This window comes from Cellulophaga geojensis KL-A, assembly GCF_000568425.1.
In the GTDB taxonomy this organism is placed as follows: Bacteria; Bacteroidota; Bacteroidia; order Flavobacteriales; family Flavobacteriaceae; genus Cellulophaga; species Cellulophaga lytica.
In genome coordinates this window covers 115,344-173,014 of the sequence record NZ_ARZX01000006.1, presented here as the reverse complement: position 1 = coordinate 173,014, position 57,671 = coordinate 115,344, and the positions used below count along the sequence as shown (strand labels likewise).

The 57,671-nt window shown below is 29.9% G+C and carries 46 protein-coding genes (2 of these 46 cut by a window edge); 15 read left to right on the top strand and 31 right to left on the bottom strand.

The window, feature by feature from the left end; genetic code table 11:
* The 4 genes in view from KLA_RS07045 to tsaD are tightly spaced (at most 34 nt apart) and all read right to left on the bottom strand, a layout consistent with a single transcriptional unit that may run on beyond the window.
* On the bottom strand, positions 1-898 hold the 5' portion of the coding sequence (locus KLA_RS07045; protein ID WP_013622152.1) for an AI-2E family transporter. It extends 191 nt beyond the left edge of the window; only the first 898 of its 1,089 coding nucleotides appear in the window; its start codon is at positions 896-898; its stop codon lies beyond the left edge, outside the window.
* 7 nt (positions 899-905) lie between these two features.
* Positions 906-1,556 carry a DUF4159 domain-containing protein gene (locus KLA_RS07040; RefSeq protein ID WP_013622153.1) on the bottom strand — a complete coding sequence of 217 codons (651 nt, stop codon included), beginning with the start codon at positions 1,554-1,556 and terminating at the stop codon, positions 906-908.
* A gap of 34 nt (positions 1,557-1,590) precedes the next feature.
* On the bottom strand, positions 1,591-2,298 hold the full coding sequence (locus KLA_RS07035; protein ID WP_013622154.1) for a 16S rRNA (uracil(1498)-N(3))-methyltransferase: 708 nt from the start codon (positions 2,296-2,298) through the stop codon (positions 1,591-1,593).
* A gap of 27 nt (positions 2,299-2,325) precedes the next feature.
* Positions 2,326-3,354, bottom strand: a complete 1,029-nt coding sequence (tsaD, locus tag KLA_RS07030; protein WP_034644716.1) for a tRNA (adenosine(37)-N6)-threonylcarbamoyltransferase complex transferase subunit TsaD — start codon at positions 3,352-3,354, stop codon at positions 2,326-2,328.
* A gap of 82 nt (positions 3,355-3,436) precedes the next feature.
* Between tsaD and KLA_RS07025 the strand changes: the two genes are divergently transcribed.
* The 4 genes from KLA_RS07025 (at position 3,437) to KLA_RS07010 (ending at position 10,974) form a co-directional block, all read left to right on the top strand.
* Positions 3,437-7,819, top strand: coding sequence for a translocation/assembly module TamB domain-containing protein (locus KLA_RS07025; protein WP_034644698.1), 4,383 nt, complete (start codon positions 3,437-3,439; stop codon positions 7,817-7,819).
* A 206-nt stretch (positions 7,820-8,025) separates the two neighbouring features.
* The gene (pfkA, locus tag KLA_RS07020) at positions 8,026-9,012 is read left to right on the top strand and encodes a 6-phosphofructokinase (RefSeq protein ID WP_013622157.1); all 987 of its coding nucleotides are present in this window, start codon (positions 8,026-8,028) and stop codon (positions 9,010-9,012) included.
* A gap of 21 nt (positions 9,013-9,033) precedes the next feature.
* Positions 9,034-10,035 (top strand): type I glyceraldehyde-3-phosphate dehydrogenase, encoded by a 1,002-nt coding sequence (gene gap / locus KLA_RS07015; RefSeq protein WP_013622158.1) that lies wholly within the window; start codon positions 9,034-9,036, stop codon positions 10,033-10,035.
* Between the two features lie 87 nt (positions 10,036-10,122).
* Positions 10,123-10,974: a hypothetical protein gene (locus KLA_RS07010; RefSeq protein ID WP_013622159.1), complete on the top strand. Its 852-nt coding sequence runs from the start codon at positions 10,123-10,125 to the stop codon at positions 10,972-10,974.
* Positions 10,975-11,055: 81 nt separating this feature from the next.
* Here KLA_RS07010 and KLA_RS07005 read toward each other — a convergent pair whose 3' ends face one another.
* Both KLA_RS07005 and KLA_RS07000 read right to left on the bottom strand, forming a co-directional pair.
* Positions 11,056-11,436, bottom strand: coding sequence for a RidA family protein (locus KLA_RS07005; protein ID WP_013622160.1), 381 nt, complete (start codon positions 11,434-11,436; stop codon positions 11,056-11,058).
* 62 nt (positions 11,437-11,498) lie between these two features.
* Positions 11,499-14,198, bottom strand: coding sequence for a putative LPS assembly protein LptD (locus tag KLA_RS07000; protein ID WP_034644697.1), 2,700 nt, complete (start codon positions 14,196-14,198; stop codon positions 11,499-11,501).
* A gap of 103 nt (positions 14,199-14,301) precedes the next feature.
* On the opposite strand from KLA_RS07000, the gene KLA_RS06995 reads away from it, so the two are divergent.
* The 10 genes from KLA_RS06995 (at position 14,302) to KLA_RS06950 (ending at position 27,187) form a co-directional block, all read left to right on the top strand.
* Positions 14,302-15,570: an N-acetylmuramoyl-L-alanine amidase gene (locus KLA_RS06995; protein WP_013622162.1), complete on the top strand. Its 1,269-nt coding sequence runs from the start codon at positions 14,302-14,304 to the stop codon at positions 15,568-15,570.
* A gap of 33 nt (positions 15,571-15,603) precedes the next feature.
* Positions 15,604-16,569: an MlaD family protein gene (locus tag KLA_RS06990; RefSeq protein WP_034644695.1), complete on the top strand. Its 966-nt coding sequence runs from the start codon at positions 15,604-15,606 to the stop codon at positions 16,567-16,569.
* A gap of 17 nt (positions 16,570-16,586) precedes the next feature.
* Entirely contained in the window at positions 16,587-17,921 is a 1,335-nt protein-coding gene (locus KLA_RS06985; protein WP_034644694.1) for a (Fe-S)-binding protein, read from the top strand.
* 19 nt (positions 17,922-17,940) lie between these two features.
* Complete coding sequence (locus KLA_RS06980; protein ID WP_034644692.1) at positions 17,941-18,732, top strand: (Fe-S)-binding protein; 792 nt, start codon at positions 17,941-17,943, stop codon at positions 18,730-18,732.
* Between the two features lie 68 nt (positions 18,733-18,800).
* Positions 18,801-19,283 (top strand): hypothetical protein, encoded by a 483-nt coding sequence (locus tag KLA_RS06975; RefSeq protein ID WP_013622166.1) that lies wholly within the window; start codon positions 18,801-18,803, stop codon positions 19,281-19,283.
* An 88-nt stretch (positions 19,284-19,371) separates the two neighbouring features.
* Positions 19,372-22,308, top strand: coding sequence for a glycoside hydrolase family 3 N-terminal domain-containing protein (locus KLA_RS06970; RefSeq protein ID WP_034644690.1), 2,937 nt, complete (start codon positions 19,372-19,374; stop codon positions 22,306-22,308).
* Between the two features lie 18 nt (positions 22,309-22,326).
* Complete coding sequence (gene bshA, locus KLA_RS06965; protein ID WP_013622168.1) at positions 22,327-23,472, top strand: N-acetyl-alpha-D-glucosaminyl L-malate synthase BshA; 1,146 nt, start codon at positions 22,327-22,329, stop codon at positions 23,470-23,472.
* Between the two features lie 109 nt (positions 23,473-23,581).
* Entirely contained in the window at positions 23,582-24,763 is a 1,182-nt protein-coding gene (locus KLA_RS06960) for an OmpA family protein (RefSeq protein WP_034644688.1), read from the top strand.
* Positions 24,764-24,783: 20 nt separating this feature from the next.
* Positions 24,784-26,232, top strand: a complete 1,449-nt coding sequence (locus tag KLA_RS06955; protein WP_034644687.1) for an MBOAT family O-acyltransferase — start codon at positions 24,784-24,786, stop codon at positions 26,230-26,232.
* A gap of 4 nt (positions 26,233-26,236) precedes the next feature.
* Entirely contained in the window at positions 26,237-27,187 is a 951-nt protein-coding gene (locus KLA_RS06950; protein ID WP_034644685.1) for a hypothetical protein, read from the top strand.
* A 14-nt stretch (positions 27,188-27,201) separates the two neighbouring features.
* Here KLA_RS06950 and KLA_RS06945 read toward each other — a convergent pair whose 3' ends face one another.
* From KLA_RS06945 to KLA_RS06860, 17 genes are all read right to left on the bottom strand, one after another.
* Positions 27,202-28,365 carry a GNAT family N-acetyltransferase gene (locus KLA_RS06945; RefSeq protein ID WP_034644683.1) on the bottom strand — a complete coding sequence of 388 codons (1,164 nt, stop codon included), beginning with the start codon at positions 28,363-28,365 and terminating at the stop codon, positions 27,202-27,204.
* 20 nt (positions 28,366-28,385) lie between these two features.
* Entirely contained in the window at positions 28,386-29,594 is a 1,209-nt protein-coding gene (locus KLA_RS06940; protein WP_034644681.1) for a GNAT family N-acetyltransferase, read from the bottom strand.
* Positions 29,595-29,674: 80 nt separating this feature from the next.
* Positions 29,675-30,856 carry a GNAT family N-acetyltransferase gene (locus KLA_RS06935; protein WP_034644680.1) on the bottom strand — a complete coding sequence of 394 codons (1,182 nt, stop codon included), beginning with the start codon at positions 30,854-30,856 and terminating at the stop codon, positions 29,675-29,677.
* Between the two features lie 2 nt (positions 30,857-30,858).
* Positions 30,859-32,052: a GNAT family N-acetyltransferase gene (locus tag KLA_RS06930; protein WP_034644679.1), complete on the bottom strand. Its 1,194-nt coding sequence runs from the start codon at positions 32,050-32,052 to the stop codon at positions 30,859-30,861.
* A gap of 25 nt (positions 32,053-32,077) precedes the next feature.
* Complete coding sequence (locus KLA_RS06925; protein WP_034644678.1) at positions 32,078-33,022, bottom strand: GNAT family N-acetyltransferase; 945 nt, start codon at positions 33,020-33,022, stop codon at positions 32,078-32,080.
* 8 nt (positions 33,023-33,030) lie between these two features.
* The gene (locus tag KLA_RS06920) at positions 33,031-34,281 is read right to left on the bottom strand and encodes a GNAT family N-acetyltransferase (RefSeq protein ID WP_083653575.1); all 1,251 of its coding nucleotides are present in this window, start codon (positions 34,279-34,281) and stop codon (positions 33,031-33,033) included.
* A gap of 22 nt (positions 34,282-34,303) precedes the next feature.
* Positions 34,304-35,251 carry a hypothetical protein gene (locus KLA_RS06915; RefSeq protein ID WP_144710606.1) on the bottom strand — a complete coding sequence of 316 codons (948 nt, stop codon included), beginning with the start codon at positions 35,249-35,251 and terminating at the stop codon, positions 34,304-34,306.
* Between the two features lie 4 nt (positions 35,252-35,255).
* The gene (locus KLA_RS06910; RefSeq protein ID WP_232228757.1) at positions 35,256-36,587 is read right to left on the bottom strand and encodes an MBOAT family O-acyltransferase; all 1,332 of its coding nucleotides are present in this window, start codon (positions 36,585-36,587) and stop codon (positions 35,256-35,258) included.
* A gap of 247 nt (positions 36,588-36,834) precedes the next feature.
* A complete protein-coding gene (locus tag KLA_RS06905; RefSeq protein WP_034644674.1) occupies positions 36,835-37,995 on the bottom strand; it encodes a GNAT family N-acetyltransferase in 1,161 nt (386 codons plus the stop codon).
* Positions 37,996-38,052: 57 nt separating this feature from the next.
* Positions 38,053-38,877, bottom strand: coding sequence for a cupin-like domain-containing protein (locus tag KLA_RS17530; protein WP_051456056.1), 825 nt, complete (start codon positions 38,875-38,877; stop codon positions 38,053-38,055).
* Between the two features lie 46 nt (positions 38,878-38,923).
* A complete protein-coding gene (locus KLA_RS06895; protein WP_051456055.1) occupies positions 38,924-39,955 on the bottom strand; it encodes a GNAT family N-acetyltransferase in 1,032 nt (343 codons plus the stop codon).
* A gap of 5 nt (positions 39,956-39,960) precedes the next feature.
* On the bottom strand, positions 39,961-41,655 hold the full coding sequence (locus KLA_RS18325) for a NeuD/PglB/VioB family sugar acetyltransferase (protein ID WP_084470693.1): 1,695 nt from the start codon (positions 41,653-41,655) through the stop codon (positions 39,961-39,963).
* 105 nt (positions 41,656-41,760) lie between these two features.
* Positions 41,761-42,375: a sugar transferase gene (locus KLA_RS06880; RefSeq protein ID WP_034644672.1), complete on the bottom strand. Its 615-nt coding sequence runs from the start codon at positions 42,373-42,375 to the stop codon at positions 41,761-41,763.
* 39 nt (positions 42,376-42,414) lie between these two features.
* Positions 42,415-43,476 (bottom strand): hypothetical protein, encoded by a 1,062-nt coding sequence (locus tag KLA_RS06875; RefSeq protein WP_034644671.1) that lies wholly within the window; start codon positions 43,474-43,476, stop codon positions 42,415-42,417.
* 184 nt (positions 43,477-43,660) lie between these two features.
* Positions 43,661-44,689 carry an ATP-grasp domain-containing protein gene (locus KLA_RS06870; protein WP_034644670.1) on the bottom strand — a complete coding sequence of 343 codons (1,029 nt, stop codon included), beginning with the start codon at positions 44,687-44,689 and terminating at the stop codon, positions 43,661-43,663.
* A gap of 20 nt (positions 44,690-44,709) precedes the next feature.
* Positions 44,710-46,020 carry a phenylacetate--CoA ligase family protein gene (locus KLA_RS06865; protein WP_034644669.1) on the bottom strand — a complete coding sequence of 437 codons (1,311 nt, stop codon included), beginning with the start codon at positions 46,018-46,020 and terminating at the stop codon, positions 44,710-44,712.
* A gap of 105 nt (positions 46,021-46,125) precedes the next feature.
* Positions 46,126-47,280 carry a glycosyltransferase family 4 protein gene (locus KLA_RS06860; protein WP_200868407.1) on the bottom strand — a complete coding sequence of 385 codons (1,155 nt, stop codon included), beginning with the start codon at positions 47,278-47,280 and terminating at the stop codon, positions 46,126-46,128.
* 390 nt (positions 47,281-47,670) lie between these two features.
* Between KLA_RS06860 and KLA_RS06855 the strand changes: the two genes are divergently transcribed.
* Positions 47,671-49,812, top strand: a complete 2,142-nt coding sequence (locus KLA_RS06855) for a right-handed parallel beta-helix repeat-containing protein (protein WP_034644667.1) — start codon at positions 47,671-47,673, stop codon at positions 49,810-49,812.
* Between the two features lie 127 nt (positions 49,813-49,939).
* Here KLA_RS06855 and KLA_RS06850 read toward each other — a convergent pair whose 3' ends face one another.
* The 8 genes in view from KLA_RS06850 to KLA_RS06815 are tightly spaced (at most 10 nt apart) and all read right to left on the bottom strand, a layout consistent with a single transcriptional unit that may run on beyond the window.
* Complete coding sequence (locus KLA_RS06850) at positions 49,940-51,316, bottom strand: phenylacetate--CoA ligase family protein (RefSeq protein ID WP_034644666.1); 1,377 nt, start codon at positions 51,314-51,316, stop codon at positions 49,940-49,942.
* Between the two features lie 2 nt (positions 51,317-51,318).
* On the bottom strand, positions 51,319-52,461 hold the full coding sequence (locus tag KLA_RS06845) for a glycosyltransferase family 1 protein (protein WP_034644665.1): 1,143 nt from the start codon (positions 52,459-52,461) through the stop codon (positions 51,319-51,321).
* A 1-nt stretch (position 52,462) separates the two neighbouring features.
* A complete protein-coding gene (locus KLA_RS06840; RefSeq protein WP_034644664.1) occupies positions 52,463-53,362 on the bottom strand; it encodes a glycosyltransferase family 2 protein in 900 nt (299 codons plus the stop codon).
* Between the two features lie 10 nt (positions 53,363-53,372).
* Positions 53,373-54,461, bottom strand: a complete 1,089-nt coding sequence (locus KLA_RS06835) for an EpsG family protein (protein ID WP_034644663.1) — start codon at positions 54,459-54,461, stop codon at positions 53,373-53,375.
* Between the two features lie 2 nt (positions 54,462-54,463).
* Complete coding sequence (locus KLA_RS06830) at positions 54,464-55,036, bottom strand: serine acetyltransferase (protein ID WP_051456054.1); 573 nt, start codon at positions 55,034-55,036, stop codon at positions 54,464-54,466.
* Between the two features lie 6 nt (positions 55,037-55,042).
* Positions 55,043-56,161 (bottom strand): glycosyltransferase family 4 protein, encoded by a 1,119-nt coding sequence (locus KLA_RS06825; protein WP_034644662.1) that lies wholly within the window; start codon positions 56,159-56,161, stop codon positions 55,043-55,045.
* The gene (locus KLA_RS06820; protein ID WP_034644661.1) at positions 56,158-57,270 is read right to left on the bottom strand and encodes a glycosyltransferase family 4 protein; all 1,113 of its coding nucleotides are present in this window, start codon (positions 57,268-57,270) and stop codon (positions 56,158-56,160) included. The genes KLA_RS06825 and KLA_RS06820 overlap by 4 nt, the downstream gene beginning before the upstream one ends.
* Before the next feature lie 3 nt (positions 57,271-57,273).
* Positions 57,274-57,671, bottom strand: the final stretch of a protein-coding gene (locus KLA_RS06815; protein WP_034644660.1) for a polysaccharide pyruvyl transferase family protein. 712 nt of this gene lie beyond the right edge of the window; the window shows 398 of its 1,110 coding nt (coding positions 713-1,110); its start codon lies beyond the right edge, outside the window; it ends in the stop codon at positions 57,274-57,276.

Below are 57,671 nucleotides of genomic sequence, written 5' to 3'. Positions count from 1 at the left end.
GTGAAAAGAAATTATCTACCAATTGACCAATAATAAAACCAATCATTACATAGCCTGTTTTTGGTAAAATAACCTCACTAAAACTTTCACCTAAATTGCTAGACATTGTTAATGTTACCATTAAAGCACCGCCAATAATAGGTCCAACATATGGTATTAAGTTTAATAAAGCACACAAAAATGCAATTACAATGGCATTTTCTATACCTACAACTAGTAAAACAATGGTGTAAATAACAAATAATATTAGTATCTGAAAAACAAGTCCAACAAAATATCTAGATAGTAGACTGCTAATAGTGTCCATAGATTTTTTAAATCGTCCTTCTTTGTTTTGTGGTGTTAGCATTAAAAGTCCGTCACTAAATAGTTTGCGATCTTTTAAAAAGAAAAAAGTAATAAATAATACAGAAAACAGCCCAATACTTAAACTGCCAAGTACACCTACAAGAGAATTTAAAAAGTTAGGTATAAAGGCAAAATCTACATTAGTTAAAAAGTTTGATGATTTTACATTCTCCTCTAATTCTGTAGTGCTTACGCCAAAGTAATTAATAACTTCTGTGTATAAGTTTTCTATATTACCTTGTAACTGATTAATATCTAACAGAGCTAAATTATGCCCTTGTTGTATAATAAGCGGAATAAAAAGCGCAATTATACCGCCTACAATGCCTATTAAAAAAAACATAGTGATAATAACGGCTAAAGTGTTATTAAATTTTAATTTATCGCGTAGAAATAAAACAATAGGCCTACCAATTAATGAGGCAACAGCTGCAATAGAAATATATACTAAAACAGAACTAATTTTGTATAAAAAAAAGCACAATAGTACAATGCCTACTATAATGCCAAGTGCACGTAAAATGCCATCTGCTATTGTTTTTGCTTTCATTTATTACTTAGTTGTTAAAAACGTATTTTATAATATTTGCGCCCATTTGCAAAGCTTTTAACCTTACGTCTGCATCATCATTATGTACTTCTTGATCTTCCCAGCCATCTCCTAAATCGCTCTCTAAAGTAAATAGCAATATAAGTCTATTATTGTGAGTAATTCCAAAGGCTTGTGGTCTTTTTCCGTTGTGCTCGTGTATTTTAGGTAAACCGTCTTTAAATTTAAACTTCTGATTAAAAATAGGGTGGTTAGCACCTAACTCTTCTAGTTTTTTATTAGGAAATAATTTAGCTATTTCTTTTCTAATATACGGTTCCATACCGTAATTATCATCAATATGTAAAAAACCACCAGATAGTAAGTAGGTTTTTAAGTTTTCTGCTTCTTCATTAGAAAAAACAACGTTTCCGTGTCCTGTCATATGTAAAAAAGGATACTGAAAAATACCTATGTTGCTAACTTCAACAGTTGCTGGTTTTGGTTTTATTTTTGTGTCTATTTCCTTATTGCAAAACTGTATTAAGTTAGGTAACGCAGTTGGGTTTGCATACCAATCTCCGCCACCATTATATTTTAAAATTGCTATTTCTTGAGCTTGTAAATTAGCTGTAATAGTAAATGAAACTAACAAACAAAAAATCGCAATTTTTTTCATACAAGTAAATGGTGATTTAAAAATATTTAAAATACTATCCGTTATTAATCATAGCAACAGTAGCACAGGCTACTATAGCAGCTGTTTCTGTACGTAACCTGTTTTTTCCTAAAGATACAGGAATAAAACCATTTACATAAGCTTGTTTAATTTCTGCGGAAGAAAAATCGCCTTCAGGACCAATTAAAATAGTAACATCTTTGTCTGCAGCAACTCTTCTTTTAAGCTCTACTTTTTCTTCTTCTTCGCAGTGAGCAATAAATAATAAATCTTTATGCTCTTTTTGTACAAACTCAGCGTAAGGTATTGGAGCGTTTAATTTAGGTAAGTATGTTTGTAAAGACTGTTTCATAGCAGATTGCAATACTTTTTCCATACGCTCTAGTTTTAGTACTTTACGTTCAGAGTGGTCGCAAATTATAGGTGTAATTTCGTCTACACCAATTTCTGTAGCTTTTTCTAAAAACCACTCAAACCTATCGTTCATTTTTGTTGGTGCAACAGCTATGTGCAACCAATGCATAGGTCTGTGTTTTTTTTCTTTAGATGTAATTTGAGCTTTACATTTTTTTACATCAGCAACCATAATTTTAGCCGTAAATAAATATCCATTACCATTGGTTATGTATAATTCATCTCCTTCTACCTTACGTAACACCTTTACAATATGCTTGCTTTCTTCTGGAGGAAAAACAAATTGAGAAATACTATTGTCTAAAGTGCTGTTATAAAATAATTGCATAAAATATATTAATTTGGTTACTGTTTGTTATTCGTTAATTACGTAACGTGCTTTTGCTGTAATTTCTTGTGTTGTAAATAATTCTTCTTTGTATTTTAAGTAGCCAACTATACCTATCATAGCAGCATTATCTGTACAAAATTGAAAAGGCGGAATAAATGTTTTCCAACCGTGTTTTTGTTCTGCTTCTTGCAATATTTTTCTAATGCCAGAATTTGCAGATACGCCACCACCTATAGCAATTTGTTTAACACCTGTTTGTGCAACCGCTTTTTTAAGCTTGCTTAGCAGTACATTTATTATGGTGTATTGTATAGATGCACAAATATCATTTAAATTTTCTGCAATAAAATTGGGGTTTTTTTGTGTTTCTCTTTGTATAAAATAAAGTACACTTGTTTTAAAGCCACTAAAACTAAAGTCTAAACCACCAACTTTAGACTTAGGAAACGGAAATGCTTTTGGGTTACCCAATTGTGCATACTTATCTATTAAAGGTCCGCCGGGGTATGGTAAACCTAAAATTTTTGCACTTTTATCAAAGGCTTCACCAACAGCATCATCTAAGGTTTGACCCAAGATTTCCATATCAAAATAGCTTTTAACCAGTACAATTTGCGTGTGTCCGCCACTAATTGTCATTCCAATAAAAGGGAACTCTGGTTTTTTACCTGTTTCATTATCAATAAAATGCGCCAAAATATGAGCTTGCATGTGGTTAACCTCTATTAAGGGTATATTTAGACCCAAAGCTAAAGATTTTGCAAAGGAGGTACCTACAAGTAAAGATCCCATTAATCCAGGACCTCTTGTAAAAGCTATTGCAGATAAGTCTTTTTTGTTGATATTTGCCTTAGCTAGCGCTTGGTGCACCACAGGTACAATGTTTTGTTGGTGTGCTCTAGAGGCTAGCTCAGGAACAACACCACCGTATTCTTCATGAATCTTTTGTGTAGCAACAACATTACTAAGCATTTTACTATTGTGTAAAACTGCCGCAGATGTGTCGTCACATGAAGATTCTATTGCAAGTATATAGATATTGTTTTTTTCCACGTATTTTTGGAATAAATATTGAAGTAACAAAGGTAAAACATAAAGAGCTATCAAAAAACTATTTAAAATATTACTAAGAATATTGCTGGTTTTATTACTGCTTTGTCTGTTAGCGACTTTTATTTTCTCATTATCATCTGTACAAACACGCCTGGCTAATTACGCTACAAATACTATAAATAAAGATTTTGGGACAAATTTACAGATAGATAAGCTAAAAGTTAATTTTATTACATGGAATACATCTGCAAAGGGTATTTATGCAGAAGATGAGCAAAAAGATACTCTTTTTTATATAGGAGACCTTACTACATCAATATTAGATATTAAAAATTTAGTAAAAGGACAGTTAGAGTTTGGAGATATAAATGTAGACAACCTTCATTTAAAATTAAAAACATACAAAGGAGAAAGCAGTTCTAATTTAGAGGTGTTTATAGATAAGTTAGATGATAAAAAACCTAGAGCAGAAGGAGCAAAGCCTTTTAAAATGGTTTCTGGTAATGTAAATATTGGTAATAGTAGGTTTCAGTTAATTGATGAAAACTTAGAAAAACCACAACAATTAGATTTTAAAAATTTAAATATTGGCGCAACAGATTTTTTAATTTTAGGGCCAGACGTATCTACGCAAATAAACACATTAACTTTTACCAGCAGAAGAGGGCCAAAGGTAGAAAACTTAACCACAGCATTTAAATACTCTAGAACTCAAATGAGGTTTGATGCGTTGCAGATAAAAACAAAAGAGTCTGACTTAAAAGGAAACTTGGTTTTTAATTATGACCGTAAAGACTTTAAAGATTTTATTAATAAAGTGCAAATAGATGCCAATTTTGCAGATTCTGAAATTGCCTTGGATGATATTAATATGCTATACAACCAGTTTGGTAGTGGTAAAAAAATAAGCTTATCTACAAATGTTACTGGTGTTTTAAATGATTTAAGCACAAAAAGATTAATGCTGTTTTCTGATAATACAGGTGTTAGAGGAGATTTTAATTTTAAAAATTTATTTACATTAAGTAAACCCTATGTTATAGATGCAGATATGAAAAGTGTAACCACAAGTTATTATGAGTTACGCTCTTTATTACCAAACATATTGGGTAAAGTGTTGCCATCATCTTTTTCTAAATTTGGACAATTTACTGTTAGAGGAACAACATCTATTACACAGACATTAGTAAGTGCTAAAGTTAATATTAATACAGCTATAGGTAGTAGTTATTCTGATGTAGAACTTACCAATATAAACAATATAGATAATGCAAATTACCACGGGTTTATATCTCTTATAGATTTTGATTTGGGTAAGTTTTTAGACAATAAAACTTTGGGTAAAGCTACTGTAGACATTAATGTAGACGGTAATGGGTTTGTAGCAGAAACTATGAATACAGAAATAACAGGTGAAGTTTATAGCATTAAATTTAATAACTACGTCTACAAAAATATTAAAGTGGTATCTGGTACTTTAAAAGAACAGTTTTTTGATGGTGCTTTGCTAAGTAATGATCCTAATTTAAAACTTAATTTTAAAGGACTTGCAGATTTTTCATCAGATAACAACACGTTTGATTTTATAGCGTCTGTAGACTATGCTAATTTTAAAGCTTTAAATTTTATTAATGATAGCGTATCTGTTTTTAAGGGTAATATTAATATGGATATTACAGGTAATACGTTAGATAACATTGTTGGAGCTATAAAGTTTAGAGAAACTAGTTATCAAAATAAAAACGACACCTATTACTTTGAAGATTTTGAGGTAACTTCTAATTTTGAAACAGACTCTCTACGTAAAATAACCATTAATTCACCAGATATTATAACGGGTTATTTAGAAGGTAATTTTAAAGTAAATGAGTTAGATAAGTTAATACAAAACTCTATTGGTAGTATATATACCAACTATAGGCCATTTAAAATATCTGAAGGTCAAAAAGTAAATTTTAAGTTTAATATTTATAATAAAATTGTAGATGTATTTTTCCCAAAAGTAAAATTTGGATCAAATACATTTATTAGAGGTAAAGTTGTTGCAGATAAAGGAGATTTTAAACTCACCTTTAAGTCGCCACAAATAGAGGCTTATGGCAATAAGCTTGATAGTATTAACGTAAAAATAGATAATAAAAATCCGCTTTTTAATACGTTTATTTCTGTAAATGATGCTACCACTAATTTTTATGATGTAAAAGATTTTAAACTAATTAATACCAAGCTAAAAGATACATTGTTTTTTAGAACGGAATTTGCAGGTGGCCGTGGTTATGATGATACTTATTATTTAAACTTTTACCACACATTTAATAAAAATAACAGATCAGTTATAGGACTTAAGCGTTCTTCTATATTACTAAAGGGTAATGAGTGGGTGGTTAATAAAAACAGAGACAAAAAAAATAAAGTTATAGTTAACAGAACACTAGATAGTATAGATATTAAAGAAATTGTTTTTAATAATAATGCTAATGAACAAATACGCCTAAGTGGTAAGGTAATAGACTCTACTTATAAAGATTTGTTATTGGAGTTTAGTGATGTGTCATTGCATAAAATAACACCAGCGCTAAAAAATTTAGAGCTTAAAGGAGAAGTTAATGGCTCTTTAAATATTTACCAAGAAGAAGGTAAATATTTACCTTCTAGTAGTTTAACAATGACAGATTTTACAGTTAATGATATTAGATTAGGTAATTTAGGGGTAGAAATTGTTGGTAATGATAATTTAACTTCATTTGATGTAGAAACACACTTACGTAACAAAGGACAAGATAGGTTAGTTGTTGCAGGTGAAATAATAAATAAAAATAGTAGCCCTACTGCAGATTTAGATGTAGAGTTTAGTGATTTTTTAATGGAGCCTTTTTCTAATTTAGGAGAAGGTATACTGTCTAATATTAGGGGCTCTATAAGCGGAAAAGCTAAAATAACAGAGAGTTTAAGTAATCCAGATATTTCTGGTAAATTATTATTAGATAAAGCAGGTTTAGCAATAGATTATTTAAATGTAGATTATAGTTTTGCAAATAACTCTGTTGTTAATTTGTACAAGCAAACTTTTGATTTTGAAGACATTCAACTTACAGATGTAACTAAAAATACCACTGCAACATTAGATGGTACTATTAGTCATAAAGAATTTGCTGCTTGGGATTTAGATTTAAATGTAAACACAAATAATAACCGTTTTTTAATTTTAAATACAGATTTTTCAGAAGAGAGTTTGTATTATGGTACAGGTTATTTAAATGGTACGGGTAAAATTTACGGTTCTACTAAAGCACTTAATATTGATGTTATTGGAGCAACAGCAAAAGGAACATCTCTTAAAATACCATTAAGTGATGTTGCTACGGTTGGCGATTATAGTTTTATAAATTTTGTAACCAAGCAAACCGAAGAGGATAAAAGAAGAGAGTTGCAAAATTATGAAGGCTTAGAGTTAATGTTTGATTTGGATGTTACGCCAGAAGCAGAAGTAGAAATAGTAATAGACCCTAATACAAAAAGCTCATTAAAAGGTACTGGTGGTGGCACTATATTAATGGAAATTAATACCAATGATAAGTTTAATATGTATGGCGAATTTGCAGTTGCTACAGGTGAATACAACTATAAGTACGGAGGTATTATAAACAGAAAGTTTACTGTAGAGCCAGGAGGAACAATTATTTGGGACGGTTCTCCTTTAAACGCAGAGGTTAATATGCGTGCTATTTACTCTTTAGATGCAAACCCAGCTCCTTTATTAGATAATTCTGACTACACAAACCGTATACCTGTAGATGTTGTGGTAAGTTTACAAGGAGAGTTAGAAAAACCAGAAGTAGATTTTAATATAGAGTTTCCAAGTACCAGTTCTATTGTAAAATCTGAATTAGAATATAGATTGTTAGATCATAATTTTGAACAAAACAATGCATTTTACTTATTAATGCAAGGTACGTTTGTAAATGAAGAAAGTGGTTTAAATGCTACGGCATTAAGCGGTAACTTAACACAAACAGCATCTGGACTACTAAACTCGGTTTTTAAAAGTAACGGAGAAAATTTAGATTTAGGTATTGTTTATGAGCAAGGAAACCTAAATCCAAACGCTATACAAACAGAAAATAGAGTAGGTGTAACGGTATCTACAAAACTTGGAGAAAAAATATTATTTAACGGTAAATTTGGTGTTCCTGTAGGTGGTGTAGGAGAATCTGTAGTTGCTGGTGATATGGAAGTGCAAATTATTTTAAATGATAAAGGTACCCTTAGTGCTAAAGTATTTAACAGAGAAAACGAAATTCAACAATTTTTAGCAGAACGTCAAGGGTATACTCAAGGTGTAGGTTTAAGTTATCAGGTAGATTTTGATACGTTTAAGGAATTAATGACTAAAATTTTTCCTAATAAAGCACGTAAAGAAGAGGAGCCAAAAGTAGAAGAAAACTCAAAAAAACCTCAAAACTAAAATTACAGATACTTAAATTCTACCTAGGTAAATATTTTTTTTCTTCATTTTTATCCTTTTTTTCGGTTTAAAATCACACATTTTTAAGAGCTTTTGGTAAAACTTATTAACGAAAACGTTTGAAGTTTTAGCTGTGTCAAAATTTAGGGTTATTAGCACTAATTTATTAAAATAAGTTTCCTAGCTTTACTACAATAAATTAATAAATGGCATCAAAAATTAAAAAAATAGCAGTATTTACTTCTGGAGGAGATTCTCCAGGAATGAACGCAGCAATTAGATCTGTAGTACGTACTTGTGCTTATTTAAAAGTTGAGTGTGTAGGTATTTATAGAGGGTATGAAGGTATGGTTGAAGGAGACTTTAAACCAATGGATGCCCGTAGTGTAAATAACATTATTAATAAAGGTGGTACTATATTAAAGTCTGCACGTTCAGATTCTTTTAGAACACCAGAAGGTCGTAAGCAAGCTTATGATAATCTTGTAGCTAACAATATAGATGCTTTTGTTGTAATTGGTGGTGATGGTAGCTTTACCGGAGCAATGATATTTAATAAGGAATATGATTTTCCTGTAATAGGCATACCTGGTACTATAGATAACGATATTTTTGGCACAACCTATACTTTAGGTTTTGATACAGCTTTAAACACAGTTGTAGACGCTATAGATAAAATTAGAGATACAGCTAGTTCTCATAACAGACTTTTCTTTGTAGAAGTTATGGGTAGAGATGTTGGGCATATTGCACTTAATGCAGGTGTTGGAGCAGGAGCAGAAGAAATATTAATACCAGAAGAAAACCTTGGTTTAGAGCGTTTGTTAGAGTCTTTAAAACGAAGCAAAAAATCTGGTAAATCTTCTAGTATTGTAATTGTTGCAGAAGGAGATAAAACGGGTAAAAATGTTTTTGAACTTAAAGAATATGTAGAAGAAAATTTACCAATATATGATGTGCGTGTATCTGTACTAGGTCATATGCAACGTGGAGGAACACCTTCTTGTTTTGATCGTGTATTGGCAAGTAGAATGGGGGTAAGGGCTGTAGAAGCTTTGTTAGAAGGTAAAAGCAACTTAATGGTTGGTATACAAGACAACAAATTAATACTTACACCAATAGAACAAGCTATAAAGGGACACACAAAAATAGATAAAGAACTCATTAGAGTTTCAGACATAATGTCAACATAATTAATAACAAAAAGTAAGAAAATGTCAAATTTAAAAATAGGAATCAACGGATTTGGAAGAATAGGTAGGTTGGTTTTCAGAACAACAATAAAAAGAGGTGACGTAGATGTTGTTGCAATTAATGATTTATTAGATGTAGAACATTTAGCATACCTTTTAAAGTATGATTCTGTTCACGGAAAGTTTGATGGTACTGTTGAAGTAAATGATGGTAATTTAGTAGTAAACGGAAAAGTTGTTCGTATTACTGCAGAACGCGATCCTAAAGATATTAAATGGGATGCAGCTGGAGCAGAAGTTGTAGCTGAGTGTACTGGTATTTTTACAACTTTAGAAAAAGCACAATTGCATATTGATGGTGGTGCTAAAAAAGTGGTTATTTCTGCACCTTCTGCAGACGCGCCAATGTTTGTAATGGGTGTAAACCATACAGAAGCAAAAGCATCAGACTTAATTGTATCTAATGCATCTTGTACTACAAACTGTTTAGCTCCTGTAGCCAAAGTTTTAAATGATAATTTTGGTATAGAAGAAGCTTTAATGACTACTATCCACGCAAGTACTTCTACTCAGTTTGTTGTAGATTCTCCATCTAGAAAAAATTATAGATTAGGTAGATCTGCAATGGCAAATATTATTCCTTCTTCAACAGGTGCAGCAAAAGCGGTAGGTAAGGTTATTCCTGAATTAAATGGAAAATTAACTGGTATGGCTTTTAGAGTTCCTACACCAGATGTTTCTGTAGTAGATTTAACTGTAAGAGTTAAAAAAGAGACTTCTTATGAAGAAATTAAAAAGGTATTTAAAGCTGCTTCAGAAGGAGAATTAGCAGGTGTTTTAGGATATACTGAAGAAGATGTGGTTTCTCAAGATTTTGTAGGAGAAGCACAAACTAGTGTTTTTGATGCTGGAGCAGGAATTGAGTTAAGCTCAACTTTCTTTAAAATTATTTCTTGGTATGATAATGAAGCTGGTTATTCTAATAAATTAGTAGATTTGGCTCAGCACGTAGCTAGCTTATAAATCCATTTTATAATTGTGATATAGTATCCTGAGAATTGGTAGGTAGTAACTTATTTTCAGGATACATTAATTATTAAGTAATAACGTATGATTTTAATTGTAGATAGCGGTGCTACAAAGTCTGATTGGATAGCCTTAGATGATAAAGGTGACCAGTTATTTGTGACGCAAACATTAGGTTTAAGTCCAGAAGTTTTAACCAGAGAAGTTATAGAAGACAGACTGGCAAATAATTTTGAATTATCTAAAAACAAAGAAAAAGTAACTAAGCTGTTTTTTTACGGAGCAGGTTGTGGTACAGAGCGTATGCGTTTGTTTTTAAAAGATATTTTTAAATCCTTTTTTCCTAATGCAGAGGCACAAGTAAAAGAAGATACCTATGCAGCAATACACGCTACTACTAAGTTAGGAGATCCTGGTATTGTATGTATATTAGGTACTGGTTCTAATTGTAGTTATTATGATGGTGAAAAAGTACACCAAAAAGTAACATCTCTAGGGTATATTTTAATGGATGATGGTAGTGGTAATTTCTTTGGAAGAAAATTGTTGAGAGATTATTATTTTCATAAAATCCCTAAAGATTTGGCAGACAAATTTGCATCTGAATATGATTTAGAAGCAGATCTTATTAAAGAAAATTTATATAAGCAGCCAAACCCTAACACATACTTGGCAACTTTTGCTAAGTTTATAATAGAAAACAAAGAGCACCCTTATTGTAAAGGTGTTATTAATAAAGGCTTACAGCAGTTTATTAATAATAATGTTATGCAGTTTGATTTGGCAACTAAAGTACCTGTAAATTTTGTAGGTAGTATATCTTATTTTTTAAGAGAAGAGTTGGCTAAAGTTATAGAAAGAAACGACCTTATTTTAGGAGTTATTAGAAGAAGACCAATTGAAGGATTGGTAGATTTTCATAAAAGTAACCTGTAAAAAAGAGAGTAAAAATAACACATAAGTAAAAAAGCGCAATCTGTAATGGATTGCGCTTTTTTTATACTTACTAATTAAATTTTATTTTACGGCAATCATAGATATTTCTACATTTACAAACTTAGGTAAATTTGCTACTTCTACAGTTTCTCTTGCCGGTGCTGTATCTGCATTAAAATAAGAACCGTATACTTCATTAATTTCTGAGAACTGATGCATATCATTAACAAATATGCAAGATTTTACTACGTTTTCAAATGTCATTTCAGCTTCTGTAAGTATAGCTTTTAAGTTCTCCATACTTTGTTTAGTTTCAGCTTTAATATCACCTTCTATTAAATTTCCTGTTTTTGGGTCAATAGGTATTTGTCCGGATATGTATAAAGTGTTACCTGTTAATACAGCTTGGTTATATGGCCCAATTGGAGCAGGTGCATTTGTAGTTGTAATAATTTTTTTCATCTTAATTAAGTGTTTTTAATTATTTTAAAAAGAAGAAGAATACTTTAGAAATAAATGTTGTTTTATCTCTGGCTTCTTTGTTCCCATTTAAGGTCTTTAAGTATACTGCTCTTGATTCCTATAAAGAAATACCATCTTTCATAAGTACCAAAAGGAGTCCAGTTAAAGTTAAGTCTAAAACTCTTTAAATCTCTTTCAAAACGCAATTGTGTTAAAGAAAAACCTTGGTTTTTAAAATCGTAACCAGATGATACTCCAACTTTCCATCTAGGAGTTAAATCTACATTACCAGAAAACATTAAAGAGTGGTTGCTAATTTCATCCTGTCTGTTGGGGTTGCTATAGCTTACGGCATAGGCAAGCCTTATATCCCAAGGAATTGTATTTTTGTATAACGGATTTTCTTTAACCTCTTCGTCTTCATCGTCATTAAGGTTTCCTGGCCTGCCATTAAAATTATCTGCGGTTCCAAATAAGTCATCTGTTCTACCACCACTGGCGGCAACATAAGAGTCTCCGTTGTCCTTATTGTCATCCTCATCATCTTTATCCTTATCAAACATTTTACTACTTAAAGAGTATCCAATGTTGGCTCTTGCTGTGGTAAGTCTAAATAAGCTACCACCGTTATTAATATTTAGAGTATTAATTCTGGTGCCTTTGTTATCTATTGCGTAAGGATCTAGATTTGCAGAAAAGTTAATGGACATTTTTTTGTTTAAAATAGTAGTACCACCATTTACCCTAAACGGACTTAAACGTAGAGAGTCTGCTTGAAAATTATAATTAGTAGAAATATTAAAACTACTTAATAATGATATTTTTTTAGGCTCTGTAGCGGTAGAGTCTTTATCTTTTACTTTTGCCTCTAGCGTATTTTGTAAAGAAAAACTTAGAGCGCTACTTTGTGTTAAGCCAGGTGCACCATTTAAAGTTCCTTCAAACCTACTGTACTGTATGTATTCTCCATCAGCATTCATATACTCATCATAAGTTTCTTCAAAAGAAGGAGAGTAGCTATAACCAATAGATGGACGCATTGTATGCCTTATAGCTTGTATGTTTTTGCTTTCATCAAAAGTCCAAGTACCGTACACTGTTGTTCCTAAACTAGCACTAAAGCTGTATTTGTTGTAGCGGTCAAAGCCATTTATTTTTTCAGATACTACTTCTTCTGTAGTTTCATCATAAGACTTGTTATAGGTTTCTAGCGTCCAAATATCTTCATAAGATCCACCAAGACTAACACTTAACTGTTTAAAAAGTTTAAAATTAGTGCTAATAGGTATTCTGTGTCTTGCTCCAACTCTTGCATCATCAAACATTTCAGACTTAAAGAAAAGTGAATCTACTGTTGTTATTTGGTTTTGCGCATTAACATCATATTGAAAATTGATGTTCTGTATGATCCCTTTTTTTAAGCCATCTTTTTTTGCAAACGGAAAAATACGCTCCATACTTGCTTGCATTGTAGGTAGCGTTAAGTTAATAACGTCTGTATTGGTGTTTTGGTTATGAGTAGCTGTTAAACTAAGGTTTACAGACGGGTATGCCGGAAACGTTTTGGAATAGGAAACAGAAGATGATAAGTTGTTATTTTGGGTATTGGGTACGTTGTATTGGTTTAACGAACTCCTGTAATAATCACTACTACCAAGGTTTACGTTTGCAGATAACCTGGAGTTAGGGTTATTTTTAGGATCTTGCGTGTGTGATATTTGTATGTTGTAATTTGTAGACCTGCTGTAGTCTTCAAATCCTTTTTGACTATTTATCTGGTTCTCAAATCTAATATTAACATTTCCCTTGTATTTGTAACGTTTAGTGTAGACGGACTGCCCCCTAAAACCGTAACTACCATTGGTGTAAAAGTCTCCTTGTAGTGTTAAATCTACATAATCATTAATAGGAAAATAATAACCACCATTTTGTAAAAAATACCCTCTGTCTGGATCACTACCAAAAGTTGGAAAAATTAAGCCTGCAGTATTACCAGTTGTCATAGGAAAATAAGCAAACGGTAATGCAATTGGTGTAGGTACATCTGCAATAAACATATTACTATAACCTGCAATCATTTTTTTTCCGGGTACAAATTTACCTTTACGTACAAGTATATAATAGTCTGGATTTATAGTATCGTTAGATGTAGTAATTTTAGCTCTACTCATAAAATAAACAGAGTCGTTTTCCTTTTTTGTTTTCTCTGCATACACTTTCATAGCATCACTACCTATGCTTCCTAAACCAGCTTGTTGCTCTGTTCTAGAATTCCATATAAGTGCCTTTTGTGTATCAAAATTAAACCTTATTGAGTCTGGTTTAACAATTTGGTTTCCTTGTTTAAAATCTGGTAGCTGAGAGTAAACTCCAGTAGAGTCTTTAATACGGCCTGCATAAACTTCGTTTTTAGCAAGATCCATAATTATAATACCCGCTTTTAACTCTGTATCTTGGTAGTATAGTTCAGCTTTATCATATAGGTAAATTTTACCCTCTTTACGGTCATAACGCATATAACCTTCTGCTTTTCTTTTTACAATATCTGCAAGTAAAGGCTCTTTTTTAGAGGTAGAATCTTGTATAATACTATCTTTTTTAACAGGGGCACCTAAGATATCTGCAGGAATTAATGGTGCTACTATAGTGTCTTTTTGTTTCTTTATAGTTAGTGGTATTACCTTATCTTCCTGTGCAGATAGGCTTAAAACCCCTAAAAACAGGAGTAAAGAAAAAAGTAAACGATGTTTATTTGATTGCAAGGCTATAAATCCTATTTTTGTATTGATTTGGCTCGTCGTTTTGGGCTTCAAACTTACGCATATTTTTTATTTTAAAATACGCATTAGAATAAATTTAACCTAAATGAATAAAACATTTAATAATTATATATTAAAATTTAACAGCTTTTCATCAATTAGACTATTGCTGCTTACTTTTTTACTTTCATCTTTTAGCATTAATTACAATTCTACTACAGCACAAGATAAATTTGTAGTTGTTTTAGACGCTGGTCACGGTGGTCATGACCCAGGAAACTTGGGAAATGGTTACTTAGAAAAAAATATAGCATTAAATATTGTTTTAAAGGCAGGGGAGTTATTATCTCAAAACCCAAACATTAAAGTAATATACACCAGAAAGGACGATACCTTTGTAGATTTGTTTGAGCGCGGAGAAATAGCCAATAAAGCAAATGCAGACTTGTTTGTTTCTGTACATTGTGATTCTCACACATCAGATGCTCACGGTGCGGGTACTTTTGTTTTAGGGTTACACGCTAATAAGCAAAATTTTGAAATTGCTAAAAAAGAGAACTCTGTTATTTATTTAGAAGACAATTACCAGGCTAAATACTCTGAGTATAATATAGATTCTCCAGAGTCTGTAATTGGTTTAACTATAATGCAAGAAGAGTTTTTAGACCAAAGTATTGCTTTGGCAAAATTGTTGCAAGATAAGTTTTCTAACAAATTAAAAAGAACAGACCGTAAGGTTAAACAAGCTGGGTTTATAGTGTTACACCAAACCTTTATGCCTAGCGTTTTAATTGAAACAGGTTTTTTAACCAATAAAAATGAAGGTGCTTATTTAAATTCTAGATCCGGGCAATTAGAAATGGGAACTGCAATAGCAGAGGCTGTTGTTGGTTATATGGATCAGTTGGTGGCTAATGCTTTGGCAGCTACTGGTAATACGCCAGAGCCAAAAGTAACCAAAGAGGTTGTACCAACTACTGTTAAAAAAGAAGTAGAAGAAGTTATAGAAAAAGATGTAGTAGTTACTAAAAAGCCAGCTATTAAGGAACCTGTAATAGTAAAAAAAGCACAAGAAGAAGCTAAAACAACCTTAGCAACAACAAAAAAAAGTACTATAGAATTTAGAGTGCAGCTTTTTGCAAGCGGAAAATCTATACCTTTAAAACCAGATAATTTTAAAGGACTTAATGCGTTAACAAAAGAACCAGTTAATAGTTTATTTCGTTATATGACAGGTAACGCTAAAACGTATTATGATGCTAAATTAATAAAGAGTAATGCAGATATAAAAGGATACACATCTTCTTACATAGTTGCCTATAAAGATGGCAAGCGTATTAATGTAGAGGATGCTATTAAACAATTAAAAGAATAATTCTAATTAAATTTAGAGTAAAACATATTTCTATTGAAACTATCTAGAGAATTAAAAACAGGAATAATTGTTATTGGCGGAATATTGCTATTTATATTAGGTTTTAGCTACCTAAAAGCAACGCCGTTGTTTGATAATAGTAAAACATTTTATGCAGTTTATGATGATGTTGGAGGTCTGCAACCAGGTACGCAGGTTTCTATAAACGGATTTTCTGTAGGTAAGGTAAATGACATTAGGTTTAAAGATAAAACAGGAAAGTTAATGGTAACTTTTACTGTAGATAGTGATTTTCAGTTTTCTAAAAATAGTATAGCAGAATTGTATGATACTGGTATTATTGGAGGAAAAGGAATTCAGATAATACCTGTTTTTGATAACGCAAAAATGGCAGAGTCTGGTGATACTTTGGTGACTAAAACAAAACCAGGGTTAACAGATCTTGTACAACAAAACCTGGCACCATTGCAAACAAAGGTAGAAGGAGCTATTTCTAATGCAGATTCACTTTTAATAAATGTAAATGATGTTTTAGATGCTAAAACAAAAAAGGATTTACAAAGTAGTATAGCTGGTTTAAATGATTTAATAAAGAGTTTTAAAGTAACTACAAACTCTTTAAATAGTTTAATGGCCAATAACAAAGAAGATTTAGAAGGCTCTTTGGCTAATATCAAAAAAATAACAGATGATTTTGCTAAAATATCTACCTCATTGTCTGAAGCAGAGCTAGATAAAAGCATTGCAGGATTGCAAAAAACGGTTGCCAACTTAGATAATTTGCTAACTAAAATAGATAAAGGTGAGGGTTCATTAGGAAAATTAATGAACAATGAAGAACTTTACAACAATCTGGCAGGCGCATCTAAAGAGTTAGATTTACTATTACAAGATTTTAGATTAAACCCTAAACGTTATGTAAATGTTTCTGTTTTTGGTAAAAAACAAAAAGAATATACATTACCAGAAAATGACCCTGCAGATACTTTAAAAAACTAAATAACTAACTATTATATATGGATTACCTTCCCAACATTATTTTCTTACTGGTATTAGTTGCTGGTATAGGATTTTTTGCTAAAAACGTAAAAGCACTTTCTCGTAATATTAAATTAGGGAAAGATGTAGATGTAAGTGATAACAAACCACAACGCTGGAAAAATATGGCACGTATTGCATTAGGACAAACCAAAATGGTTGTGCGTCCTGTTGCAGGTATTTTACACATTGTTGTATACGTTGGTTTTATAATTATTAATATAGAAGTGCTAGAAATTATTTTAGACGGATTGCTTGGTACACACCGTATTTTTGCGCCATTAGGTGTTGTTTATGATGTGTTAATTGGTTCTTTTGAAATTTTAGCGTTTTTAGTAATTGTTTCGGTTGTTATCTTTTGGGTAAGAAGAAATGTTATAAAAATTCAACGTTTTTTAAAGCCAGAAATGAAAGGTTGGCCTAAAAAAGATGGTAACCTTATATTGTATATAGAGTTTGTTTTAATGACGCTTTTTTTAACAATGAATGCAGCAGATTTTCAATTACAAACTATAGATGCACTACACTATGTTAAAGCAGGGTCATTTCCTGTTAGTCAGTTTATAGCTCCAATTTTTAGCGGTATGTCAGAGGCTAGTCTAATAGTTGTAGAGCGTTCTGCATGGTGGTTGCATATTATTGGTATATTACTTTTCTTAAATTACCTTTATTATTCTAAGCACTTACATATTTTATTAGCTTTCCCTAATACATACTACGGAAAAGTAAAGCCAAAAGGACAATTAGATAACCTTGAAGCAGTAACAGCAGAGGTTAAAATGATGATGGATCCAGATGCAGACCCATTTGCAGCACCTGCAGAAGGAGCAGATGAGGCTGCTGAACCAGATAAATTTGGTGCATCAGATGTTACAGATTTAAACTGGGTACAGTTGTTAAATTCATATACGTGTACAGAATGTGGTAGATGTACTAGTGAGTGTCCTGCAAACCAAACAGGTAAATTATTATCACCAAGAAAGATAATGATGGATACCAGAGATAGGCTTCAGGAAGTAGGTAATAATATAGACAAAAATAAAGGCGAGTTTGTAGCAGATGGCAAACAATTGTTGGGAGATTATATTACAGAAGAAGAGCTATGGGCGTGTACATCATGTAATGCTTGTACAGAGGCTTGTCCTGTTAGTATAGACCCATTATCTATAATTATGGATATGCGTCGTTACTTGGTAATGGAGCAGTCTGCAGCACCATCAGACTTAAATAATATGATGGGGAATATAGAAAACAACGGAGCGCCTTGGCCATTTAATCAAATGGATAGGTTAAACTGGAAAAACGAATCTTAAATAGAAATCCAAAATATTTATGAGTAACGAATTAAAAGTGCCAACAATGGCAGAGTTATTTGCCGAGGGTAAACAACCAGAAGTTTTATTTTGGGTTGGATGTGCAGGAAGTTTTGACGATAGAGCAAAAAAAATTACCAAAGCATTTGTAAAAATTTTAAATAAAGCAAACGTTAGTTTTGCTGTTTTAGGAACAGAAGAAAGCTGTACAGGAGATCCAGCAAAAAGAGCAGGAAATGAATTTTTATTTCAAATGCAAGCATTTACCAATATAGAGGTAATGAATGCTTATGAAGTTAAAAAAGTAGTTACAGCTTGTCCGCACTGTTTTAATACTATAAAAAATGAATACCCAGGGTTGGGTGGTAACTATGAAGTAGTTCACCATACGCAGTTTTTAAAAGATTTATTGGCTGAAGGTAGAATTACTATGGAAGGCGGACAGTATAAAGGAAAACGTATTACTTTTCATGACCCTTGTTATTTAGGTAGAGCAAATGGTGTTTATGAAGCACCAAGAGACCTAATACGTAAGCTTGATGCTGAACTTGTAGAAATGAAAAACTGCAAGAAAAAAGGATTGTGTTGTGGTGCTGGTGGAGCGCAAATGTTTAAGGAACCAGAAAATGGTAACAAAGACGTTAATGTAGAGCGTACAGAGCAGGCTTTGGGTACAAAACCAGAAATTATTGCCGCTGGGTGTCCTTTTTGTAATACAATGATGACGGATGGTGTTAAGAGTAAAGAAAAAGAAGGAGAAGTAGAAGTTTTGGATATTGCAGAACTTATTGCTAATGCAGAAGATTTGTAAAATAATCTTTTAGGTAGATTGGAAGTTTTTTAAATAATTAACGTCTATTTACTTTTAATAAAATAATTATGCTAGTAGATTTTAAAGATTTGCCAGATACATCTCGTATTTGGATATACCAGGCCAATAGGTCTTTAACTCCAGAAGAGTTAGCTGAGATAAAAGAGGGTTTAGATGCTTTTATAGTAGATTGGACTGCTCACGGTAGTAACCTAACTGCAGGTTATGAAATAAAATACAAACGTTTTATAGTGTTAGGTTTAGACCAAACCAATGCTTCGGCAACAGGTTGTTCTATAGATGCTTCAGTACGTTTTATTCAAAGTTTAGAGCAAAAATATAATATAGATTTGTTAGATAAGATGAACGTGTCTTACAAACAAGGAGAATTTGTAGCTTACAAAACTTTGGTAGACTTTAAAAAGATGGCTAAAAATAAATCGGTCTCTAAAAAAACTATTGTATTTAATAACCTTGTAGCTAATAAGCACGAGTATTTAAACCACTGGGAAGTTCCAGCAGAAGAAAGTTGGCACAGTAGGTTTATGTAATATAAAGTTCCCCAAATCTTTTATACTTACTAAGTAAAGTTCTTAACCTACAGATTTACTTAAAAACAAACCTGTTTTACATTCGTTTATGCGGTTATTAGTTTCATTTTCTTTATTTTTTTTTAGTTTTTTAGTAGTTAATGCTCAAGAGTTAGATTCTTTGGTTACTACATTAGATCCCTTATTAACAAAGGATTCTATTTTACAAAAAAAATGGGTAGATGCGCAGTACAATGCAATGACTTTAGATGAAAAAGTAGGGCAGTTGTTTATGGTTAGTGTTGCATCAAACCAAAATAAACAGCAAACAGATAAAATAAAAGAGCTTATAGTTAAAGAAAATATTGGCGGTGTCATTTTTTCTAAAGGCGGACCTGTACGGCAGGCTAAATTGACTAATAGTTATCAAAAAGCAGCAAAAATACCTTTATTAATAGGTATGGATGCAGAGTGGGGTTTGGCAATGCGTTTAGACTCTACTTATGCATTTCCTTGGAATATGACTCTTGGTGCCATTAAAAACAATGCAGTAGTAGAAAAAGTAGCAGCGCAAATTGGTAAGCACTCTAAACGTATGGGTGTGCACATTAATTTTGCTCCTGATATTGATATAAATACAAACCCATTAAATCCAATTATAGGAAATAGATCTTTTGGAGAAGATAAGAGAAATGTTGCAAAAAAGGGAATAGCCTTTGTAAACGGGTTTGAAAAAGCAGGTATATTGTCTAGCGGTAAGCACTTTCCTGGACACGGAGATACAGCAACAGATTCTCATAAAACATTACCAGTAATCAATTTTAGTAAAGAAAGGTTAGATAGTATAGAGCTTTATCCGTTTAAAGAACTCATAAATCACGGAAAATTAAGTAGTGTAATGGTAGCGCACCTAAATATTCCAAGTTTAGAAACTAGACCAAATTACCCTTCTTCATTATCAGAAAATATAGTAACTAATTTATTGCAAAAAACACTACAGTATAAAGGGTTAGTTTTTACAGATGCCTTAAATATGAAAGGTGTTGCTGACCATACAGATCCTGGAGACGCAGATTTAACAGCTTTTATGGCTGGTAATGACATTTTATTAATGCCCTTAGATGTAGCAAAAGGAAAAGAAAAAATAATTGAAGCCTACAATTATGGGGTTATAACTGAAAAGCGTTTAGCACATTCAGTAAAAAAAATATTAAAAGCAAAGTATAAAGCAGATTTACATAACCACAAGTTGGTAAGTCTTAAGAATTTGTATGAAGATTTAAATACATTAAGTAATGACTTGGTGTATGAAGAGGCAATAGAAGAGGCTATTACAGTTGTTAAAAATAAGTTAGATCTTTTACCAGTTGTTAAATTAGAAAACAAAAAAATAGCTTATTTAAGTTTAGGAGATGCTTCTGGCGAAGATTTTTTACAGGAGCTTAAAAAATACACTACAGTAACAGAAGTAAAGGAAGATAATCTTCAAATTTTACTTCAAAAGTTGCAGCAGTACAACCTTATAATTATTGGGCATCATAAAAGTAATGGTAGTCCTTGGAAATCGTATCAATTTTCAACTAAAGATGCCGAAATTGTAAAAGCAGTTTCAGCATTAAGAACATCAAATTCTATTTTAGTAAATTTTGCTAAACCCTATACACTTTTAAACACAGATTTGTCTACAATTGACGCTGTTGTTTTGGGGTATCAAAACAGTGCTATAGCGCAGCAAAAAACAGCACAAATGCTTTTTGGAGCTATAGGAGCAAAAGGTAGCTTACCAGTTTCTATAAGTAATACTTATCCGGTAGGGACAGGAGTAAAATTTGAATCATTAAAAAGGTTAGGGTATGATTATCCTGAGCGTGTAGGCTTAAGTACATATGGTTTACAAAGAATAGATACACTGGTATCTGCAGGTATAGACTCTTTAATGTTTCCTGGAGCACAGGTTTTAGTAGCTCGTAAAGGAAAAGTAGTTTACCATAAAAGTTTTGGAAAACCTACATACGAGTCTAATGAAAAAATAACAAATAATTATATATATGACCTTGCCTCTGTAACCAAAATTTTAGGAACACTACCTATGATTATGAAAATGGAAGAAGAGAATAAAATAGCGTTAAATAATACGTTTAAAGATCTAATTCCGGAATATGCAGATACAGAGTTAAAAGATGTTACGGTACTAAAAGCTTTGTCTCACTACGGTAGGCTACCAGCTTGGATTGCTTTTTATGTAAGTACTTTAGACGATCATAGAAAACCCTCTAGAGAATTTTATAGCAGTAAAAAGTCAGATGACTATCCGTACAAAGTTTTTGATCATTTATATTTAACAAAAGCTTATAAAGATTCAATTTACAATAGAATTGGTAGGCAAGATCTAAAATCTAATAGGTATAGATATAGTGACGTAGGCTACTATGTTTTTAAAAAATATATAGAAGATACTTATAATGATGATTTAGACAAGTTGGTAGATAATTTTTTGTACCAACCAATAGGAGCAAACCGTACAGCATACAACCCTTTAGAGAAGTTTTCTAAAGATATGATAGTGCCATCAGAAAAAGATAATTATTACCGTTACGCAACCGTACAAGGATATGTACATGATATGGGAGCAGCTATGCAAGGTGGAGTAGGAGGTCATGCAGGTTTGTTTAGTAACGCTAATGATGTGGCTAAAATTATGCAAATGTACTTGCAAGGTGGTTATTATGGTGGTAAACGGTACTTTAACGAACGAACAATAAAGAAGTTTAATACATGTTACTTTTGTGATGAGGATGTCCGTAGAGGTGTAGGCTTTGATAAGCCACAGTTAAAAGGATCTGGTTCTACTTGTGGCTGTGTTTCCAGAAAAAGTTTTGGACATAGTGGTTTTACAGGTACTTATACATGGGCAGATCCAGAAGAAGAAATAGTGTATGTATTTTTATCAAACAGAACTTATCCTACCCAAAACAACAATCTTTTAGTTAAATCTGGGTTAAGAACCAGAATTCAGCAGATAATTTACGACGCTATACTAAATTAAAATATTAATTTTGCTAGAATGAAAATAGCTATAGTTTGTTACCCAACCTTTGGGGGAAGTGGTGTAGTTGCCACTGAGTTAGGAATTGCCCTTGCAAATAGAGGTCATGAAATACATTTTGTAACTTATAGACAGCCAGTTAGGCTAGAGTTGTTAAACGAACGTATACATTTTCATGAAGTAAATGTACCAGAATATCCATTATTTAAATACCAACCTTACGAGCTTGCTTTGTCTAGTAAGTTGGTAGATACGGTTAAGTTCTTTGGAATAGAAATGTTGCATGTACATTATGCTATTCCGCACGCATATGCAGGCTATATGGCTAAAAAAATGTTAGAGGAGGAAGGTATTTATATACCAATGGTAACTACATTACACGGTACAGACATTACCTTGGTAGGTAAGCATCCGTTTTACAAACCAGCAGTAACATTTAGTATAAATAAGTCAGAAGTTGTTACTTCAGTTTCAGAAAATTTAAAACAGAGTACATTAGATCTTTTTCATATTAAAAAAGAAATAAATGTAGTACCTAATTTTATAGATAAGAGCAATTATAATGCAGATTATACAGATTGTCAACGTTCTTTAATGGCTAATGATGATGAGCGCATTATAACTCATATTAGTAATTTTAGAAAAGTTAAGAGAATACCAGACGTAGTTCAAATATTTAAAAAAATTGTAGATGTAACAGCAGCCAAATTAATTATGGTAGGTGAGGGGCCAGAAAAGGCTAAGGCAGAACAATTGGCAGAAGATTTAGGAATAAAAGATAAGGTGGTATTTTTAGGTAATAGTAATGAAGTAGATCGTATTTTATGTTTTACAGATTTGTTTTTATTGCCCTCAGAAACAGAAAGTTTTGGATTAGCAGCTTTAGAAGCAATGATGCATAGAGTGCCTGTTATATCTAGTAATACTGGAGGTATACCAGAAGTTAATGTAGATGGTGTTACTGGGTATATGAGCAATGTTGGAGACGTAGATAGTATGGCTTTTAATGCACTTAAAATTTTAAAGGATGATGAAACTTTAAATACCTTTAAAGACAATGCAGAAAAAGAAGCTCATAAGTTTGATATAGTTAATATTCTTCCGCTTTATGAAAACATCTACCAAGAAGCCTTTAAAAAGTACTACAAAAATACACATCAATAAGTTTTGTTAAAAGCTGTTTTACATCGATGAAAGCTACTGTTTACACGATTTTATTGTGCGTAGTTTAGTAACAGAATAACTTCATAATCTTATTTGGGAAAATTAGATTATGAAAAAGATTAAGGTTAGTTTATTTGTTATTTTATTACACACTGTAGGCGCTATTTGGGCTCAAGATTTACAACTTACAGCAAAAGATAGCATAGTTAAAAATTCTTGGATGTTTGGTCTAGGATATAATTTTGTAGATGATTCAGGAGATGTTTTTGATGAATTATTAGATTTAGATAAGCAATGGAATGCAGTAGCTTTTCCTTCTAGGATTAGTATTGGAAAATATTTTAATAGTGGAATTGGTGTTGAAGCTATAGGAAGTTATAATAAATATAAAGTAGGTAAAACAGTAGACGGGGCAGTAAACCTAGAGGAGACAGATTATTTTGCTATTGATAGTAGAGTAAGTTACGATTTAAATAAAATTATAGGAGAAACCGCTTGGTTTGACCCTTACATTGGTGTAGGTTTAGGCTACACAGATGCAAACAACAAAGGAAGAGGTACTTATAACGGAGTTGTAGGTTTTAGAACTTGGATTACAGAACGTATTGGTTTAGACTTTAACTCTTCTGGTAAGTGGGCAATGGATAAAGGTGATGGGGTAACAAATCATTTGCAACATGCAGTTGGTGTTGTATATCAATTTAAAGCAGAAAAAGGTCTTTCTAAAAAAGGGTTAGAAAAACAAGCTCAGATAGAAGAAATTTTAAAAGAACAGCAACGTGTTGCAGATTCTACAGCAGCAGCTAAAAAGCAAGAAGAAGAGGCTAGGTTACTTGCAGAGCGACTTAAAAAGGAGCAAGAAGCATTACGTTTAGCAGAATTAGAAAAAGAGAAAGCTGCAGCAGAAAAACAAAGAAGAGAAGATTTACAAGCAAAAATTAATAGTTTTGGAAGTGTAATTTTTGCTTTAAATAGCTCTTATTTAAATACTGATTCTAAAAATATATTAGCAGCTATAGCAGAGTTACTAATTGAGAATCCAACTGTAACGGTTAAACTTGGTGCTTATACAGATTCTAGAGGTACAGACAAATACAATTTGTGGTTATCTCAACGTAGAATGCAAAGATCTTTAGATTTCTTGGAGTCTAAAGGCGTGTCATCAGAAAAAGTAAACGCCACTGCATTTGGCGAAGAAGAACTTTTAAATAATTGTGAGGATGGTGTTTATTGCACAGAACAAGAACATAAAATAAACCGTAGAATAGAAATTACAGTAGATAAAATATAGTAACCTAAACCAACATTTAAATGCTTTTTAATTCCATTGATTTTGCTATTTTTTTGCCAATAGTGTTTTTCCTGTATTGGGTTGTAGTAAATAAAAACTTACAACTACAAAACTTTTTGTTATTAGTAGCAAGTTACGTGTTTTATGGTTGGTGGGATTGGCGATTTTTATCCTTAATAGCATTTAGTACCTTGGTAGATTATTCTTTAGGTGTTTTATTAGGTAAAGAAGAAAAGGAAAGTAAACGTAAAGTTTATTTATGGACTAGTATTATTGTTAATTTAGGTTTCTTAGGTTTTTTCAAATATTATAATTTTTTTGTAGAAAGTTTTGTAGATGCATTTACTTTTTTTGGACAAGAAATAGAGATAGGTACTTTAAATATAATATTGCCAGTTGGTATTAGTTTTTATACTTTCCAGACGTTGAGTTATACAATAGATGTATACAAACGTAATTTAGAACCAACCAAAAAGTTTATAGCTTTTGCTGCTTTTGTTAGCTTTTTTCCGCAATTAGTTGCTGGTCCAATAGAAAGAGCTTCTAATTTATTACCTCAAATACTCAAAAAAAGAAGCTTTAATTATTGCGAAGCTAAAGATGGGTTACGCTTAATGTTATGGGGTTTGTTTAAGAAAGTGGTAATAGCAGATTCTTTATCTCCCATAGTAAATGATATTTTTTCTAATTATAGTACCTTATCTTCTCCGGTATTAATTATGGGAGCTATTTTCTTTGCTTTTCAGATTTACGGAGACTTTAGTGGGTATTCAGACATAGCTATAGGTACGGCTAAATTATTTGGTATAGAGCTAATGTCAAACTTTAAATTCCCTTACTTCTCTAAGAACATAGGAGAGTTTTGGAGACGCTGGCATATTTCTTTGTCTACGTGGTTTAGAGATTATCTTTATATTCCGTTAGGAGGCTCTAGAGGCTCTAAAATGGTTGGAATAAGAAATGTATTTGCTATTTTCTTGGTTAGTGGATTTTGGCACGGAGCAAATTGGACATTTATTTTCTGGGGACTTTTTCACGCATTATTATTTTTACCTAGTTTTTTAATAGGAACCAATAGAAAATATGCAGAAGTTAAAAACACCCGTTTAAATGTGTTGGCAATGATATCTAATGTATACAGAACATTGCTAACTTTTATATTAGTTACAATTGGATGGGTCTTTTTTAGAAGTGAAACTATTACAGACTCTTTTATTTATTTAAAACGAATTGGATCAAGTTTTTCGGGAATACCATACATACATCCTAATGGATATAGATTAGTAGATTATATAGTGCTACTTGTATTTTTTATAGTTTATGAATACATTATAAGAAATAATGAGAGAAAGCCAATTGGCTTTAAAAATAGATATGTTCGTTTGTTTGTTTATGTACTATTGGTGTTTTTAATGTTGTTGTTTTATGACGATGGCGTAGATAGATCATTTATTTATTTTCAATTTTAGAAGTATGAAAAGAGTTATATTAAAATTTGTAATATATAGTTTAGTGCTAGTTCTTGCTTTAGAATTGTTAGTTCGTGTTTTTCATTTACATAATGAAAGACCAGAACGATATTTAGATGAGTATGGCGTTGAAAAATGGGTGCCAAACCAGCAAGGATATTCTGTTACAGGAAATAGAAAACAAAATGTGGGAGCATACAGAATTAATGATTTTGGATTTAATTCTGTTTATGATGATTATACAGTATCTAAAGACAGTATAGAGGTCGCTATTGTTGGAGATTCGTTTATTGAAGGATTTCATCAAAATTATACAAACTCAATTAGTAGAAAGGTAGAAAAAAAGTTGCCCAATATAAAAGTATTAGAATTTGGATATGCAGGCTATAATTTATCTGAGGAGTTGAATTTAATAGCATCTTATAATCATCTGTTTAAAGATATAGATAGAGTAGTTATTTATATGAGGTATACAGACGATTTAATTACAGGGGAATATAAGGTATCTGGTAGATTATCTTTAGATACACCGGTAAATAGATTGCTTAAAAAAAGCAAGTTAATTGTCTATGCAAAAGATATAGGTGCTTTTGACCCTATTAAAGATAAAATTGCAGCGACAATTAACTTTGTAAAGGGTGTAAAAACACCTGAGGTGAAAGAAACTAATAAGGATGCTATATATCTTGCGAATTTTAAAAAACTAATAAAAACATATAATTACGACAAAGAAAAAAATGTTTTATTGTTAGATTATAGTCTTTGTTCTAGTGAATTTTTGAGTTATTTAAAACAAAACAACTTTAAAACAATTGATTTTAGTTCCGATTTTATAAAGAGTAAAGAACCTAAAACTTTAATCTATGATCAGCACTGGAATAATCTAGGAAGAGAAATTATAGCAGACGAAATTGTAAATTACATTAAAAATGAAAATATTGAGTCAGTGAAATAATAGTCATTACTATTTTATTTTTTGCTAACTTTTTGATATTCATTTTCACTTATAATTAGGTAATTGTTCTCTGCTATTAGATATATTTTTATAGTATCTACGTGTTTTGTAGTTGTATAAGCAAAGTCATACATATATTTTTTTAAAAAATTATAGTCCGTAGTATCAATTACAATTTCTTTTGAACTATTTAAATTAAATTGTTCTGTACCTTTGGTTTTTGTTATTGCAGAAACAGTAATGTTTTTATGCGTTTCTTTAAATTGTTTTCCTTTTAGAAATTTGTTTTTAAGTCTAGGGACTATTTCATTTATTTTTTTCGCCTTTAAACTTTCTTTAAGCTTTATTTTAAAGATCTCTGTTTTTCCTTTAACCTTAGACAGGAGACTAGCTTTAGAATAGGTTATATGGTGTTCAAAATTATAAATTGTATCGCTCCATCTTCTTTTGTAATCCATACCGCCAACTCCCATTTCATAAAGTACATAATTATTATTGCAGCACCATTCTACTTGCTTGTATATTTCAACATGGCCTAATCCAAATTTTGAATAGTTAATATCGTATGAAGAAATAGTACTAAATAACATTTTACCAAAATGATAGTTTAATGAAATTTCTATAGGTTTATCTTCATCATAAATAACAAAAAGAGAAGCTTGTTTATTTTTAATTTTCTCGTAAGTTTCATCTAATAAAATATCCCATTTATGCAGTTCTTTGTTTTCTTCATTTCGCTGCTTAAATCTATTTACGATCATTTCTTTTAATGAGTTAAAAATAAACTCGTAATTATCTTTAGAAATATCACCGTAATACAATTTATACTCTACAGAGAAACAGGTTTCTAATCTGTTTACATATCTACGAATTATACTTCTGTATTTAGATTTAAATTGACGTTGTAAATAAGTGTCAATTGTAGAATCTGAATTTAAATGTATAGCATAACCCCAATTGTTCTGGGCTATTATTTTATGCGCTATTGTTGCGTCTTTTATATGTAGTTTAATATAACTTGGGACCAAACTTAAAGATAAGTTCTTAGTGTTTATATCATTGTTAATAGTAGTGTTGTCTACCTGCTCGTTAAAATAGTTAAGAGAAGTAACTACAGAAGGGATAGAATTACCTTTGAATAAGTGTGTGTTAAATATTATTTTATTGGTTGAAGTCATTAGAAACTTATTCTAAATATTTATGATGATTTAATACTTATTTTTTGAGTGTTTTTTTCTCCCTTTATATAATAAATGCTCGCTAATTTAGTGTCTTTGTATACGCTAATGGCTGAGTTTTTTTCAAAATTTTTGTGTAAAAAATCATTTACATAAAACAAGAGATTGCTGTATTCTTTATCTAAATAATTAATCTTTACTATTTTTTTATCTTTTGGTATAACTACGCCATTACTTATGTTGTAGGTAGTATTGTCTTTCTCGTCTTTTTTATTAGATAATCTATATTTAAATTTAATATATTTTCCATAAGCTAAATGAAACTTCATTTTTTTTAAAATTGCGACCATTCTAAAGCGAAATTTGTAAAGTACGATTATTTTTTTTGCTTTTAGTTTAGCGGTAATAGATTTGGAATTATATATAATATGTTCTTGATATAGGTATGTTTTATTTACCCACTGGCGTTTATGAAAAAAATCTCCTCTTCCCATATCAAATAACTTAATATTATTATCAAAGCACCAGCGTATGTGTTTTATGGTGTTTAGATGTCCTAGGTTATACATGCTATAGTCTACATCAAAACAACTATTAAAATGAAGCATCGTTTGTCCGTCTATAAAATTTAGCGTAATATTTATGGGTTTATCTTTGTCATAAATTACATAGATGCTTGCTTTTTTTTCAAAAATCATTTTAAACATTATTTCTTCATAGTAGTTTAAATATGGTAATTCAAAATTATGCTCTTCTTTTTGGGTAAATCGTAAGGCCGTTATTCGTTTTAATTCTTTAAATAACCTTTTATATTCTATTTGTTCAATTGCTCCATAGTACATAGTATATGTTGGCGCAATAGATAAGTCTAGTCTGTTTTGGTGTCTTCTAAGTTTATTTGTTCTAGATTTACCTACTTGGTCATTTAAAAAAGCATCACAGGTACTGTGGTTACCAAAGTAAACAGCATAGCCGTTGTAAAGAGGAAAACTAATTTCTTTTAAGTTTGTCTCTTGTATTGTAGTTTTTATGTCTAAATAATTAGGAATATCATATACAATACACGTTTCTATATTAGATGTTTTATTTGGAGTGTCAGTAGTATTATAAACAACAGTTTTTAGGTAGTTATTTGTTATTTTATTGTAAAACCACGGAAAAGTCTTGTCTTTAAAAAAGAGATCAAGAAAAAAAGAAAATCTAGTGTGTGGCTCCAAATTGTTTAACATAAGTGTTTATTATAACGCGATCTATAATTGTAACGCTTTGTTTAAAATAAGTATTGTAATAGTAGTTGCGTAATAACTCTTTAATCTATAATATTTAAAGACCATTTATTATTTTTAGCTACTACATAAAAATTATTTTTATTATCTAAATTTTTATAAACTTTAATGTCTTTATAGTGTTCTTTAGACGTAAAGAGTAAATTAAAAATAGTTCTTTTTAAATAAGAATAAGCTTCATTCTTTTCAAAATCTAATTGAACGCTGTTCGCAGTTAGCTGGTTATCTTCTATTTTAGTGTGCGTTATTTTTTTTTCCGTGATAGCGTTATGTGTCTGTTTATATAATTTTTGCTTTACTCTTTTATAGTACGTAATAAAATTTATTTTTTTTAGAGTGTAGTACAGTAGATAAGTGCCTTTTGTTTTTGTTTTTTTAGCATAAGCATTAAAACTAGCTTGTATAGAGCTAGGATTGTAAATTATGCAGTTGTAAAAATCAAAAGTAGTGGTTTTCCAATCTTTTTTGTAATAATCATAACCTTTTAGAAGATCATAAGTTGCAATGTTGTTTTCTATACACCATTCTATATTTTTAAGCATGTCTAAGGAACCTAAATGAAATTTAGAGTAATCTATATCATAGCAGCTCATTATGTAGTAGCCAAGTGTTTTCTTAAACATATTAATACGTATACTAATAGGTTTTTGGTCATTATAAATAACAAAAATGCTAGCCTCTTTCTTTAAAATTAAATTGTAGATGGTATCCTGGTATTCATCAAAATGACGCAACTCATAGTTGTTTTCTTTTTTTTCTTCAAACCGTCTAATTAATAAAGCTTTAAGAGCTATAAATAAGCTGTTATATTTTTCTTTTGTAATATCTCCATAATAACAAGTGTAAGTAATGTTAAAACACTTTTCTAGCCTATTTTTATAGCGTCTTAAATTAGACCTACTTTTAGTTCCAAAATTAGCAGTAAGATATTCTTCTACAGTTGTATATTTTTCTGTTTCAACTAAATACCCTTTTAGTGTTTTTAATTGTGTTTTTTTTAATTTTCTAGCCTCGTTAGTTATGTATGTATCTAAGTAACCTGGTACATCAACCACCTCATAAAAAGTGTTTTTGGTGTTTTTTATATTAGTGCTTTTTATAGTGTATAAAGTTTTTGTTTGGTATGTTATTTTTTCAAAAAAGGGTATGGTATTATCATTAAAAAATAAGCCTTTTAAAAATACAGTTTTATTATGTTTAGCCATAGTTAAAATACTTTAGCAACTGTTATTTTATAGCTTTTTTTTATTCCTTTTAAAATGAAAATTTCTTCATTTTCTTTATAAATAGTAATAGAAGTAATGGGTTCTTGCAAAGTATATAGAATATCATAAGCAGGCTTTCTTAAAAAATCATATTCTTCTCTAAATAAGTCAATAACTATATCTAATTTAGAAATATCGTCATCAATATTTAGCGGTATAGTTTTATATTTATAATTGATATTTGTTTGTTTTAATGCCTCTTCTTTTTCTTTATTTTTTTTTGTGATATAGTAGTGATATAGTGTATCTACGTTAAGTTTTTTTAATAACCTTACCATTGTGTAAAAGCTTTTTATTTTCAATGCTTTTGTTAAGGCAATAGAAGTAGATGCTATTGATTTTTTATCATATGCAATATGGCTTTGAAAATAGTAGGTGTTAGTAGTAAATTTAGCTTTGTATGAAAAAAAACCTTTAACTAAATCAAAAACTTTTATATTGTTGTTAAAGCACCATTCTAGTTGATAAATTAAGTCTATAAAACCAATATAAAATTTAGAGTAATCAACATCAAAACCTCTAACAAAGCCATAAAGAATATTACCCATAACTGGGTTTAAAGAGATACTAATTGGCTTGTCATTATCATAAATAACAAATAAACACGCTCTTTTTTGGTTTATTAAATCATAACCGTTTTGCTCATATCTATCCCAGACAGTTAAATCGTAATGGTCTTTACCTAGCAAATCAAAGCGCTTTTTGATCATTTCTGGAAAAAAAACAAATAAACGGTCGTATTCTACTTTATCTATACTTCCAAAATATACCTTGTATGTTATGTTAAAACACTTTTCTAATCTTTTTTTATATGTGTTAAATTTAGATCTTCTGTCAGAGCTAAAATTTGCTTTTAAATACTGATCAACACTTTCATAGTCACTTAAATTAATCATAGAACCTTTGTAGGTATTTAGTTTAATAAGTTTTATGTTGTTATTGGAGCCGATAGACGGTATTATATAATCTGGAACATCATTAAAAAAGTATGTTTTTTTATTAAAATCTAAGACATTAGATTTTTTATTTATATAAATGGTGCTTTTAGTAAGCTTATTTTTAAGCTCAGCGTAAAACAAAGCTAAAGCTTTTGGCTTTAAAAGGATGCGATCTAAAAAGTCTATGTTTATTAACATCTTATTAATTTGCTATAGCGTAAGCTTAGTTATTTAATTTGTATAATAGTCTATCTAGAGAAAAGTACTTTCCTAAAATTTGTTTATCTCTTAAATATTGTAATAATTTAAATTTTAGACTGGTTTTTTTTACCCAAATTATATCTAATACAGCATTTTTATTGTAATAAAGTCTATTGTAAAAGTTATAATGGTGATTACTCCATTTTACTTTGTAATACGTCTCTCCCATAGATAGGTCAAAAATACTAACATTATTATGTATACACCATGTAATATGGTTTACCATACATATGTCTCCTATATTATAAATGGCATAGTCTACATCAAAGGCTTGTATGTGGCTAAAAACAATATCATTAATGTGAAAATTTAATGTAATTCCAATAGGCTTTTCATTGTCGTATAAAACAAATAGTGAGGCTTCTTTTTTTAAAATTTTGTTATAAAAATTGGACTGTAAGTTATCCCAATCTGCAAGGTATCTGTTATGTATTTTTTTTTGATCAAACCTGTTTTTTAATAAACTATAAAATGTTTTAAAAATTAGTACGTAATTTTCTTTTTCAATATTACCAAAAAACACATTGTGTGTAATTTTATAGTTGTTTTCTAGTTTTTTCTGTTTAGAACGTAAATTTTTCTGATTTCTTTTACTTAGTTGTTCTTGTAAAAAATTAGCAGTACTAACCTGGTTTTTTAGGTTAACTAAAAAGCCTTTGTATTGCGGTACATCTATAAATTTTAATTTTTCAATATTTTCTTTATTCTCTGTTATGTGTATGTAGTTAGGTATATTTATAATAAGGTGTCTACTAGATTTATCAAGAATTAAATTTTTGGTAGATGTAATAGGTGTGTTTGTAATCGAATTATATATTATTTCATCAAAAAATGAAGGCTTCCTTCTCTCTATAAATAGACAGAAAACAAAGTTTGTTATTTTTTTTGAGAAATATTTTTCAAGCATACAGTAACTTATTCTTTTAAATTATAAGCCGTAAAAGTATCAGCGTTTTGTAAACCTTTAATATAATAACAATTCTGATGGTTTGTTATTTTATATAGCGTTACGTGATTTAGTTTTTCTGATTTCCTATATAAAAAATCATATACATATTTTAATAGGCTTGTGTTTTTTATGTCAAAAACAGATATTTCTTTTAAGTTTTCTTTTTTAGGAGCTTTAAAGTTTTTTAAGGGAACTTTTTTCTCTATTTTTTTTGTACTGTTTTTCTTAAGCGCAAATGTAAATTGATGAAATTTTTTATGAATGTTCTTATTTCTTAAATAGTTTTTAAAATTGAAAAAAGCCAATGTTATATACATTATAGTTTTAGAAGCGTACGACTTAGAGTTGTAAATAATATGATATTCAAAATTATATTTTGTTGTAGCCCAACGTTCTTTGTACTCATAATAACCTTTAGAAAAATCTAAAAACTTAATACCATTGGTAATGCACCAATCTAATTGTTTAATAATACTAATAGTGCCAAGTCTAAAGGGTGCGTAATCAATATCAAATACTCTAATGGTATCAAAAGCAATAGTATCAGAAAAATACAATAAGGTAATTGCAATTGGTGTTTTCTTGTTATAGGTAACAAACAATGCAGCTTTTTTTTCTAACAGCATAGGGTAAGTTACATCAAAATAAAAGTCCCATTCTTTTGGATTTAAATTATTATTAGTCTCTTGTTTGTCATTAAAACGTTTTATAAGTAATTTTTTAAAAGCATAAAAAAGAAAATTATATTTTTCTTTAGTAATGGCTCCATAATACATTTTATAATTAATTTCAAAAGAGTGCTCTAGCTTTCTTTTGTATAAATTAAATTTGTAATTACTGCTTTTACTAAGCCTTTTTTTCATATACTCATTAACACTTAAAAAATTTTCTAATTCACACAAATATCCAGGATATTGTATTGTTTTTCTAATTTTATATTTATTATCATCCTTTATAGATATTGTGTTAAAATAGGTATGTATATCGTAAATTAGAAATGTTTTGGAATTCTTTTTTTTCTCTTGTTTATTGTTAATAGTATACGTTAGTCCTTTGGTATTTGTTTTAGCAATATTGGTATATAATAAAGGAATAAATGTCTTTATAAAAGTAAAATCAGGTAGTAGGGATGTTGAGTATTCTTTTTTCTTAGAAGAAAAATGAATCATCCACTTTTTTAAGAAGTTAAAACAAAGAAAAGGATTGTTCTGTATCATTTTAAAATTTAAAAAAAATAGCTTAGTTAATATTTAAGTAAGCTTTTATGTCATTACTTAAAATATTTGAAAAGTCTTTTGCACTTTTAGAAAACAAATGAGATCCATCATATGTTTTTAAATTAGCATTGTTTGCTGAATAGTTAAAATAAGGGATATTATTTGCTTTAGCAATACTATCAAATTCAAAATCAAAATCTTTCCAATTGTTATTTTCTAATCTTAAGACTTCTTTATCTATTGGCATTCTAACTAAAAAAACTTTTCCTTTTCCTTTTAAATATGCAATCGTTTTAATTAAATAATTAAACCTAGTTTTATTAAAAGATTTAGTATTTGCTAATTCAGAATATTTTTTTAATGTTTCATTCTTCCATTGTGCAACCTCAGTAGAGCTTATGGTATACTCTTTAGTTTGTTGTTTAATCTCTTTCCAACCGTTGCTGTGAGCAATTAGGTTACTAAATTTATTGTCGTTTAAAAAACAGTTGTATAGTGAGTTAGAATAGCAATTAATTATATAATTGTAATTAGGATTGTCATTAAATCTAGATATTTTTCCTAGAATAAGGTTTTCATCCATTTGTAATATCGTATCATTTTCCATATTTTTTTGAACAGAAAAACTTCCAGGATTTACAGATAAAATAAAAATTCCGTTAGTACTATTATCTTTAAGTTTTTTTTTGATGGCATTTAAATAAACTTTACCATAGAATGATTGGTAACCATCAAAAGCAAAATTTACTATAGAGTAGCTACTATTCTCACCTTTTAATGTGTGTGTTAATATTTCTGGACTAATACCTTGGTTTGCGCGTGATAACCCCATAACTAAACCTTCTGCTTTATAAGTGAATTTGGCATAATTTTCATCTACAAAATTCTTAGATAATTTATCTATAAAGAAAAAATAAGTGCCTATAAACACGGTACAAAATAGAATTATTTTTAATAAGAAATGTTTCATAAGACTAAAATTGAAAGTAGATAAAAGAGTTTTGTCTGTTAATACCAAACAATACAATAACTAAAATATATACAAAACTAATAAGCCATTTTAAATAATTTGGTTTGTTTAAAACTAGCTCGTAAACTTTATTATTTCCTTTGTAATAATGAATTATTTGTACAATGATTACAAAAAGTGCGCACAAAAATAACTCTAGGTAATTGTTAAGCAGATTAATATGTAAACTTCTTAAATTAAACATACTTTTTATATAAAGTATGGCACTAGATATAGATGAAGATCTAAAAAATACTAGAGATATTAAAAAGTAACCAAAACCAAAAAACCAATGAATTTTATTTAAGAAAAATTCTAGAAAGTTAAATTTTGTAATTAGTGCTTTTTTAGATGGTTTAATAATAAGTACTTCTAGTATAATTAACAAGGCATTTAGCATACTCCAAACAACAAAAGTCCAGTTGGCTCCGTGCCATAAACCAACAGTAAAAAATACAATTAATGTAGCTGTTAATTTGTTAAGTTTTACCTTATTTATTAGAGGCAAGTATATATAATCTTTAAGCCATAACATTAGAGATATATGCCATCGTTGCCAAAAATCAGAACTGTTTTTAGCATAAATTGGTCTATCAAAATTCTGCATTAAATCTACGCCTAATATTTTAGCAGTACCTATGGCAATAGTTGTATAAGCAGAAAAATCATAATAGATTTGAAACATAAAAAAAAGAGCACCTAAGGTTAAAGCAAAACCGTGTGGACTTTCTGGCGTAGCATAAGCTTCATCTACATATATACCTAACCTATCTGCAACTACAATTTTTAAAAAAAATCCCCAGGCCACCATAATTAGACCTTGTTCTATATTTTTAATGTTAATATTTATTTTCTTTTTTAATTGCGGTAATAATGTAGATGCACGTTCTATAGGGCCAGCAACTAATTGAGGAAAATAACCAACATATAGCGCAAAAATACCCAAATGTTTCTCAGGTTTTATACTTCCTCTATACACATCAATAGTATAACTCATTGTCTGGAAAGTATAAAAGGAAATACCTACTGGTAATAAAATTTGACTAATATGGTAACTTTGCTCAGCTTCATCAATTGGGATTGATATTCCAAAAAATTCTAGTAAGCTAGCCAATGATGATGAAAAAAAGAATAAATACTTAAAGGCTATTAATATACCTACATTTATACAAATACTAGTTGCAGCATATATTTTTTTGATTTTTTGACTTTTGGCAGCATAAATTCGTAGAGCGCAAAAATAATCTACAAGGGTAGAGGTAATTAGTAGTAAAACTAGACTAGGCTCAGACTTCATGTAAAAATAGTAGCTAGCTAATAACAGCCATATCCATCTAAATTTATGGGGTAAAACATAAAAACCCACAACTATGAGCGGTAAAAAATATAAGAACTCAAAAGAATTAAATAACATGTGGTTGTATTACTTATTTAAGGTGTTGGTATAGTGTACTAAATTAGCTATTTAGCAATAAGATTACCTTTAAAAATGATTAAATGTAAAAATATAAGATAAGTTACATGTGCTTTGCTGTGTAACCTATTTAGTTCAGTTTTACTTTTTGTGTTTTTTTAGATCCCACTATTAAATATTCTTTGGAATATTCTATTTCATATACTCTAATACAATCTAAATGTATAGAGTTTAAAAAAAGATAATCATATAATGGTTTTGCTATTAAATTAAAGTTCCTGTCACCAAAATGTACTTCACTTAAATTAGCAGTTATAGGGTTTAAAACATCTATTGTTTTGTAATTAATAGAATGGTTTAATGAGCTCTTATTTTTTCTAAAAAGTGTTTTAAATTTAGCGACCTTTTTAGCTATGGGGTATTTTTTTAACGTATTTTTTATTTTAATTTTTGATGCTTCAATACTTGCTATAGCATTAGTAATATGTGTTTTTTTGTAAACAATATGGTTTTCATACTCATACATATAATTACTCCAAAATCTTTTGTATTCTAGGTCTCCATATCCCATATCTAATAAATTATAATTATTGCTAAGGGCCCATTCTATAGTTTTGTATATTGAAATATTTCCCAATGAAAATTTAGAAAAATTATGATTAAATGAAGAGATTGAAATAAATAGAATATTTTTGAAATGATAATTTATAGAAATGTTTATAGGCTCGTCATTACTATAAATAACAAGTATTGAAGCCTTATTAGTGTTTACTAAATTAAAAACTAAATTGTAGTAATAATCCCAGTTATCAAGTACATCGTTAGGTTCATTTCTTTGGTTAAAACGATACACTAGCATTTTGTGTAATGCACCCATTAAAAATTTATATTGCTTTGCAGTAATGCTTTCAGTTATCATTTTATAGCTGTAATTAAAACAAAGCTCAAACCTATTTACAGATCTATTAATACTAGTTCTAAATTTTTTAGAATATTCATTTCTTAAAAATAATGCTATAGTTACTTTTTCTTTAATCAGTATAGCACAACCATTTACATCCTTTTGGAATATCTTTTTTACCCCTATGTTAGTGTCTGTATAAAAATAGGGGGTTAAATACTTAGGAAATAGCTTAATAGATATACATTTAAGATTATAAATGGTGGAGGTATCCCTTTTTGCACTATAAAATATTTTTTTATTGTAGTTGCTCTCTAATTTAGTGTAGTAGGGGAGTATATGTCTATTTTCGGTAAACTCTGTATAAAAATCTTTAGTAGTAAGTAACATAACTTTTATAATAAAATAGAGAATAGGAGAATTATTTTTTTAAGCAGTAAGGTGTCTTTATTTAGAGCAACAGTAACAATTATTTGTTTTGTAATACCCTCTTCTATGTAAAAAATTAAGGGTTCTCATTTTTAATATTTCTAATTTTGTATAACCAAAGTTGCTAATACTAATAGAGCTATCCAAAGCCTGTACATAATGCCACCATTTTTTTGGTAAAAATAAAACATCTCCTGGTTGTAGCACTACTTTGTAAAAGGGTATACTTTTAAAGTTTGTGTATTTTGTAGCATTAAAGTTAGTAATATTTACCTTACTAGCTATAGCACCATTAATATACTTGGTACTGGGATACATTTGTGCAGAATATTTAGGAGGTACAATTATAAATAATTTTTCTCCCTTTACTTGTGCATACATATTATCTCCAGAATCGTTATGAAACCCCGTTATTGTACCTTTGGGGCCAATCCAAGCTGCAACATCATTAACGGCAGTATGTTGTTCAAAAATTGAAAAATCTGTGTCTCCGTTTAAATTTGGTAAGTATTTAAAAATATCTAATGTGGTTAAGTAGTCTGTAAAATTAGAGTTAGTGTTTATATTTTTTAATTTTTGTAAATATTCTTTTAATGTAGATTTTTGATATTTACTATCTCCTTGAATATAATTTCCAGAGAGTAGACTTACTTCTTCATTTGTAGCTAAATGTATTAAATATTCTAAATCCCATTTTTTAGTAGCACCCCAGTCTTTTGCGTATCCTTTTATAACTACAGGCTTTTTTTTGTTAAAAAGAATGTTTTTAAATGAGTTAGCGTCAACCGTAGCTAGTTCTTCTACAGGCTTACTTAACTCCAAAATTTCATCTAAAATATCCATAAGAGTCCTGTTTATTAATTAAATATAATAAGATTTATACAAAGCACTATTTATTGTACCTATATAACGGAAAAAAAGAAGTTTTAGCTAAAGGAGTTAAATTCTTATTTTTACCAGATAAGTTGTTATACTCCTTGTTATTTAATACGTATTTCCAAACCTTAAATTTTTTATAATCATTAGAAAACGAAGCTTTAAAGTCGAATAAAGAATCGTGATTTCCGCCAAAACCACCACCTAGGTTAAAATAAGAATAGCCTTCTAGTGTACCTTGTACACGTACTTCATTTAAAATATATCTTATAGGCGATAAGTGTTTGTATTCTTCTAGAGTGCCAGATAAATGGTATTGTATAATGGTATTATTTGTTTTTATAATTAGAGCAGCAGAAGCATTAATGTTTGTGTCTTTAGTAACCGCAAAAATAATCTCTGCATTATATTGCTTACTTTTTAAAATATTATAGAAGTATTCTTCTTTAAAAAAATAGTTTTTGCTAGCGTTTAATCTAGACATCGTTTTATAGTACAAATCAATAAAAATGGCTACATCTTCTTTTGTTTTACCAATCCTGGAATAGAATAATTTTTTATTTCTTTTAATATATCGTTTTGTTGTTTTAGAAAAATTAGACTCTTGCTCTTCTAAAGTTTGCTTAAGATTAATATTTACAACTTTGCTTACATTTTCAATTTTTCCAAGACCAGACAAAATTCTTTTTTGATTGTCTATATACGGATTTAAACTACTGTAGGCGCAAATGATATTCTTTTGCTGAAAATAAATACGTAGCTTGTTGTAAAACGGAGTAAGATTGGTGTTGGCTGTAATGTTTTTACTTAAGGGGCCTCCATACCCATACACAGAAGTAACATCAAAAAAAGAACTGTTTTTAATTGGTCTTATGAGTATAGGAAATGCAATAATAATGTCTTTTGTTGTATAGGAAATAAGTGCTATATCTTCATTATCATTAGCACAATTAATGTGATAGTCATGGGTATGGTAAAAATCATACCCTGCTACAGTCTCTAATAATGTATCCCACTCTTTTTTGTTTCCTATAATTTTTAGCATAATTGTTATGGTCTTCTATATGCTGGAAAATAATTACATTCTTCATTACAGTCCTTAGAAGAACTATAGGTTTTATTAGATAATAAATTATATACTTCTTTATTTATAATTTTTCTACCTGTGTAAAATACAGCATCTTCATCTTTAGGGAAAAATACTTTTTTACTTTTATAGAGCCCATCACCATTGGTAAGTCCGCCACCTAAAACATAATATTTTTTACTATTTTTTGTGGCCCATTTTAAAATTTCTACTCTTAAATAGTCATTAGGCCTGCACTCAAAATATTTAGCTCTAGTACCACCTAAAAATGCGTATAATGTAGCTTTATTTATAATAATAAGTTCTACAGATGCAACTACATTGTCTTTATATGATTTGGCTATGGCAAAACTATTTGGATTTGCGTGTATTAAATTTTCAAAATATTGCTTTGGAAAATAGTAGATTTCTTTAGCATTATTACGATCCATAGTTTCAATATATACTTTATGAAAATTTTCTATTACACTATCTGTAATTTCATTTCCTTCGTATAATTTAAACGTTAAGTTATGTTGTTTTGCTTTTCTGTAATTATTTCTAACTTTTGTAGAGAAGGCAGTCCATTGGTCGTCTTCAGTTTCTTTTATTTCACCTTTAACATTCAATAGTGTTTCGGTTAATTCACCACTATAATTATTGTGATTTCCATTTAGGTTAAAGCGTACAAACTCTGATACTATATTGTTTTTACAATACCATTTATCTACTAATTCCCAAAATTTAGTTAGTACTTTAGTGTCATCACAGTTTTTGCATAATGGTCCTCCATAACCGTAAGGAGTAATTACATCTTTATAGGTTTTATCTTTTATATCTCTTAAATAAAATGGCATAATAGTATTAGGAATACCGTCTATATTTAATAAAAAATAACGCAATTGGTCATGTTCATTTTCGTAATATTTTAAATATTCATAGGTGTAATAAACATTATTGTCCCAGTAATTGTTTAGTAGTTCTTTGTATGTTTCAATTTCTTCTAACGTGTTTATTTTTTTTACATATAAATCGTACTTTTTACCATTTTTTTTCCTCTTAATAATTTTACCAGGGTTACCAACAACAGTAGCATAGTCTGGTACATTTTCTAATACCACAGATCCAGCACCAACAGTTGCCCATTTACCAATAGTTATTTTAGGTATAATAACAGAGTTGGCTCCAATAAAAGCTCCTTCTTTTATGTATACATCACCACATAAAGTTACTTGCGGTGCTATATGTACATAGTCTTCAATTTTTGCATCATGATCTACGCTAGCGCCACTATTAATAATAACATGTTCACCAATAGCGCTATTTGCTTGTACTATAGCTCCTGCAAATATTACCGTACCTTTACCAATTTTAGCACTAGTAGATACTATAGCCGAGTTGTGTTTTATTGAAATATAATCTACATCTAATAACGCAGCAATTTTTTTTCGTATTTTATTATTTCCTATTGCAATAATTAATGGATTACCAGTATTTGGAAAATTTTTAAAGTTAGAATCAATTTTTTCTACTTTTAAAGAAGCAAATAGGCTATTTTTTGGTGCATTGTCAAAAACATCTGTAATTTCATAACCATTAGATTTTAAGGTGTCAATAATTACGTGTGCATGACCACCAGCACCGTATAAACGAACTTTTATTTTGTTAGATTCATCCATTTTGCAAAAAATAAGATTAAGTATGCTATTTAGTTACTAATAACTTTTATACAGCTAATTATAAAAATTATTAAAATTTAAACGGGGGAAGCTTTTAATTAAGTATTAATTAGTAGTTGGTGTACCAGTAAATGTAGACATATTTAAGTTGTCACTACTATTTACACCCTCTTTTACAAATACTTTTTTTACTGTTAGTAGTAAAATTTTAACATCTGTTTTAAAAGATCTGTTTTTTACATACCATACATCTAGTTCAAATTTTTGTTCCCATGAAATGGCATTTCTACCGTTAACTTGAGCCCATCCTGTAATTCCTGGCTTTGCTAAATGTCTTTGTTTTTGAAAATCGTTATAGAGAGGTAAGTACTCTACAAGTAATGGTCTAGGACCAACAAGGCTCATATCGTTTTTTAAAACATTAAGCAGTTGTGGTATTTCATCTAAAGAATATTTGCGAATAAAATTACCAAATTTGGTTACGCGTAAATGAAAAGGTAGCAGTTCTCCGTTTTCATCTTTTTTATCATTCATAGATTTAAACTTTATCACTTTAAAAATTTTCTCATTTTTACCAGGTCTAGGCTGAAAAAAGAAAATTTTACCATTGTTAGAGAAAAATAAAACAATAGCAACAGTAAAGAAAAAAGGGGATAAAAATACAAAGCCTATAAATGCTAGTATAAAATCTAGAATTCTTTTAAAAAAATTAATGTACATACTTTTGGTTGTTTTTGGTTCTTGTGTTTAGCTTGTGTATTAATAGTTTCCCCATTGGTTAAGTGAGGCGGCTATATAAGCCATATCTTTAATTGTATATCTAAAATCTATATGTATATTTAATAAAAAAGACCAACTATTGGTTTGTTCATTACCGGGCCACAATTCAGACGGATAAATCCCTTTTTGTATTAAATGCTTTTTTACACTTTGTAATGTATCTAAATCTTTAAAAACTAAATGCAATCCAAACGTTGTGTTTTTATTATTTTTTAAGATAAGATAATTATCATTTTTATTAAGGTTTTGTATTAAATATTCTAAATTATGTTTTTTATAATACGTATAATTCTTATTTAAATATAAACCAATTAATTTACGGTGTTCTTCCTTAACAGAAATTACCTGGTATTGGTGTTGTAAATAATTTTCAGAATCAGAAATTAGATTTAAATATTTTTGTTTTAAAGTGTCATCATTAACGCTATTGTTGTAAATATAATTTTGCTTTAGTTGCATGGCTTTATTTACCAAATCCCAATTATCATAAAATACAGGATCTACATTACCAATACTTGTGTTATTATTTTGTGTTTTTCCGTTTGGTTGCCATAAAATTCCTCCTAATGGTATAGGCAATGTTTTACGCAATGATGCTACACAGTAATCTGCTTTACTTGTTAAACATCCAGAACTAAGCCAGCCATGAGAATGATCTTCTATGCAAAATGGTTTGTTGGCCGTTGTAGGAATGTTATAATGGAACAATCCCCAAAAATTATTTAGTAATACTATATCTTTATCCGTTGCAAAATCTAACACATTTAATTGGTGTTCAGGATTAAAAGGATCTAATGTATAAAAATGAATAGTAGAATAACATTTTTGTAACCAACTTGTTACGTGCTGGCAGTAATACTTTGGAAGCCAAATTTTTGCTATATTTTCTTCTGCAATAAGTTTGTCAAAAATATATTTTATTGCGTGTCTTCCTGTATAAAATAAGCTGTAATTAGTAATATAGTCTTGCGTATTAAAATTAGTTATAGCATCAGCATCTGTACTGTGAAAAAAAGAACCTATACCTGCTTTGTTTTCCATTAATTTTCCTACTTAATAATTACAGTTCAAAAATAATTAAAAAAGTGCGCTTAAATTAATATATGCAGATATATGGATGTAGTGTAGTAAATACTAGACAAACGTAACTTTTACGTCCTATTCTTATTTATTTAAAGAGAACAATTTGTTGTTAACGTTAATAAAAACAGGAACTTTTGTGTAGTTAACTATTACTGTTTATTTTTAATAATCTATCGCATTTAGCAAAGGTGATGTTGCTTTTGTAATTATTAAACGACGCTTTAATTTTTTCATTTTTAAGCCATGCTATATAAATTGCAGCAGTATTAATACCTGCTTCGTGTGAGAACGGATATCCACCACCAAATCTGGGGTTAAATTCTAAAATGTATATTTTATTTTCAGCAATAAAAATGTCACAATCTAAATTTCCAGAATGTCTTAATAACAAGGATATTTTTTCTCCAATAGCTAATATTTCAGGGGTAATTACAGAAATAGCTTTGTCTGTCTCTCCAGACCTCATAGCAAGTTTTTCTCGGGCAAATGTTCCGTAATAATTACCATTAAAATCATTTAATATGTCTAACCCGTACTCAGAACCTTTAATTTTTTCTTGAATTAAAATAGCAGTGTTAATTTCTTTTTCACTGGCCTTGTATAATATTGTTTTTTTTAATTTAATCAATAACAATTTATGAACAAGTATTAATTCTTCTTTAGTATCTACTGTCTCTATACCAATAGAAGAACTTCCCCATCTTGGTTTAAGTATTAAAGGGTAACTCAGGGTATTATTTTCTGTTTCAGCTATAGCTTCATTTATATGTATAAAAGTCTTTGGAGTAGTTAATTTTTCTTTCATTAAAAACTGATAAAACTTCCATTTATCAAAAGCAATATCAATAACATCTTCATTAGAAATTAAAACTTTTACACCAATGTTATTAAAATTACTTTTGTGTTTGGCTAGCAAAGGCAACTCTAAATCGTTTAATGAAATTACAGCTGTTACTTTATGTTGTAGGCATATGTCTTTTATGGTACTAATGTAGTTTTCATCATAAATACTAGGTACAGTAATAGCAATATCAGCATCCGCTAAGGCAGGAGCATTAGCGCTCATATCTGTTGCAATTATTAGACCTTCATTATTTAAAGCTTCTTTAAAGTAGTTAATTAGGTAGTTTCTTCTGCCTGAGCAAGTAAAAAGAATATTGGTTGGTTTCATGTTTTAATGTTTTGAGCAGATTACTGCAAGGTTTTTTTGTAAAGATTTACAGATATTTTTCTTTTACCAGATTTTAGGGCTCTAATTTCATTTACATATTCCACAACTACTTCTGCATCTTCACCAATATCACTTTTAAATAATGAAACAAGTTCTTGTTCTCTTATAAATGTAGACTTGCAATTTATTTTTATTATATATTTTTTTTCATCAGTTTGTATAAACTGCAGTTGCTCTAGTTCATGAAAATCATAAACATAAGCGTGCATTGTAAAAGAGTTTAGTGTGTCTCCATTGGTTTTATACAAAACATCCATTTTTCTGCCTTCTATGTTTTTTAATTTTGGCAAAGTATTTTCATTGTCTGTTTGTAAGCAGCCAACATCACCAGTGTCGTAACGTATCATTGGTGTAGCAGTATTGTACAAGTCTGTAATAACTATACGGCCTATTTCTCCATCTTTAGCAGGCACATCCCTTTCTAAATCTAAAATTTCTACAATATAACTGGCCCAGTTAATAGTAAAACTAGTCTCATTAGGTAATTGTTGTGCTATAATACCATTTTCTACATTAGAGTATCTAGAGACTGTAGGGTTTTTAAAATAATACTCCATTTTTGATTTAACCTTTGGGCTCAAACCTTCTGCAATACCAATTATAGATTTCATATTACAGTCTAACGGTGCTGCTTTTACTTTATCTAAATATTTACATATGGTTTCAAAACCAGAAGGATAACCTATTAACCCTTTTTCAGAGGAATCATTTTGTAGTCTACTCAGTAGATCTTTAATATACTTGTCAGTTAGTTGGGTAACATCTAACTGTTCTGTATTTTGTAAAAAGGCAATTAGCTTGGGTTTTTTAAAATAGGCAGCCCAAAACCTAAGATATAATAGTTTTTGGCCAATAGTATAACCGGCAAGTTTTGCAAAATAAATAGTGTCTGCAGTATTTCTGGTTTTTTTTCTGCTAGATTGGTATATTTTAAAAGGAGTACCCGTAGATCCGCTAGTACTAACTAAAGTAAATTTATCTTTGTTTTGATTAGCGCTTGTAATAGCATCAAAATTAGTTTTAATACTATTTTTATCTATTACCGGAAAATCTTGAAGCGTACTAAAATTAGCATACCGTTGGTAATATTTAGTATTATTAACTGCAAAGTTTAGTAAAAAATCTAATGCCTGTGTTTGCTGTTGTAGTTGTATTTCTTTGGTGGCTTTATTAAAGTTCCTAATAGCATTTACATCTTTTTTTATTTTGCCTCCCTTTAACATATCTAAAGTCCAGAAAGCAAAATTTCTACAGTCAGAAGCTAATCCCATACGTTATTAATGTATTAATTTTTAATAGGTTATAAATGTAGGGGAACATTTTTTCTTATAAAAGTCGCTGTTTAGTTAAAAAACTTTCGTTAATATTTATAAAAATTATTTTTCTTTTTCTAAAGACTCATACTCTTTACGTAATTGTTCCCAAATATAAGATCGTTCGTAATTATTAATCATAACTTCTCTACAGGTATTTGGGTTATAAAGTTTGTCTTTGTGGTTGTAAAATTCAAGCATTTTTGTAAACAATGCATCTGCATCTTTTACAGGTATAATTGTGCCATTAACACCTTCTTTTATAATTTCATTACACCCGTTAATATCTGTAACAATACTATATAGTTTCATAGCGCCAGCTTGCATCACTACGTTAGGGAAGCCTTCTCTGTAACTAGGAAATGTTAATGCATCAGATATTGCAAAATAAGGGCGTACATCTTCTTTCCAACCAATGCCCATAACCGTTTTATTATTGTAAATGTAGTCTAAAGACGCTTTGTTAAGTGGGTCTAACTCTGTTTCAAAAGTACCAACTAGTAGTAATTTTACATTCTTTTTTATAGCTGCTAATTTTTTAAAAGCACCTATTAACTCATTAATACCTTTGTCTGCCACCAATCTGCCAACAAACGTAAACACAATATCTTCTGGCGCAAAACCTAATTCTGTTCTTAATTTTAAATTGTCTGCTGCAGTATACAAGTCAGGATTAAAATGGTTGGTGTCTATACCGTTAGAACTACCCTTACCAATTACTTTTAGCTTGTTTTTACGTGTAAACTTTTCTTTTATAATAATGTCTTGTAACCCAAAAGAGTTAGGATAAATTTTAGTAGCACAAGCATAAGTTATTTTTTCTACAAGATTTAAAATGGTTCTTTTTGTACCAGTAGCTTCTAATAATGGCAAACCAGCAATAGTATGTAACCTGTGTGGTACACCAGCTAATTTAGCAGCTAACATAGCAGCAGTACCAGCTTTTGGCGTGTGACTATGTACTATAAAAGGTTTTTCTTTTTTAAATATTTTGTACAGCCCGTATACAGATTTTAAATCTTTAATAGGTGTTATTTTACGGGTTAGTTCTACCGCAATAACAGGCACACCTTCTTGTATGTGCACATTTGTAAGAGCATCTCCTCCGCTAGACACACCAATTACGTCATAATACTTACTCATATAACGTAGTTGCCCAGTAAGTAGTTTACCTAGTGAATTGGGAATTGTTGTAACACGTATTATTTTCTTTTTCATAATAATGGAAATCTCCTGTAGAATACTTTATAGGTATTATTCTTATTTTTTATAAGACACTTATCTGTGCCTATTTTAAGTTAAAAACCTAGCAAATCTACTTATAAAAGCACTTTGTTCTTGCAATTAATCTATTAAAAGGTAAATTTTAACGGTAACGGTTATACTAAAAAGGGCATAAAATGAGTTTAATTTAAAGTATATGCTTTGTTAATGTAAAGTAGAATACTACAAAAATAATATTTTATACGTTTTTTTGTTAAAAATGAGCGTGTTAACGTCCAAAACTGAATTTGTTTCGTATTTGAATAAGTTAGTTGTCGATTTTTATTAACATTTAATCGATTATTACATTAAAATAGTATCTTTAAACCCCATTAAAAAAGTAATATGCACAAGCAACCATTAACCCTAGTTAAAGTTCTAGTTTTTAGCTTATTTATAGCTACAACACTAGTCTCATGTTCTCAAGAAGATTTGTTAGCAAATGTAATAGCAGAAAACGCAGCTGAAGAAGAGCCAGATACAGAACCAGATGTACAACCTATAGGTGATTTAGATATTAATACTACACCTTGTGACTATACTTTAGACGGTATTGCAGCAGGTACTACTTTGGCTATAGAATGCCAATTAGACTTAGATGGTAAAACAGTAAGTTTACCAACAGGTGTAACTTTAGAATATAAAGGAGGAGAAATTATTAATGGTACTTTAAACTTTACCGCAGGTGGTAAAATAGATGGCAATTTATTAAACCAAAATTTAACTGTAGAAGGTAATGTTAGCCTTATAAGCGAAACCTTTGAATTTCACCCAAGCCGTTGGGATATAGTACAAGGAGATATAGTACAAAGTGTAGCATATAGCAATCATGTTAATATGCAAAATGCTATAACTAGTTCTAAAAACTTAGGAGCTATTGTTTTTAGTATTGGTAAATTTGATGCTTATTTTGATTCAGAGAAAAAAAATACACCAGTAATAGAGTTACCATCTGATTTTCACTTTGCTATGTCAGCAGACACCCATTTAAGAATTTTTCCTGTGAATAGAGAATTTTCTTCATGGATGATACGGATTAGAAACCAGAATAATATAAAAATAACAGGTGGTTCTATTCATGGAGATAGAAAGGAACATGGGTCAACCCCTGTATATTCAGGTGTACTTGTTTGGATAATGAGTGGAATAGATATTCTTGTTGAGAATGTAAATATTATTAATAGCGCACATACAGGATTAACTATTAACAGTTATAGATTTCATGATCATGCAGAATACAATCCTAGTAGAAATGTAAAAGTTACAAATTGTTATTTTGATGCAAATGCAGCAAACAATGTTTCAATAACAGATGGTAAAGATATTATAATAGAAAATTGTGAATTGTATAGGGCGGGTATAAATTTACCAAACTCCTTAGGAATTGCACCACGAATTGGAATAGTTATAGAACCAGTTACCGGTCAAAAGGTGGATGGTGTTATAATTAGAAACAATATTATTAAGGAAACGGGAGGGAAAAGCTCAATATTAGCGGCTTTAGGAAATAATATAATTATTGAAGGCAATGATGCAGAAAAACAAGTAGGTTGGACATCAGCTTCTAATGTAAAAGTGATAAATAACCCGGCCTTAAGAGGAGGTGTTATCGCTGGTTTCACAAGTAATTATGCTTTAAGTAAAAGTATAAATAATGTAATATCAGGAAATACAATGATAAATTGTAAAACCGGCATTTATGCAACAAATGATGATATAAAAATATTCAATAACAAATTTATCAATTGTACAGTTGCAATGTTATTGCGTGAGTTACAAGACACAGAAATATATGATAATGAAATTGAAAGCAATGTTATTGGTAGTTTTGGTATTAATGCACAAATATCATTGAACAATGTAACTATCCGAAATAACAATATTAACCTAACAAATGGACGGGCATTTTCAATGAGTAGTATAAATTCAGATTCGAATGAAATAGATAATAAATTTATAATTAAAGATAATACTATCGACAGTGGTAAAGAGGCTACATTTACGAACTCAAATGGTATTGATATTTTAAATAATATTTTTAAAACAACAGGAGTTACGTTAACAAATTCCAAAAATATTTTGTTTCAAAATAATAATATTGTTAGTAATTCAGGTTCTTCATTATATATTGGTAAAACAACATCTACAAGTTCTATTCAGATACTAGATAACTTTTTAGAAAACACTAATTCAGATAAATTTGGAGGGTATGGGTTAAGAATAGCATCATCTGGTAGTGCAACTATAACTGAGAATGTAGGTATCAATGTGGAACAAAATACTATTAAGGTGAAATCTTCTAATTATGGAATCTATGTTAAAGACGTTGATGGCTTAACTATTAATAGTAACAAAGGTACGACAGGTAATTATGGGTTTATTTATTTTAGAGGAGATAATTCCGAAATCATAAATAATGAAATTAGTTCAGGAACAAAAGGCTATGATATTGTTGGAGTAAATAATGTAATTTATGGAAATAATTAAAGATTTACCAATAACATCAACTGCAGGTAAATACATTGAATAATTGAACAAGTATCATAAATATTTCTAATTTATTATTGGAAGCATCTTTTATCAGTGTTTTTTTAAGAAAGGAGGATTAAACGAATTATTTTTTAATATTATTTTTAACCAAACGAAATTTTCCACTTTTTTCTACGGGAATTTCGCTAACATAATTTAGCTTTATTTCCATAGTATCGCCAACTCTATCTTTAAGATTTGTAATAAATATTACTTCATCTTTTTTGGTGTATATTTCAGTGTCTTTTACAACAAATACTTGTATTTTTTCTGGAGTATGTTGCTGAATTTGAAACTGAACAATACCTTTTACTCCTTTTAAACAATTAGAAATGTTTCCTAAATTTATTTTTCCTGTTTCAGAGGAGTAAATGTAATCTGTTGAACGGCCAAGTATTTGTTTAACTGTTGGGTTGTTGTTGCCGCAAGTACAACTGTTGTTACTTAATTCTATTTCGTCCCCAATATCATAACGTATTAATGGTGTACCGTGTGTATGAAATGCAGTTACTATTAGTCTTCCTTTTTGTGTTGGTTGGTCATTAGCATCCAAAACTTCAAAAACACCACTTTGCAATTCTAAGTGCAATTTTTTATTCTTACATTCTATAATAAAGGGAGCCCCTTCTGAGGAGGCATACTGGTTGTATACATTAGTTTTAAAAAAGGATTCTAAAACAGTACGTATTTCAGTTGTAATTGTTTCTGCTGTGGGGAAAATAGCTTTAATGGTATTGCTCGGGAAATCAATTTTTTGAGCTAAACCGTACTTCGCTAATTCATACATAGTTGAAGGAAAACCAACTAAGTATTCTGGGCTATATGTGATTAAGTTATCTAAATAATAAGATAAATATTTTTGATGTATATGAAACGTAGAGTAATAACGTACATTGTAATAATAATCTGTTTTCCAAAACCTATTTCTTTTTACGTCAGAAGTACTTAATAAACTTTTTCCGCTAAACCAAGCTGTCTTTTTTCCTAGTTTATAACCAAATTGGTTTCTGAAATTATCTAGTATTGCAAAGCGTTCTTCTATATCTTCCTTTAAAAATAGTACTTCTAAAGATTTCCCTGTTGTACCACCCGTTTTAGAGATAGAACCTTCGTTTTTAGGTATTGTGTATATGTCATTAGTATTGTTACGCAACACTTCTTTATTTACGATAGGTAATTTGCGTATGTTTTCTAATAATGTAGGGTCTTCTATATTTTTATATAGGTTTTTGTAAAAAGGAGATTTAGATATAGTATATTCTAAAAATTTCTGGTATTTTTCTTTTTGTAAGTGCTGTAACTCTACTGAAGACAACGTATTATTATCCTTATAAATTTTTAAATATTCTTTGTAATTACTGTTATATCTTTTTTTATATGATTTAATGTTAAAAACAGAAATAATACAGTTTTGTATAAAATGAGGTGATTTACTATATATTTTTTCCTTTAATCCAGACATTTTTACAGCTTGTTTTGAGTTAAATAAAAATCTTGAATCTCATTAGAGTTATTTATAATGTCGTAATTACCAGCTACAATTTTATCAAAATTCTTGTTTTTTGTAATCTTGCCTAATTTTAATAATGCATTTACCCATGGGGTTGTGCCTTCTGTAATAGGTAAAAATTGAATATCCTTAGTTAGTTTTACTTCTTCTGTGATATTGTTTGATGCTAATATTTTTAAACCAGCAGCCTGTGCTTCTACTAGAGTAACAGGGAGGCCTTCGTATAACGAAGGAAAAACAAAAACATCTATCATTTGTATTAATTCAGATATATTAGTTTTTAGACCTAAAAATAATATTTGGTCAAAAATATGTAGTTTTTTAGCTTTTTCTATGATGTTTTGCATCAATGGTCCATCACCAATTAATACCAAGACATAATTTTTATTACTTACTAATACATCTGCTAATATATCTATTAAAAATGTATGATTTTTTTGATGAGTAAACCTACCAATATGGCCTAAAACAATTTTATCTTGAATATTAAAATTTTTCTTGAACTCTGATTCTTTATCAATATCATAAGCGAAATTACCGGCACTTATGGCATTGTTCATAATATGAAATTGAGCATTTTTTCCATATAACCAAGTACCAGCTTTTTTGCCACAGGCAAAAGAGTGGGTTGTATGTTTATGTATTGTTCTTTTTACATATAGTTTTACCACTTTTTTTAAAGCCTCTATAGTGTTAGGAATACTTTTTAATGTATGCTTTAAAGTAATAGGATCCATTGCTATATGTGCATGCGCAATTCTAGTAGGAATTTTATACTCTTCTGCTATTTTTAAAGGAAAAGTGCTAAACGTATTTAAATGTGAGTGTACAATTTTATAAGTATTATGAGTGTTAAAAAAAGCTCTTAACGCCTTGTAATACTTTTTTGGATTTATGGGGTTAATGGCAGGCATACGATAAATTACACCTCCCATCTGCTCTATTTCATCATCAAAAGCAGCACGTTCTTGTCTATGCACCAAAAAATCGAACTGTACTTTAGTCCTGTCGATGTTTCTATAATAGTTCATGATCATAGATTCTGCACCACCGCGACCCATTGTAGTAAATACTTGTAAAACTCTAATTGGAGTCATATTAAAAATCGTTTTTAGTTTTGTATTTAATATAGTAGTGCAATACAATACCCAAAGGTATTGCTAATATAGTAGCTGTTTTTTTTGGAGATTCTTTTATAAAATTCCAATTTTTAATAAATAGAGAACTAGACACATAATGTATTGCGTTTTTAAATGTGTCTTTTAAATTTCCTGATAATTTCATTCTGCTTTTTCTAGAAAAAGCAAAACCTTGTGGATGTCTTCTGTATTGCTTTAGCATATTCATACTAGAGCCATCTTCCATATATTCTACAGTACAAAATACCTCATTTACAGGTAGTAATAGATAATCTTGGTCTATTAGTTGGTATAAATACCCTAAAGGAACAAAACGTTCTCCTTTAAATATAGGATAAGGAGGGTATTTTTTAACTACTTTTGTTTTATAGACTAATTTTTTGTCTCCTGTAACTTTATGTACATTATAAATATCATATAGTGTGGTTTCTTTTACTGTTTCTGGTATTTTAGACCCTATAATGTCTCCTTTTTTATCTGCATCTAAACCAACCAAACCTGCAAATTTAGGATTGTCTTTAATACTAGGGTAGTGGTATAGTATTTTTTCTATGGCATCTACTGGCATAAAATCATCACTATCTATACAAACGTTTAATTCTGTAGTAATTAATTTATAGGCAGCATTGTGCCCACCGTGCATCCCTAAATTTTCTTGGTAGTGGTATTGTATGGCAATTTTATCTTCAGCAATCCAACTTGCTGCTACTTCTTTTGTGTTGTCGGTAGAGCCATCGTCTATTATCAACCATAAAAAATCTTTATTGGTTTGTTTCAGTAAACTTTGGTACACCTGGTCTAAACAATACGCACGGTTGTAGGTAGGGGTAAAAACGGTTATGGTTTTAGTGTTTGTCATAATAAGTTTATTAGGCGTAATATATTTTATACATTAAATAAGTAAAGGCAAAATAAGCAAGTACTATTCTACCAATCATAAAATGTTGGTTCTTAAAAAACTGTTGTTTTAGCATAGGATATATAATAACAATAGCCATCATAAACCATGATAAATAGGCAAAACGGTTGGAGTAATTGGCACGTATGACCAAGATCCAAAATGCATTGCATATTAAATAGGTGTTAACTAATTGAAAGTAGAGTTGGTCTTTAAATTTTCGTTTTATAATAAAAAACCAACCTGCAAAAACAGCAAAACCACTGTAAAAAATAAAATCCCATCGGAAGCCACTATTGGCTTCTGCTTCACCTGATAAATAGCCTGCCAAACGGTCGTCTCCAAAACCAAGGCTTGTAAACAATGTAATAAAAACACTGCCTAATACAAAAGACAGTGGTATTGCTGCTACCCAAGCTTTTAAATAGGTTTTTGGGTTGTTGTAAATGTATGTTATGGCATAAGCAGCAATAGGTAATAGTAATGTTTTATGAAATTGTATGGCTAGTAAAAACAGTACTATCATTAGCGCTCTTTTACGATGGTAACTTATCCCCCATAAAAATAATGATGCAGCTGCGCCGTTTCTGATGCCATTTACACCGTAAGTCCAAAACGAAAAAGAAACCACAAATAGTAAAAAAGCATAGTACCAATAATTTTTAAAAAATTCTTTAGAAATACGGTACATAGGATATATGTATATAAATGTAATTATGGTAAAAAAAGAATGAACAGACATTAATTGTGCTGATCCTTTCATAAATAAATGCCAGCCATAATCATTAACATTTTCACTAATATTAGCGCCATATTGGTAGGCTATGTACGATCTGTAATAGTTAATGGTATCCCCAAAATAAACACCACTTATAGGGCGTTGTCCTATAAATAAAATTAGTAAAACCAACAGTGTAATACCTGCAAACTGAATGAAAATTAAGTTTTTTGGAGCATCTAACTTTAAAGCTACTGTATGTAAAAGCGTAAACAGTACTAAAAATAGGCATGTATTCATAAATACATCATAGTAGCTTTCCATTGGAATTAATGATCCCATAACTAGTCTTTTTTAGCGTTAGGAGTTAGTATTCTTCCAGGGTTGCCTACGACCACGCAATTATCGGGTACACTTTTTACCACTACTGTACCAGCGCCAATTTGTACGTTATTGCCAATTGTAATATCGCCTATGACTATAGCACCTGTATAAATTGAGACATTATTACCTATGGTAGGTCTTTTGCCATTCACCTCGCCTACGGTAACCAAGTGGTTCACATAAAAGTTTTCTCCAATACTATTAGCATTTAATATCGTACAGTAAGGATGCCCCGTTAAGGTTCCGCCAGCTAATTTAGTAGTAACGTCAATAGTAAAGTTGTTCTGTTTTCTACAATATAAATTTAAAATATGTGAAGTAAAACTTCTTGTTCTATAATAGAACAGAGTTCTAAAATCAGGTGAAACTGCTAAAAAATGCAATAAGAGTCCTGTATTACTTTTTTGTATATTTTTAGCTGTTGCCCAACGTGTTATATCTTTGTCTATGTCTGTTTTGTTGGCACTTTTTAGGTAGAGTAAAACGTGTGGCCATAGCAACAATTTATATAACGTATTTAGTAAGCTCCTCATAATACTTTATTTTTTTAATGTAGTAAATAAATTAATCCATTTACTCATTACTTTTTCTATAGTGTACTTTTTTGCGTTTTCTACTGCTTCTGTACTCATAGATTGTAGCAAATCCTTATTTCTGCTTAGCTGTAAAAGTGCTTCAGCAAATTGTTCTTTATTGTAATGCTCTACCAATATACCATTTTCTTTAGATACAATATTGCTAGGTCCATGCGGACAGTTGTACGCTACAATAGGCAAACCACAAGCTTGTGCTTCTAACAATACCAGAGGAAAACACTCATTATGCGATGTCATGGCATAAATAGAAGCGTCTAACATTTTTTCCTTTACCTGTGTTGTGCTGCCTTTTAAAAGAACTACTTCACTTAAATTATTAGCATCTATTTGTTTCTGTAGACTAGCTACGTACTCTTTTGGTCCGTCCCCATAAATATGCAATTGCCATTGGGGATCTTGTTGCGCAAACAGAGTCCAAATATCAATGAGTAAATCAAAACCTTTAACTTGAGCTATTCTACCAGCTGCTATTACTATTTTTTTTTCTAATGTAGTTTTGGTCTCTGGAAAAAAAGTTAGAGGGTTTGGTATTACAGTTGTATTGCTAGAAGCGTAATATGCCTGTTCATCTTTGTTTAAAACAACCAGAGAATCATATTTTGTTTCTACGTAATCTGCAAATTTTAAAAACTGTTTTTTAAACGTACTTTTAGGATTTTTTCGTTTTTTGACCTCTATAGATTTAGAATAATGAAATTCTTTCACTTTAGGAATATGCTTGGCTATAAAGGGCATAAAATACGTGTCTGTACTGTGGCTACATACAACAACTACGTCTGGTTGAATTTGTTTTAAAACGTGCTTTATTTTAGAAATGTGCTTGGGTAATTTTAGTAAGTTTTTAGGGTGAAAATAAGATTTGTTTCTTGTGTAGTTAATACCCAAATCTAAAAAATGAATAGCGCTATTAAAGTCATAACAAGGGGAGTTTTGTTGTTGTTCTGTTGTTATAATATGTATATCATTGGCAGCGTTTTTAGCTAAATAGTTAGCCTTTATAGACAATACGCGCTCTATACCACCGTGTAGGTAGACCTGATCTATTAAAAAAACAATTTTCATATAGTACGTATTATTTTTTTAAATAGCGTATCCCATTTTATCGCTATTTTTTCTATAGCATAGCGTTCTACATCTCTTCTTGCAGCAGTGCCCATTTTTTGCCTACTGCCATCATCTTCTATAAGCTGTAAAAGTCCGTTAGCAAGTTTATCACAATCGTCGTTAGGTACTAAAACACCGTTTTTATTGTGAGTAATAATATCTGCCGGTCCATGTGGGCAATCAAACGAAACACAAGGTACACCATACGCCATAGCCTCTGTTAATACCATACCAAAACCCTCGTATCTAGAAGACATGACATAAATAGAAGCCTCTTGGTATTTATCAGCAATGTTTTTTACGGGTTCATAAAAGTGTACACTCTTTGTAATTCCTAATTCTTCAGCTAGTTTTGGCAGTTGCTCTTTTTCGCTTATGGTACCATAAATGTCTAATTCCCAATCAGGATGTTTTGCCGTTACTATTTTCCAACTTTGCAATAAACGATCATACCCTTTTTGGTAACTTTGTTTGCCAACGGCCAATACTTTTTTACTGTTTAGTGCACTAATACTCTCTTTTTTAGGAAAAAAAGACAATGGATTAGCAATTACAGACATATTTTTTAGTTGCCACTCCTTAGTATTTCCGTTGGTTAAAACTACAAAACTATTATATTTTGCAGCACCAATATCCATTAACTTAAACGTAATTTTATTTTTAAGTTGAGCTAAAAAAGAGGAAGCCCCCTTTTTTATTTGTATATTTTTAGATACGTGTCTCTCGTATACCATAGGGCAAGGTTTGCCAATAATGTAGGGTAGTAGTAGGCCTTTTAAGCCATCATCACAAACAGATACAATATCAGGATTAATTTTATTTAAGCAATTTTTTAATCCATTTTTGTACTGCTTTAGGTATGAAAACGGATTGCCCGTTGCTTTTACGTTATGAAAAGTTATGGCTTTACTAAAGTTATAAAACAAATCGGAACTGTCATTATTCAATGCTATTATATGCACATTGTACTGCATAGCATCTGCAAAATAACTCGCCTTAATAGAAAGTACTCGTTCTAAACCGCCAGGTCCAGATACTCCGTTTGTGATATAGACTAATTTAGGCATTACTTATTGTTTTAAAGCGTTGTTTAAGTATGTTTTAGATGAATTTATCAAAACATCTAGTTTTTCTTGCGCTTCCGAAAAATTGATAGCATTAGTTTTATGATTTTGAACCATTTTTTTATCTAAAATTAATAGCTGTTCTAAACCAATAGACCCTAACATATCTCGCATACGTGTATTAATTTTGTAAGATCTATTAAAAACGACAAAGTCTTTTTGAAAAATTATAGAAAATGCTACTGCATGAAAGCTATTAGAAATTACAAAACTTGCATTTTTTATAAGACTTAAAAACTTATCAGGCCCTTTTAAAAAGTAATTTTTATCAGCGTAATTAATCAATTCATTAACCGTAATAATATCCCAACCATTTTCTTTTTTTAGCTTTAAAGCCATTTGTT

Excerpts from the sequence above, each read along its gene's own strand:
- KLA_RS06855 (WP_034644667.1), top strand. The coding sequence starts at position 47,671 with ATGCACAAGCAACCATTAACCCTAGTTAAAGTTCTAGTTTTTAGCTTA.
- KLA_RS06995 (WP_013622162.1), top strand. The coding sequence starts at position 14,302 with ATGAATAAAACATTTAATAATTATATATTAAAATTTAACAGCTTTTCA.
- KLA_RS07035 (WP_013622154.1), bottom strand. The coding sequence starts at position 2,298 with ATGCAATTATTTTATAACAGCACTTTAGACAATAGTATTTCTCAATTT.
- KLA_RS06960 (WP_034644688.1), top strand. The coding sequence starts at position 23,582 with ATGAAAAAGATTAAGGTTAGTTTATTTGTTATTTTATTACACACTGTA.
- KLA_RS06835 (WP_034644663.1), bottom strand. The coding sequence starts at position 54,461 with ATGGGATCATTAATTCCAATGGAAAGCTACTATGATGTATTTATGAAT.
- KLA_RS06985 (WP_034644694.1), top strand. The coding sequence starts at position 16,587 with ATGGATTACCTTCCCAACATTATTTTCTTACTGGTATTAGTTGCTGGT.
- KLA_RS06880 (WP_034644672.1), bottom strand. The coding sequence starts at position 42,375 with ATGTACATTAATTTTTTTAAAAGAATTCTAGATTTTATACTAGCATTT.
- KLA_RS06970 (WP_034644690.1), top strand. The coding sequence starts at position 19,372 with ATGCGGTTATTAGTTTCATTTTCTTTATTTTTTTTTAGTTTTTTAGTA.
- KLA_RS17530 (WP_051456056.1), bottom strand. The coding sequence starts at position 38,877 with ATGGATATTTTAGATGAAATTTTGGAGTTAAGTAAGCCTGTAGAAGAA.
- KLA_RS06870 (WP_034644670.1), bottom strand. The coding sequence starts at position 44,689 with ATGAAACCAACCAATATTCTTTTTACTTGCTCAGGCAGAAGAAACTAC.
- KLA_RS07040 (WP_013622153.1), bottom strand. The coding sequence starts at position 1,556 with ATGAAAAAAATTGCGATTTTTTGTTTGTTAGTTTCATTTACTATTACA.
- bshA (WP_013622168.1), top strand. The coding sequence starts at position 22,327 with ATGAAAATAGCTATAGTTTGTTACCCAACCTTTGGGGGAAGTGGTGTA.
- KLA_RS06875 (WP_034644671.1), bottom strand. The coding sequence starts at position 43,476 with ATGGAAAACAAAGCAGGTATAGGTTCTTTTTTTCACAGTACAGATGCT.
- KLA_RS06845 (WP_034644665.1), bottom strand. The coding sequence starts at position 52,461 with ATGACTCCAATTAGAGTTTTACAAGTATTTACTACAATGGGTCGCGGT.
- KLA_RS06975 (WP_013622166.1), top strand. The coding sequence starts at position 18,801 with ATGCTAGTAGATTTTAAAGATTTGCCAGATACATCTCGTATTTGGATA.
- KLA_RS06940 (WP_034644681.1), bottom strand. The coding sequence starts at position 29,594 with ATGTTAAACAATTTGGAGCCACACACTAGATTTTCTTTTTTTCTTGAT.
- KLA_RS06980 (WP_034644692.1), top strand. The coding sequence starts at position 17,941 with ATGAGTAACGAATTAAAAGTGCCAACAATGGCAGAGTTATTTGCCGAG.
- KLA_RS18325 (WP_084470693.1), bottom strand. The coding sequence starts at position 41,655 with ATGGATGAATCTAACAAAATAAAAGTTCGTTTATACGGTGCTGGTGGT.
- KLA_RS06910 (WP_232228757.1), bottom strand. The coding sequence starts at position 36,587 with ATGAAGTCTGAGCCTAGTCTAGTTTTACTACTAATTACCTCTACCCTT.
- KLA_RS06840 (WP_034644664.1), bottom strand. The coding sequence starts at position 53,362 with ATGACAAACACTAAAACCATAACCGTTTTTACCCCTACCTACAACCGT.
- KLA_RS06935 (WP_034644680.1), bottom strand. The coding sequence starts at position 30,856 with ATGGCTAAACATAATAAAACTGTATTTTTAAAAGGCTTATTTTTTAAT.
- KLA_RS06830 (WP_051456054.1), bottom strand. The coding sequence starts at position 55,036 with ATGAGGAGCTTACTAAATACGTTATATAAATTGTTGCTATGGCCACAC.
- KLA_RS06920 (WP_083653575.1), bottom strand. The coding sequence starts at position 34,281 with ATGATACAGAACAATCCTTTTCTTTGTTTTAACTTCTTAAAAAAGTGG.
- KLA_RS06860 (WP_200868407.1), bottom strand. The coding sequence starts at position 47,280 with ATGAAAAAGAAAATAATACGTGTTACAACAATTCCCAATTCACTAGGT.
- KLA_RS06905 (WP_034644674.1), bottom strand. The coding sequence starts at position 37,995 with ATGTTACTTACTACTAAAGATTTTTATACAGAGTTTACCGAAAATAGA.
- KLA_RS06930 (WP_034644679.1), bottom strand. The coding sequence starts at position 32,052 with ATGTTAATAAACATAGACTTTTTAGATCGCATCCTTTTAAAGCCAAAA.
- KLA_RS06820 (WP_034644661.1), bottom strand. The coding sequence starts at position 57,270 with ATGCCTAAATTAGTCTATATCACAAACGGAGTATCTGGACCTGGCGGT.
- KLA_RS06895 (WP_051456055.1), bottom strand. The coding sequence starts at position 39,955 with ATGCTAAAAATTATAGGAAACAAAAAAGAGTGGGATACATTATTAGAG.
- KLA_RS06915 (WP_144710606.1), bottom strand. The coding sequence starts at position 35,251 with ATGAAACATTTCTTATTAAAAATAATTCTATTTTGTACCGTGTTTATA.
- KLA_RS07005 (WP_013622160.1), bottom strand. The coding sequence starts at position 11,436 with ATGAAAAAAATTATTACAACTACAAATGCACCTGCTCCAATTGGGCCA.
- KLA_RS06945 (WP_034644683.1), bottom strand. The coding sequence starts at position 28,365 with ATGACTTCAACCAATAAAATAATATTTAACACACACTTATTCAAAGGT.
- KLA_RS06950 (WP_034644685.1), top strand. The coding sequence starts at position 26,237 with ATGAAAAGAGTTATATTAAAATTTGTAATATATAGTTTAGTGCTAGTT.
- KLA_RS06925 (WP_034644678.1), bottom strand. The coding sequence starts at position 33,022 with ATGCTTGAAAAATATTTCTCAAAAAAAATAACAAACTTTGTTTTCTGT.
- KLA_RS06850 (WP_034644666.1), bottom strand. The coding sequence starts at position 51,316 with ATGTCTGGATTAAAGGAAAAAATATATAGTAAATCACCTCATTTTATA.
- KLA_RS06865 (WP_034644669.1), bottom strand. The coding sequence starts at position 46,020 with ATGGGATTAGCTTCTGACTGTAGAAATTTTGCTTTCTGGACTTTAGAT.
- KLA_RS06955 (WP_034644687.1), top strand. The coding sequence starts at position 24,784 with ATGCTTTTTAATTCCATTGATTTTGCTATTTTTTTGCCAATAGTGTTT.
- KLA_RS07010 (WP_013622159.1), top strand. The coding sequence starts at position 10,123 with ATGATTTTAATTGTAGATAGCGGTGCTACAAAGTCTGATTGGATAGCC.
- gap (WP_013622158.1), top strand. The coding sequence starts at position 9,034 with ATGTCAAATTTAAAAATAGGAATCAACGGATTTGGAAGAATAGGTAGG.
- pfkA (WP_013622157.1), top strand. The coding sequence starts at position 8,026 with ATGGCATCAAAAATTAAAAAAATAGCAGTATTTACTTCTGGAGGAGAT.
- KLA_RS06825 (WP_034644662.1), bottom strand. The coding sequence starts at position 56,161 with ATGAAAATTGTTTTTTTAATAGATCAGGTCTACCTACACGGTGGTATA.